General features: G+C 37.8%; 37 protein-coding genes. 28 read left to right on the top strand and 9 right to left on the bottom strand.

Annotated elements, in window-relative coordinates; all coding sequences use genetic code 11:
• Positions 1-483: 483 nt before the first annotated feature.
• Positions 484-3075 (top strand): penicillin-binding protein 1A, encoded by a 2592-nt coding sequence (locus GVN22_RS02850; RefSeq protein ID WP_166549561.1) that lies wholly within the window; start codon positions 484-486, stop codon positions 3073-3075.
• Positions 3076-3233: 158 nt separating this feature from the next.
• Positions 3234-4130, top strand: a complete 897-nt coding sequence (gene hemF / locus GVN22_RS02845) for an oxygen-dependent coproporphyrinogen oxidase (RefSeq protein ID WP_166549560.1) — start codon at positions 3234-3236, stop codon at positions 4128-4130.
• A 339-nt stretch (positions 4131-4469) separates the two neighbouring features.
• Here the strand turns inward: hemF and GVN22_RS02840 are convergent, their stop codons facing one another.
• The 3 genes from GVN22_RS02840 to GVN22_RS02830 all read right to left on the bottom strand — a co-directional run bounded on the left by GVN22_RS02840 (position 4470) and on the right by GVN22_RS02830 (position 6984).
• Positions 4470-5273: a murein L,D-transpeptidase family protein gene (locus GVN22_RS02840; protein ID WP_166549559.1), complete on the bottom strand. Its 804-nt coding sequence runs from the start codon at positions 5271-5273 to the stop codon at positions 4470-4472.
• Between the two features lie 60 nt (positions 5274-5333).
• Positions 5334-5738 (bottom strand): hypothetical protein, encoded by a 405-nt coding sequence (locus tag GVN22_RS02835; protein WP_095163519.1) that lies wholly within the window; start codon positions 5736-5738, stop codon positions 5334-5336.
• Positions 5739-5889: 151 nt separating this feature from the next.
• On the bottom strand, positions 5890-6984 hold the full coding sequence (locus tag GVN22_RS02830) for an o-succinylbenzoate synthase (protein ID WP_166549558.1): 1095 nt from the start codon (positions 6982-6984) through the stop codon (positions 5890-5892).
• 376 nt (positions 6985-7360) lie between these two features.
• Between GVN22_RS02830 and lpxK the strand changes: the two genes are divergently transcribed.
• From lpxK to GVN22_RS02810, 4 genes are all read left to right on the top strand, one after another.
• Complete coding sequence (gene lpxK / locus GVN22_RS02825) at positions 7361-8419, top strand: tetraacyldisaccharide 4'-kinase (protein WP_166549557.1); 1059 nt, start codon at positions 7361-7363, stop codon at positions 8417-8419.
• Positions 8420-8470: 51 nt separating this feature from the next.
• Positions 8471-10444, top strand: a complete 1974-nt coding sequence (locus GVN22_RS02820) for a putative porin (RefSeq protein ID WP_166549556.1) — start codon at positions 8471-8473, stop codon at positions 10442-10444.
• Positions 10445-10645: 201 nt separating this feature from the next.
• A complete protein-coding gene (locus GVN22_RS02815) occupies positions 10646-11227 on the top strand; it encodes a tRNA-(ms[2]io[6]A)-hydroxylase (protein WP_166549555.1) in 582 nt (193 codons plus the stop codon).
• A gap of 241 nt (positions 11228-11468) precedes the next feature.
• The gene (locus GVN22_RS02810) at positions 11469-14498 is read left to right on the top strand and encodes a PD-(D/E)XK nuclease family protein (RefSeq protein WP_166549554.1); all 3030 of its coding nucleotides are present in this window, start codon (positions 11469-11471) and stop codon (positions 14496-14498) included.
• Positions 14499-14655: 157 nt separating this feature from the next.
• Here GVN22_RS02810 and GVN22_RS02805 read toward each other — a convergent pair whose 3' ends face one another.
• Positions 14656-15093, bottom strand: a complete 438-nt coding sequence (locus GVN22_RS02805; protein WP_166549553.1) for an FKBP-type peptidyl-prolyl cis-trans isomerase — start codon at positions 15091-15093, stop codon at positions 14656-14658.
• Positions 15094-15271: 178 nt separating this feature from the next.
• Between GVN22_RS02805 and GVN22_RS02800 the strand changes: the two genes are divergently transcribed.
• The 8 genes from GVN22_RS02800 (at position 15272) to GVN22_RS02765 (ending at position 24780) form a co-directional block, all read left to right on the top strand.
• Positions 15272-16276, top strand: coding sequence for an oxygenase MpaB family protein (locus tag GVN22_RS02800; RefSeq protein WP_166549552.1), 1005 nt, complete (start codon positions 15272-15274; stop codon positions 16274-16276).
• A gap of 382 nt (positions 16277-16658) precedes the next feature.
• Complete coding sequence (locus GVN22_RS02795) at positions 16659-16943, top strand: SCP2 sterol-binding domain-containing protein (RefSeq protein WP_166549551.1); 285 nt, start codon at positions 16659-16661, stop codon at positions 16941-16943.
• Positions 16944-17043: 100 nt separating this feature from the next.
• Positions 17044-18402: a tRNA uridine-5-carboxymethylaminomethyl(34) synthesis GTPase MnmE gene (mnmE, locus tag GVN22_RS02790; protein ID WP_166549550.1), complete on the top strand. Its 1359-nt coding sequence runs from the start codon at positions 17044-17046 to the stop codon at positions 18400-18402.
• A 29-nt stretch (positions 18403-18431) separates the two neighbouring features.
• A complete protein-coding gene (locus tag GVN22_RS02785) occupies positions 18432-19517 on the top strand; it encodes a LacI family DNA-binding transcriptional regulator (protein WP_166549549.1) in 1086 nt (361 codons plus the stop codon).
• 82 nt (positions 19518-19599) lie between these two features.
• Positions 19600-20571: an aldo/keto reductase gene (locus GVN22_RS02780; RefSeq protein ID WP_166549548.1), complete on the top strand. Its 972-nt coding sequence runs from the start codon at positions 19600-19602 to the stop codon at positions 20569-20571.
• A 191-nt stretch (positions 20572-20762) separates the two neighbouring features.
• Positions 20763-21311 carry a hypothetical protein gene (locus GVN22_RS02775; RefSeq protein WP_166549547.1) on the top strand — a complete coding sequence of 183 codons (549 nt, stop codon included), beginning with the start codon at positions 20763-20765 and terminating at the stop codon, positions 21309-21311.
• 296 nt (positions 21312-21607) lie between these two features.
• A complete protein-coding gene (locus GVN22_RS02770; protein WP_166549546.1) occupies positions 21608-23248 on the top strand; it encodes a polysaccharide lyase in 1641 nt (546 codons plus the stop codon).
• A 107-nt stretch (positions 23249-23355) separates the two neighbouring features.
• Entirely contained in the window at positions 23356-24780 is a 1425-nt protein-coding gene (locus GVN22_RS02765) for a BNR repeat-containing protein (protein WP_166549545.1), read from the top strand.
• 200 nt (positions 24781-24980) lie between these two features.
• On the opposite strand, the gene GVN22_RS02760 is transcribed toward GVN22_RS02765, so the two are convergent.
• The gene (locus GVN22_RS02760; protein ID WP_166549544.1) at positions 24981-25853 is read right to left on the bottom strand and encodes an AraC family transcriptional regulator; all 873 of its coding nucleotides are present in this window, start codon (positions 25851-25853) and stop codon (positions 24981-24983) included.
• 298 nt (positions 25854-26151) lie between these two features.
• Here GVN22_RS02760 and GVN22_RS02755 point away from each other — a divergent pair, with 298 nt between their 5' ends.
• From GVN22_RS02755 to GVN22_RS02715, 9 genes are all read left to right on the top strand, one after another.
• On the top strand, positions 26152-29295 hold the full coding sequence (locus GVN22_RS02755; protein WP_166549543.1) for a TonB-dependent receptor: 3144 nt from the start codon (positions 26152-26154) through the stop codon (positions 29293-29295).
• A gap of 103 nt (positions 29296-29398) precedes the next feature.
• The gene (locus tag GVN22_RS02750; RefSeq protein WP_166549542.1) at positions 29399-30964 is read left to right on the top strand and encodes a RagB/SusD family nutrient uptake outer membrane protein; all 1566 of its coding nucleotides are present in this window, start codon (positions 29399-29401) and stop codon (positions 30962-30964) included.
• Positions 30965-31038: 74 nt separating this feature from the next.
• The gene (locus tag GVN22_RS02745; protein WP_166549541.1) at positions 31039-32043 is read left to right on the top strand and encodes an IPT/TIG domain-containing protein; all 1005 of its coding nucleotides are present in this window, start codon (positions 31039-31041) and stop codon (positions 32041-32043) included.
• A gap of 556 nt (positions 32044-32599) precedes the next feature.
• Positions 32600-33715 (top strand): glycoside hydrolase family 26 protein, encoded by a 1116-nt coding sequence (locus GVN22_RS02740; protein WP_166549540.1) that lies wholly within the window; start codon positions 32600-32602, stop codon positions 33713-33715.
• A gap of 182 nt (positions 33716-33897) precedes the next feature.
• Complete coding sequence (locus GVN22_RS02735) at positions 33898-35652, top strand: Na+:solute symporter (RefSeq protein ID WP_240915547.1); 1755 nt, start codon at positions 33898-33900, stop codon at positions 35650-35652.
• Positions 35653-35798: 146 nt separating this feature from the next.
• On the top strand, positions 35799-36977 hold the full coding sequence (locus GVN22_RS02730; RefSeq protein WP_166549538.1) for a glycosidase: 1179 nt from the start codon (positions 35799-35801) through the stop codon (positions 36975-36977).
• Between the two features lie 209 nt (positions 36978-37186).
• Positions 37187-38368 (top strand): AGE family epimerase/isomerase, encoded by a 1182-nt coding sequence (locus GVN22_RS02725; protein ID WP_166549537.1) that lies wholly within the window; start codon positions 37187-37189, stop codon positions 38366-38368.
• 147 nt (positions 38369-38515) lie between these two features.
• Complete coding sequence (locus GVN22_RS02720) at positions 38516-40471, top strand: sialate O-acetylesterase (protein ID WP_166549536.1); 1956 nt, start codon at positions 38516-38518, stop codon at positions 40469-40471.
• A gap of 53 nt (positions 40472-40524) precedes the next feature.
• On the top strand, positions 40525-43236 hold the full coding sequence (locus GVN22_RS02715) for a PKD domain-containing protein (protein WP_166549535.1): 2712 nt from the start codon (positions 40525-40527) through the stop codon (positions 43234-43236).
• Positions 43237-43330: 94 nt separating this feature from the next.
• Here the strand turns inward: GVN22_RS02715 and GVN22_RS02710 are convergent, their stop codons facing one another.
• Positions 43331-44026: a tol-pal system YbgF family protein gene (locus GVN22_RS02710; RefSeq protein ID WP_166549534.1), complete on the bottom strand. Its 696-nt coding sequence runs from the start codon at positions 44024-44026 to the stop codon at positions 43331-43333.
• Positions 44023-44619 carry an RNA polymerase sigma factor gene (locus GVN22_RS02705; protein ID WP_205690762.1) on the bottom strand — a complete coding sequence of 199 codons (597 nt, stop codon included), beginning with the start codon at positions 44617-44619 and terminating at the stop codon, positions 44023-44025. The genes GVN22_RS02710 and GVN22_RS02705 overlap by 4 nt, the downstream gene beginning before the upstream one ends.
• A gap of 358 nt (positions 44620-44977) precedes the next feature.
• Between GVN22_RS02705 and GVN22_RS02700 the strand changes: the two genes are divergently transcribed.
• The 3 genes from GVN22_RS02700 to GVN22_RS02690 all read left to right on the top strand — a co-directional run bounded on the left by GVN22_RS02700 (position 44978) and on the right by GVN22_RS02690 (position 49342).
• The gene (locus tag GVN22_RS02700) at positions 44978-45337 is read left to right on the top strand and encodes a LytTR family DNA-binding domain-containing protein (protein WP_166549533.1); all 360 of its coding nucleotides are present in this window, start codon (positions 44978-44980) and stop codon (positions 45335-45337) included.
• A 441-nt stretch (positions 45338-45778) separates the two neighbouring features.
• On the top strand, positions 45779-46552 hold the full coding sequence (locus tag GVN22_RS02695) for a hypothetical protein (protein ID WP_166549532.1): 774 nt from the start codon (positions 45779-45781) through the stop codon (positions 46550-46552).
• 162 nt (positions 46553-46714) lie between these two features.
• Positions 46715-49342, top strand: coding sequence for a CHAT domain-containing protein (locus GVN22_RS02690; protein WP_166549531.1), 2628 nt, complete (start codon positions 46715-46717; stop codon positions 49340-49342).
• 46 nt (positions 49343-49388) lie between these two features.
• Here the strand turns inward: GVN22_RS02690 and GVN22_RS02685 are convergent, their stop codons facing one another.
• Positions 49389-50891: a choice-of-anchor I family protein gene (locus tag GVN22_RS02685; RefSeq protein ID WP_166549530.1), complete on the bottom strand. Its 1503-nt coding sequence runs from the start codon at positions 50889-50891 to the stop codon at positions 49389-49391.
• A gap of 322 nt (positions 50892-51213) precedes the next feature.
• Positions 51214-54831, bottom strand: coding sequence for a GMC family oxidoreductase N-terminal domain-containing protein (locus GVN22_RS02680; protein WP_166549529.1), 3618 nt, complete (start codon positions 54829-54831; stop codon positions 51214-51216).
• A 284-nt stretch (positions 54832-55115) separates the two neighbouring features.
• Here GVN22_RS02680 and GVN22_RS02675 point away from each other — a divergent pair, with 284 nt between their 5' ends.
• Together GVN22_RS02675 and GVN22_RS02670 are read left to right on the top strand one after the other, a co-directional pair.
• Positions 55116-55913, top strand: a complete 798-nt coding sequence (locus tag GVN22_RS02675; RefSeq protein WP_166549528.1) for a hypothetical protein — start codon at positions 55116-55118, stop codon at positions 55911-55913.
• A gap of 532 nt (positions 55914-56445) precedes the next feature.
• Positions 56446-57396, top strand: a complete 951-nt coding sequence (locus GVN22_RS02670) for a hypothetical protein (RefSeq protein WP_166549527.1) — start codon at positions 56446-56448, stop codon at positions 57394-57396.
• Positions 57397-57407: the final 11 nt, after the last annotated feature.

Here is a 57407-nt window from a genome sequence, read left to right as displayed (position 1 = left end):
TCGAACCCCCGGACCTGTTACAGTCAACAGTTTTCAAGACTGCCGCAATCGACCACTCTGCCAGCTCTCTGTGTTTTGATGATGCAAAATTAGTACTTTTTTACTTTGCCTCCAAATTCGTTCTGCAAAAAAAATAAAATAAAATAAGAGCGAAAAGCTCCTGTCTTTGATTTTCAAGGAGATAAGGGGTGAAAAAAAAATTAAAAAAAATGTTTGGGGTAGTAGCTCAATTATTGATTTTGGCATATTATTGGCTTTTTTCTGTAAATTCTTTTCTAACTGTGACCTTTTTGCAAGCGCCCCATGCAGAATTATCGGAGATTGTTTCTGACTGTTGGTAAAGGGATTTTTGGTCTGAGAATATATTCTTGTTAAATGAGCTTAAAAGGAGCTTAAATTATACCCTCAATGCTACGTTTAGACTTGGAAGTATTACCACTTTTATTGTAACTTGTCATTCGTTTTTCCCAGACAGAAAAGTATATGATAAATAAAATAGGTCAATTCCTTAAAAATCTTGGAGTTAAACTTTTTCGACTGATTTGGTTTTTGCCAAACCTATTATTAGAGAAAGTCCTTGGTAAACAGAAACTCGCTGCTTTCTATCAACAATTTAACTCGGCTCAAGAACAATACGAAGAAAAGAAAAATCAACTGCTCGATTCACTTGGAGTAGATAAAGATGCTCAATACTATCTTGTAGTACGTAAACTTTGGAAGGCTTTTGCTTGGACAGTCTTTGCAGGAGTTTTCTTTATTTTCACGATTGAAAATAACTTTTTATGGCTTACAGGGGAGATGCCTTCCGTAGGCGAACTACAAAACCCCAAGCTTTCACAGTCTTCTGAGATATACTCTGCTGATGGTGTATTATTGGGTAAGTTTTTTCAAGAAAATAGAACGCCTATCAAAAACTACAAAGAGCTTTCTCCTTATTTAGTAAAAGCTTTGATTGCAACTGAAGATGCCCGTTTTTATGAGCATTCGGGGATTGATTATCGTGCTATGTTTGGTGTAGCTGTTGGTATTTTGAAAGGTGGTGAACGTGGAGGTGGTAGTACTATTACTCAGCAGTTGGCCAAAAATCTTTTTAAAACTCGTAAAAAAGAAGGAATTGCTAAAAAAGGCTTGCTAGGAGTGATTCCAGGAGTAAAAACTTTGATTATTAAGACAAAGGAATGGCTTACCGCTATTAAATTGGAGCGTTATTACACTAAGGACGAAATCATTTTGTGGTACTTAAATACGGTAGATTTTGGCAGTAATTCTTACGGAATTAAGGTGGCTGCTAAGCGTTATTTTAATACTTCTCCAGATAGCTTAAATATTCAAGAAGCAGCTGTGTTGGTTGGTATGCAAAAAGCTACAACTACTTATAATCCAATCAAGTATAAAAATAAACCTTTGGATGAAAACAAGTCTTGGAAAAGAAGAAATGTAGTTTTGTCTCAAATGGTAAAATATGGCTTCTTAAAGCAAACACAGTATGATTCGTTGGCAACATTACCTATTGTTTTGAAAGAGCATGAGGAATCGCCTTATGATGGGACTGGTAATTATTTCAAAGTAGCTGTTGCCAAATACCTAACCGAATGGGCTGCAAAAAATGAAATTGAATTAGACTTGTATCGGGATGGTCTAAAAATTATTACTACAATTGATTCTCGTTTGCAAACCTACGCTGAGGATGCTGTTTCGGAAGGGATGCGTAATATTCAGAAAACTTTTGATGGACACTGGTCAGGTAAAAATCCTTGGGTGGACGAAAAAGGAAATGAAATCCCTGGGTTTATCGATACCGTAGCCAAGCGTACCGAATATTATAAATCTTTGGTAAAACGTTTTCCTACCAATCAAGATTCGGTTTGGCATTATATGAAGAAAGTGAAGCGTAAGATGTGGGTGTATTCAAGAAATACAGGTGGCGAAGAGCAAATGGAAATCACTCCTTACGACTCTATTCAATACTACAAGAAGTTCTTGCAAGCAGGGATGATGACCATGGACCCTTTTACGGGACATATCAAAGCATGGGTAGGTGGACTAGATTTTAAGTATTTCAAGTATGACCACGTTCGTCAAGGAAAGCGTCAGCCTGGTTCAACTTTCAAGCCTTTTGTATATACCGCTGCTATTGATGGACCGAAAGATCTTTCTCCTTGTTATGAAATGAAGGATGAACCTTTCGAAATAGAAGTAGAAGAAAAAGGAGAAATGAAGCTTTGGCGCCCAAACAATGCAGATGGGCATTTTAGCTATCAAACTATGCCTATCAAGCGTGCGTTGGCAAAATCTATCAACTCTATTACTGCTAGATTGACTGATGAAGTTGGGGCAGATACTGTTATGTATTATGCCAAGCAAATGGGTATCGAAAGTCCATTACGCCCAGTGGCTTCTATTGGCTTAGGTTCTTTTGATGTGTCTTTGTATGAAATGGTAGGAGCTTATTCTGCTTTTGTGAACGAAGGTATTCATGCTGAACCTTTATTGGTTTCTGAAATTCAAGATCAAAATGGTAATGTAATCCAACATTTTGATGCTCAGATTAAGAGAGTTATTAAAAAAGAATCTGCGCAATTATTACTTAACATGTTACAAGGAACCATCTACGAAGGTGGTACAGGTAGTAGTTTGTTGTGGGGCGATGGTGCTAAATTATTACCAGAAAAGAATCGATATGCTCCAGCATTTGCAGGTAAAACGGGAACTACTTCTAACCACTCTGATGGCTGGTTTATGGGGATGACCGCCAATCTCGTCACTGGGGTATGGGTCGGAGGTGATGACCGCTCGATTCACTTCCGAACGGGGGCTTATGGAGAAGGTTCCAAGACAGCAATGCCGTTGTATCGTAGGTTTATGCTTAAAGTGAAAGGAGATCCTGATTTACAGCAATACCATCCTGTGCCTTTTGAAAAATTGGATCAAAAGAAATTCACTAAACAGTTTAATTGTACTGGAAACTGGTGGGGCGAAAGTCGTTCTAGCAACGATAGTACTGCTGTTTCTTCTGATTCTTTGGGCGGAGGTACTGGTGGTGGTGTCGAGGTAAAACCTGACTCTACGAACTAATACTAAAGATTTAAACTTTTGAAAAACACTAATATAAATTTGCTTTGCAAGTTGGAAAGCAAGGTGTATTAAACAAAGTAAAAATAGGCACAGGGTAATTTTTAGTTTAACGCTAAAAAATACTCTGTGCCTATTACCTTTGTAAAAACAACAATAAAATGGTTACTAAAGAGGAAATAAAACTATACTTCGAAGGTTTACAAGACCAAATTTGTGCTGCTTTGGAACAAGCGGATGGTGCTGCTAAATTTCATGAAGATTTATGGATTCGTGAAGCTGGTGGCGGAGGTCGTAGTCGAGTGATTCAAAAAGGGAATGTTATCGAAAAAGGTGGCGTTATGTTCTCGGCAGTATGGGGCGACTTACATGAGAAAATGTTGGCTTCAATGGGGCTGAAAGAGAAAGTAGATTTTTTTGCTACTGGAGTATCTATCGTTATTCATCCACAAAGTCCAATGGTGCCAATTATTCACATGAATGTGCGTTATTTCGAAATGAGTAACGGGGTATTCTGGTTTGGTGGTGGTATAGACCTGACTCCGCATTATATCGTAGATGAGGATGCTCAATGGTTTCACCAGCAATTAAAGGACGCTTGTGATAAGCATAATGTCGAGTATTACCCTAAATTTAGAACATGGGCTGACGACTATTTCTTTAATACTCATCGTAATGAAACACGTGGTATCGGCGGTATCTTCTTTGATTATCAAAAAGTCGATGAAACAAGAGATAAAAATCAGCTATTTGAGTTTGTGAAATCGATAGGGGAGGCTTTTGCCCCAATTTATACCTATTACATGAATAAGAACAAGGATATTCCTTATACCGAGCGTGAGAAGGAATTTCAGGCACTTCGTCGTGGTCGCTATGTCGAGTTCAATTTGGTGCATGACCGTGGAACGAAGTTTGGGTTGGAAACCAATGGCCGTACAGAATCTATTTTGATGAGTATGCCTCCAATGGCTCAATGGGTTTATAACTACCAAGCCGAAGAAGGTTCTGAAGAAGAACGTACACTTTCGTTGTTGAAAAAAGGTATTGAGTGGGTGTAGGGTAATTTGAAAATTTGGTGATTTGAAAATGGAGCATTTGAAAATTGATTACAAACTTTGATCAAATTGATAATGATGTTGAAGCTGTTTAAACTTTTCAAAAGACATATTATATTGATTGATTCTTCGTCTTACTTTTTGTCTTGATACAAAAAGTAAGACGAAGAATCAAGAATTTATAAACTCGCTTCGCTCAAACAGTATAAATTCATTGCTGACGCAAGCAATTTTAAGAAAGTTTAAGCAGTCTTTTTTAATATCAGGCACGTATCATTTCTTAACACGCTATCTCTCTAGAAAATCATTTTCAAATCTTCAAATCACCAAATTTTCAAATTATCAATAAACATATTTCCCATTTCCTGTTACCTTAAATGTCTTGAGTTGTTTGTGAGTTTCAAAATACTGATAACGTGGTTGGAGTTGTGCCCAAAATTGTTGCATGGCATCGCTATTGATGACTTTGTTGCCAAGCCAAGGACGCCAATATTCGATGTATTCTGGACTTTTACTGTACGTTTTTAACTCCTCAAACGATTTCTCATCCAGTCTTGCAGGGAAAATGTCGACTGGGATTTTTTCTTGACCAGCATTTCTAGCTTCAATGGCCAAGATATATACCTCTTTTATTTTGTCGTCGGTAATAGGAATACAACCTGAAGTTACATTGGTGCCATGGATGAATATATCTGAGCCTGGTTTAAGTTTGTTACTCAAAATTCGATCAGCTTCATTTGGGTAATTTAATCCTAACGAGAGATAAAAACTACTCATGGGATTAAAGCGATTGATATGATAAAGCCCTTCAGGAATTTGCATATCACCCTCTTTTCTTTTGGGACCTAACGACCCGCAATAGCCTGCAAATGCATAATCAGTTATATGTCGAAATTGCTCTTCTCCAAGATTTCTACCCCAAATTTCTACTATTTTTTCATTTTTAATGGCTCTGAAATACAATTCCAATTGGCTGGGTTGTAAATGTTTGGAGGCCAATAAAGCAAAAACCGCTTCTGATTTTTGGTCATAAGCGGTTTGTACTCGTTCATATTTCAATTGCAATGCCTTGAAATCTTCTACCATAAATGCTGTTGTCAAGAAAATAGAAGCAACTAATGTGCTGATTAATTTGAAGTTACGCAATGGGAATCTGTTTTGGTTAAAAAGAAATTTTAATCGTTCTCATTATTGTAACCCTAGGTTCTATTCTGCTTTCCAAACGATTTTCTTTTGTTTTCCTACGATAAATACGATGCGAGTAGGACTAGGTAACAATATCAGACGAGCATTTGCGGCTGGATCGTCAACAAACTCCACTTCAACACCTGCATCTCTTCCGACTTCAATCGCACCATCGGCAGTTACTACGAATTTCTTCGCTAGGTAAGCTGTTGGTAATAATACGTCAGACTCTGGACAATATTCATCGTGTACTTCTTTCAAGATTCCTTCTAAAAAGTCTCCATATTCGTCGTTGAAGTCATCTTCCAAATCGTGAAGTTCTTCTTCAATGTCATCATAGCTAGCGTGGTCGTAGCCCATTTGGCTCAATTCTACTCTTTTCTCGAATAGGGCTAGTAAAGCTTCGTCTAATTTTTGCAAATCCATTGTTGGGAATGTTTCGTGTTTTGACTTTTTCCGAAACTAGGTTCGGGTGTTATTTCAAGTTTTTTAAGATACTTGAGATAAAAGAAATTTCACAAAAATAACAAATGACCTTTAACCTAATAGCATAAATTGAAAAATTTCGCTGAATCGTCTATACCAAAAAGTTAAGAATAGATAAATCCCAAGGTTTTTCGGCTTGATAAGTCATGAATCCTTTTTCTATAACCAAAGGTGAAGGAATATTGTTATGATAAAGTTGTCCTGTACCCAATCCTTGCGGAAGAGGGTTGGCAAATTCGGCAGCAAACTGTGTAATAGCATTAAGTCCAACATTTGACTCAAGCGCTGAGGTCATCCACCAACCAATCTTAAGTCGGTTGGCATTTTCTATCCACTCTCTACATTGTTGAAATCCTCCCACTAGTGATGGTTTGAGGATAATATATTGAGGCATAATTTTTTTGAGTAATTTATACTTCTCAGGATATTCCTTCATGCCGATTAATTCCTCGTCGAGTGCAATAGGAAGTGGCGAAGTTTGGCATAACTCAGCCATGATTTCGGTATTCCCTTGTTTGATGGGTTGTTCAATAGAATGAAGCTCATATTCGGACAATCGCTTGAGTTTTTCGAGTGCCGTATCAAAGCCAAACGCACCATTGGCGTCTACACGTAGGGTGATTTCATCTTTGGAAAAATGCTTACGGATATAACCCAACAACTCACATTCTTTTTCAAAATCAATCGCACCAACTTTCATTTTGATCGTTGTATAGCCCGCCGCTAGCTTTTCATCAATCTGTCGAAGCATAAACTCTTTATCGCCCATCCATATTAGCCCGTTGATAGGCAAATTACGTTGGTTTTGATGAAAACCATTGTCATAAATGACCCTTTTCCCACCATTTAGTAAGTCTAACATGGCAGTTTCGAAACCAAAAACTATAGAAGGGAAGGATTTGTCAAGAACTTGGTCTAAGATAATGCTCAAATTCCAAGAAAAAACTTCTAGGTCAAGCGTATTAAAATACTCGCAGATGCTCAATAATTGAAGCTCAAAATCTGGTCGGTCGTCGATGCTCAATCCTTTCAAAGGCGCACATTCTCCCAAACCGAAAACATGAGGGTTTTCGGTATCAAAAATTTTAATAAAATAACTATCTTTTTCTGTTAGAACACCCCTCGACGTTCCTGCTTCAAACTTGAAGTGGAGTGTATGTTTTGAAAAGACCGCTTTGAGACTCATTTTTATGTATTAATAAGGACGCAAATAGGAGAATGCCCCGTTTGGTTGATGACAATTATATTGGAAAAAGGCGGATAATGTGAAGACCTTAGAGGTTGAATAATAAATTCTTCAATTATCATAAAGCTCTTTTAGAAGCCCTGCGAAAATCTACTTGGCGTGGCTACAAAGTAAAAATTAAAAAACAATTTACGATTTTTTTACTTTGTAATGAATTGACTTTTAGAATATTGTCTAAAATTGTTTTGCCAGTTACTCGTTAAACTTTCTTAAAAGGGAGGTGAAATTAGTAAAAAGTCGTTACTCTTTCAGAATTTTGTCTTGTAAAATCGGTCAAATAATTGAATTTATTTAAAAATCGATGTTCAATTAACTTATGAATATTATACTAATAGGTCTGTTGCGACCTTTTTCGATATTATATGGTTGGATTACCTCTTTCAGAAATCTACTTTTTGATTGGGGAATAAAATCGTCAAAATCTTTTGATTTACCCATCATCAATGTTGGCAATATTACCGTTGGTGGAACAGGCAAAAGTCCCCATGTCGAATACTTGATTCGACTATTACAACCTTACTATTTACTCGCAACTTTGAGTAGAGGCTATGGTCGTAAAACAAAGGGGTATCTGTTAGCAAATCCACATTCTACAGCGGAAGACCTTGGCGATGAACCTATGCAATTTTATCAAAAATTTGGACATCAAATTTCTGTAGCCGTTTCCGAAAAAAGAGTTTTAGGCGTATCCGAACTTATGACAGGAGTACATCCTGAGGTAATCGTGCTAGACGACGCTTTTCAGCATAGAGCCATCAAGCCATCCCTAAATATCGTTTTGATTGATTTTCAAAGACCTATTTTTAAAGATTTCCCTTTTCCTGCGGGACGCTTGCGCGAAAACAGAACTGGACTGAAGCGAGCTGATATTGTGATTGTGTCCAAATGTCCAGACAATCTTGGGAAAGCACAGCAACAAGGTTTTATCCAAAAACTCAAGCCATATTTGAATGAAGCTAGTCCAGTGTTTTTTTCGACAATTCAATACGGTGAAGTTACTTCTTGCATAGATGACTGGGTGCTCCAAATACCAAAGAAGGTAGTATTGCTGTCGGGTATTGCACAACCTCAATTGTTTGAAAATTATGCAAAAGCTACCTTTGAAATCATTGAAAATATCGTTTACCACGATCATTACTCTTATACTAAAGCCGATATTGAAAAAGTTTTAGTAATACTTGAAAAAGCAGAAATAGGAGCCAAAGGCGTTTTAATGACAGAAAAAGACATGGTGAAAATAAAACCATTGCTGGCAGACTTTCCTGATAAACAGCACCTTTTTTATTATTTGCCTATTCAAATTGGTTTTGATGCCAATCAGAAAAAACAATTTGACGAGCTGATTTTGAGTCATTGTCAAATGTACGTATCTTAATTCTCACAGATATTATGCCGAAGGATTCGGATAATGGATTAATTTTGCAGGGTGAAAACATCGCAATATCTTATACTCGTATTTACACTGCTGATTTCTGGCAGTATTTTTTCCCAAACTACCACTAGTAATACTTTTTCTACAGGTGGTTTAGGGAACAATAATGGCTTTCCACCAGCCCAAACCCAACAAAAAAAGACCAATCAAAAAGGCGGTTTAGATGATTCTACAAAGGTTATCTACGGACCTACTTCTAGTCGATATTTTTTAGAGGAAGATGTTTTTAATAATCGAAAGAAACTTTATACTATCGATACTCTTTTAAAGGGTTTTCATAATTATAGCACCATTTTACAGCGCAATAATACGTATGTAGATTTGGGGTTATTAGGTACAGCATCTCGTCCATTATTTTACCAAGCTCCCGACCAATTAGGCACTCGAATTGGGTATGATGCCTATTCGTTGTATGCCATAGAGCCTAAAGATGTCAAATATTACAACACTCGATCTCCTTATTCGGACATATATTATGTGACAGCAGGTAAAGGGCAAGATATTTTAGATTTTGATTTTAATCGAAATATAGATTCGCTCTGGAATGTGGGCTTGACTTTGCATAGAATTACTTCTACTAAACCATTGGTAGGAGGTACAACTACTACAGGGACCATTCCTAATGCTATCGGTCATTGGGAGTTTATGCTACATTCGAACTATCAGAGTAAAAATAAGAAATATACCATTATGGGCTATCTCAACAGATTTGACCATAATATTATTGATGAGGGTGGTGTAGCTCGTAATGGCGTACCGTACGATTCATTGCTCTTGTACGACGACAATAATGCCATTTTGACTAGTGCCAATAGTCGTGATACCTGGAATAACGTCCACGTGTATCATGAATATGCAGGATACAAAGCCTTTCAAATCTTCCAAACCTTGGATTATGAGAGTAGAAAAACACAGTTTGTCGATAAAACATATTCTACTAGCTTGACCAGTAAATTTTATGCTTCAAGTTATTTGAAAAGCCCTGCCTCTACAGATACCCTATACAATGGCTTTAGTTCGAGTACATTTCAGCATAAATCTGGCATAAAAGGTTTTTACAAGGGCTTTAATTATCGTCTTCATTTTCGACAAAGAATCTTGAATTATACCAATTTGTTGAATAATGATAAACTGAGTAGAAGTGAAAACTTTGTAGGAGTTTGGCTCAATCAATATTTAAAAGATAGTACAAGGTTTTTTGCGGAGGGTGAATATCATGTAGGTAGTGGCTATCGATTGAATGCAGAATTGAGGGGCAAGTGGCTCAACTTCGGTGGAACTTTCTTTAGAAATGTCCCAACGTTGGCGCAGCAGTATATGTATAATAGCTCCTATAGATGGTTAAATGATACAGTTTCGCAGGCAAACCAGTTGAAAAACTTACAAGTACTAAGTTTTTATGCCAATGGTACCATAAAAATCAAGAACGTTATATTTAGCCCATTTGCAAGTTTTCAGACGATTGACAACTACATTTATTTTGATCAAAAGGCAGTTGTCAAGCAGTCAACAGGTAGTCCAATTGCCATTTTTAGAGCAGGTGGAACAGTGGGTTTTCAGTCTGGAAAATTTACCAATATCAACAATATTTATTGGGCTTATACCAAAAGCTCTGATTTGATTCGTATGCCAGCCATTACGATTAACTCACGTTTGGCGTTGGATATTTTGTATGCTAAAGTGCTTTACATCCAAGCAGGTTTGGAGTTATATTACAAGTCTGGCTATTACGGCGATGCCTATATGCCTGCGACGCAGCAATTCTATTTACAAGATACTCAGTACTTAAATAGTAATTTCCAAGCGGATATTTTTGCTGATATGCGAATCAACCGTGTGCGTGTATTTTTCAAATTATCTCATGCTAACCAGCGATTGTTGGGCACTAATGGCTATTACATTGCGCCAGGATACGCAGGTATTGGAAGAACTTTTGGTTTTGGGGTTAGATGGTTGTTGTTTGATTAATTTAACAATAGAATTTATAGGCTTCATGCTATCAGCTGTAGGTATTAGGCAAAGGCATATATGAATTTTTGAAAAATATTTTTGCAGAAAGCCAAATGTCAAATAGTTGATTTTAATTTTTCATTCCTACCTGACATCTAATAACCGATATACAATTAACAGATAGCGTCTTTTGCTAAAGAAACTTAATTTTAAACTTCCATGCTTGGACTTAAGCTTCCGACAGACCCACGTTGGGTAAATATTGCTGAAAAAAATATCGCTGAAATTCTTATTGACCATGCCTATTGCGAGCAGAAGGCAGCTTCTTCCTGTATTTCACTGATTATTCAATATCCTGAAAGAGAAAAACTACGAGAGGTATTAATGCCCGTTGTTTCGGAGGAATGGGCTCATTTTCGCATGGTAATTCGTGAACTCGAAAAAAGAGGCTTGGCTCTCGGTAAACCCCGTAAAGACGAATATGTAATTCAGTTGAATGCTAGTATCCGTCACGGAGGCACTCAAGATCAGCAGTTGGGAGAGCGACTTTTTATCAATGCACTTATTGAAGCTCGTAGTTGTGAGCGTTTTAGAATATTATCTCAAGAGATTCAAGATGACTCTTTGAAAAAGTTTTATCATGAACTAATGATTTCAGAAGCTGGACATTATGTCAATTTTATAGACCTTGCCAAAGAATACCTTCCAGCAGAATATGTAAAACAACGTTGGAATGAGTGGCTTGAGATAGAAGCCAGCATTATTACGAATTTAGAAATTCGAGGTGATAGAGTTCATTAGTGGAGTGATGAGTTGTGAATTGTAACTTAGAACTGTACGGAGGATTTCCAACAATTGCGGATTTGAGATTTCTGATTTCGGAAATAAAATGAAATACCTTTTTTTTACAAAATATAGAAGCTTACACTTCCGAAATCCCAAATCCGATATCCGAAATAGACATTTTTAGACTTCTTCATACACGACTCACTCAACATTCACAACTCTCCGCTTTCACCTAAAAAACCTTAAAGACTATTACATGGAAACCTTTCTCGAAAAAGCTGCTGCTCATATTTTTCAAAAACACAGTATTCATCAACTAAGTAATATTTGTATCGTTATTCCATCTCGACGTGGGGTTTTGTATTTTAAACAAGCTCTTGCTAATCAGGCCGAAGCTCCATTTTTGGCGCCTGATGTGATGGCGATCGACGATTTTGTGATGAATGTGACGGGTCTAAAACAAATAGATCCAGTGGCTTTGTTGTTCGAATTGTATGATGTTTTCAAAACAATTGATCCTTTAGTTGTTTTTGAGCGCTTTATGACTTGGGCTCCAACTTTATTAAATGACTTTGATAAAATAGATCAATATCTCGTCGAACCCAAAAAGCTTTTTAGCTTTATGTCTGAGGCAAAAGCCTTGGAACGCTGGCAAATGCAATTGGGCGAATCTCAACGTGACCGCCTCAAAAGCACCGAACGTACCGATCGTTATTTTAAGCTTTTTGAAAATATTCATGAAGTATATAACCTTCTACAAGCTCGTTTGCGCGAAAAAGGACTCGTGTATCGTGGCATGGCGTATCGTGAATTAGCCGAGCACGTAGGTACTTATTTGTTGGATAGTCCACAACATAAAAAATACTATTTTGTAGGCTTTAATGCCCTCTCGAATGCCGAAGAAAAAATCATTCGTTCTTTATTGAAAAGAAAAGAAGGGAATGATTTTTTTGCAGAAACCCTTTGGGACTCTGACGCCTATTACCTTTCAAATAAGGACCAGAAGGCAGGAAACTGGTTGAGAGATTATCGTACAGGCAACAATATGCCAGATCAATTACCTTTGTTCAATAATGAGTGGAATTGGGTATCAGATGAGTTGCTGAAAGGTCGAAAAAATGTACAAATTATAGGCGTTGCCAATGCTTCGATGCAAGCCAAAGTTGCTGGGAAAATCTACGCAGATTGGAACCAACAAATAGAAGGACAAACGCAAACGGCCATCGTGTTGGGTGACGAAAACTTACTGGTGCCTGTGATGAACTCACTAGGAAAAGATGTTGCCAATCTGAATATTACGATGGGGCTTTCACTCAAAAACTCGATGCTTTTTACCCTCATCGATGCGATGTTTGAAATGCAACGTAATTTGGTGGAGTTCAAAAATGCAGAAGGAGAAACAAAGCGTATTCCTAAATTTTCGTATCGACAAGTGGTACGTATTCTCAATCACCCATTTGTGCGAAGATATGAGGCAATGCATTATCCTTTGGTTGAGGAACTTATCGAAAATGAATCATTACAAAATCCGATTCGTCAAACTTTACGCGACATTACTGTTCATAATAAAGTGTTCTTGAGTTCGAAAGAATTAAAGGAAATGGGGCAAGATGACCGACTTTTCAATATTGTGTTTAATCACTGGGAACAAAAACCTAAAAAAGCCGTCGAGCAGTTTTATGCCCTAATTGATTTATTGCGAGAAGTGTATCGTGAGCGCCAAGATGCAGTCGAGAATGAATACTTGTATCAGTTTTATTTGCTGTTACAACGCATGGAAATGATTTTGGCAGAGCGAGGCGAATCCGTTTCTATCAAAAGTTTTAAGACCTTTTTGTATGAACTAATCAAACAAACCAAAATACCTTTCGAGTCCGAAACGGATCAGCGTTTACAAATTATGGGTATGCTCGAAACCCGAACGTTGGATTTTGAAAGATTGATTATTTTATCGGTCAACGAAGGTGTTTTGCCACAAGGCAAGCGACAAAATACGCTAATCCCGTACGAGGCACTGTCTGATCCACAGTTTAATTTACCAACCCATAATCACGCGGATGCCGTTATGGCGTATCACTTTTTTAGACTTTCACAAAGAGCCAAGGAAGTGGTATTGGTACATGTGTTGCCTTCGGATACGTATGGCGCAGCCGAAAAAAGTCGTTTTATTTTGCAAATAGAACATGAACTTCGCCACCTCAATCCGAACTTGAATATTACTCAAAATCAAGTCAATTTCGAAACAGAAATTACAGCAGAGGAGGAGGAAAGCGGACTAAAAATTGAGAAAACGCCCGATATGCTCGCGATGATTGAACAGGAAATCAACGAGCGGGGTATCTATCCTTCGCATATTAATCAGTTTGTGGATTGTTCGATGCAGTATTATTTCAACAAAGTAGCAGGTATTGCGCCAGAGGAGGAGGTAGCCGAAAAGCTGGCTTCCGATTCATTTGGTAACTGGATTCACAAAACTTTTGAAAATATAGACACAGCATTTTTAAAAGGGGATGATTTAATCGAAAAAACAGATGGTATTATTCAGCAATCAGATTTAGAGTTTGTATTGAAAAATATAGATTCCTATCTCAAAAAAGCATTTGAACAAACCAATCCAGGACTTCGAATGACTGAAGGCGAAAACTATATTTTATATCAAGTAGGCGAGACTTTAGTTAAGAAGTTTTTGAAATTTCAGATAGCCAATGAAGCCTTTCCGATTGAACTACTAGATGCTGAGAAAACACTCAAGGTAGGCCTAGAAGTAGAAGTAAATGGCAGAACAATCCCTTTTAAATTGGCAGGTCGCATCGACCGCATCGACCGCATTCACGGCGACCGCATCCATGGTCGGACGGTGCGAGTAATTGACTACAAAACAGGTTTGGTAAAACCCGAAGATTTGAAGGTGAAAACAGACTTAATTGATGAAGTTTTGTTAGAAGAACCAGATAAAGGTAAACTTCGTCAGCTATGGTTGTATAAGTATATGATTCTGAAAAGGATGATGACACAATATGGGCTGAGCATTAGAGGAACAAGGTTGAAGGCAGATGAAAATAAGGTAGTGTCAGGAATTTACTCTTTCCGAAATATAGAGGCAGGTTTGTTAGAGCAAGATTTTAAGTTTTCAGATGATGAAACTATCGAAGAATTTATGATTTCGTCAGAAAAATATTTGGCTAAATTTTTAGAAAAACTGCTTAATCCTGAGATACCATTTTCTCGTACAGAAGATAGAGATATTTGTACTTATTGTGATTTCAAACGCATTTGTGGAAGATAGGGGAAGGAGTTTTGAATGATGAATTGTGAATTAGGGCTGTACGAAGGATTTAAAAACAAAACTTAGACCTTCGTACAGTTCTAATTGTGAATTAGTGATTGAATAAATATTTTCCCATTCACTCATTCACAATTCACTCATTCACCATTAAAAAAATCTAGTTGGTTTTCAACAACTCAACTTCAAAAATCAACACAGCGCCACCAGGGATGTCTGGACCTGCACCACGTTCGCCATAAGCTAAGTTATGTGGCAAATAGAATTTGTATTTACTTCCCGTAGGCATCAATTGCAAACCTTCTGTCCAGCCAGAAATTACTTGGTGCAAACCAAAAGAAATAGGATCGTTGCGCAACACGCTACTATCGAAAACAACACCGTCGATAGTAGTACCGTGGTAATGTGTCAAAACTTTTGCAGTTGGTCCTGAAGGTTTTGGTCCAGTACCTTCTATCAATACTTCATATTGTAAGCCACTAGCGGTTTCGATAACCTCTGGTCTTTTTTTGTTTTCTTCCAAAAATGCTTTACCTCTAGCGATTTCGTTTTCTAAAACTTCACGAAGCTGTGCACGCTGACGCTCAAAAATGTTCATGTGATAAAAATTTATTAAATGAAAAATGCTTCAGAATCAATTGCCCGAAGGCGATACAAAATTACAAACTTTCCTTTTATGAATACCTTTAAACAAAAAAAGGTTACAGTCCGTTAGATTATTGAAATAACCAAAGTCGCGTTTTCTTGGTTCAAATAAGACACATAGATTCAATTTTATGAAAAAACAAGCTATAAAGTCTACCAGATATTTTTCTAATCAAATGCTCGAAGACTCCCGTCAGCAAGGTGACCAGCTAGCAGACAATTGTATTCAATTGGTATTTGAACAAGTTGGGATAACTGGCTTGAGAACTTTTTTTCAATGGCTAGTCAAAGAAGATTTTGATTGGAAAAATCAGTTAGATTTTGTGCAAAAGTATTTTCAAGAAAATGCTGTTTTTCCTTCTTTTTACCAAGAAAGAGAATTCCAAAGAGGTTTAGATTTTGCCCAAAAACACCAAGCTGATATTGCCTTAATGTTGGGTTGTTTGTCATTGCCGTACTGTTACGCAGGTGCAGATGGGGCGAAAGTTTTATGGATGTCAGAGCGGATTGGAAAAGACACCAGAAAACGCTTAGAGGAAACAGGAAGTTTTGTTTTTGGTGTATTAAACCCCAAACAGTGGAAAATCTCAGAAGCTGGTATTCCGATCGCAATGTTGCGTATTTTGAAAGTTAGATTGATGCACGCTTCTATCCGTTTTTTTACTTTACACCATCAAACTTGGAATACCAAGGATTGGGGATTGCCTGTAAATCAAGAGGATATGGCAGGAACCAATCTTGCCTTTAGCTATATTGTGATTGTGGGTATGCGCAAAAATAATCTTTCATTCACCGATCAAGAAGCAGAGGCATATCTGCATACTTGGAATGTTATTAATGCTATGATGGGCGTGGAGATAGGGTTGTTGCCACAAAATCTTCGTGAGGCTTTTGTTTTAGCCAAAGCTATAGCCAAACGACAATTTCGAACTTCAGAAGAAGGAGTTGGTCTAACAAAATCGCTTCTAAAAGCATTGGAAGAGTTTATAGAGAATCCATTATTGAAAACCATTCCAAGTGCCTTTATGCGTCATTTGTTAGGAAAAGAAGTGGCAGATTTACTCCAAATTCCTAATAATCCTTTAGAAGAAAGATTAGTGCCTTTTATTCCTGTTAAGGCGGTGTTTGGGTTTTGAGGGAGAGTGGCAAAGGCTGTGGAGTGCGAAGTGGCAAAGGCACAGAGGCACAAAGGTGCAAAGTGTTTTTAGTGGTTGAGGGGTAAAGGTTTTTTGAGTGGCAGAGGCAAAGAGGTTTTTTATTGAAGTTTAAACTATATTAAATCCAAATCCTTTTTGCCCTTGCTATTTTTACCTAATATTCATAATTCACGCTGTGCCTGTTCGCTCTACCACCAGACGCAAGCATTGCGTCTCTACCGAAAATCCCTTTGTGCCTTTGCGCCTCTGCCACTTGTGCCTTCTTTCTGCCTCCCTCCATTTTGATTTTACAATTAAAATTCGTATGCTTGCATAATAATTTTATTTTCAAAGCAATCAATACCTTTTATCATATATACAAATGAACTTTTCTGAAATTTTTGACAAAATCTCTAGCCTAGCATCTCAAAAAGGTGGTTTAGGAAACTCTATCAAATTTGCTACAGACCAAGGAAACATCCATATTTCAGCGGATGGCGTTGTGACTAATACAGATTCACCTGCTGATTGTACCATTTCTGTAAAAGCAAGTGATTTGGCAGAATTAATGACAGGTAAACTCAATCCAATGACGGCTGTGATGTTTGGTAAAATCAAAATTGCAGGAGATATGTCTATTGCCATGAAGCTACAATCTTTGTTCTAAGATTTTGGCAGAATCGTTTGGTATGATAAGAAACCCTTTATGCTTAACTTTGCGTTATGGTTAGCAAAAGCAATCATACCAAACGATTAAAAACGCATTCATGAATCAAGATACCATTTGTGCATTAGCCACAGCGCAAGGAGTAGGAGCCATCGGAGTGATTCGGGTATCGGGTCCTCAGACCATCGACGTAGTTCAAAAAATATTTAAAGGTAAAAATCTTCATCAGCAACCTTCGCATACCATTCATTTTGGTACCATTCGTGACGACCAAAATTTGATTGTAGATGAAGTCCTCATATCGCTTTTTAAAGCACCCACTTCGTACACTAAGGAAGATACCATCGAAATTTCATGTCATGGGTCTGATTATATCATTCAGAAAATACTTAAGCTTTTATTGAAAAATGGTGCTCGCTTGGCTAATCCGGGAGAGTTTACACAACGTGCATTTTTGAATGGACAACTCGATTTGGCACAAGCCGAAGCCGTAGCAGATTTGATTGCGTCAGATTCGGAGGCGTCGCACCAAACGGCCATTAATCAAATTAGAGGAGGGTTTTCAAAGCAAATCGCGCAACTACGAGAATCTTTGATTCATTTTGCTTCGCTAATTGAGCTTGAATTAGACTTTGGCGAGGAAGACGTAGAGTTTGCTGACCGTGACGATTTACGTCAATTGATTCATCGAATTCAGAGTGTATTAGTGCCTTTGATTGATAGTTTTGAGATGGGAAATGTGATCAAAAATGGTGTGCCAACTGTAATTGTGGGCAAGCCAAATGCTGGTAAATCAACCTTGCTCAACCGACTATTAAACGAAGAAAAAGCTATCGTTTCAGATATTGCAGGAACTACCCGCGATGTTATTGAAGATGAGCTGTTTATCGAAGGTATTCGTTTCCGACTGATAGATACAGCGGGTTTGCGCAAAACCAATGATACCATTGAGGCAATCGGAGTGGAGCGTACACTGCAACAGATGGAAAAAGCTAGTATGATTATTTATTTGTTTGATGCCTCAGAAATTAGTCTAGCGGAAATCGAAGAACAAATACAATCATTTAATGCTCCTTACGTATTAGTTGGAAACAAACAAGATAAGCTCAGTGTACACCAAAAGCAGGAATTTGAAAAAGCCTATCCAGTCATTATTTGGATTTCTGCTTCTGAAAACCAGAATATCGAAAGCTTACAGAAAACATTGGTTCAAAAAGTCAAAACCAAGGAAATCAAAGCAGGAGATACCGTTGTGACCAACCTTCGTCACTATCAACATTTATTACAAACCAGCGAATCTTTGAATCATGTGTTAGAAGGTTTGTCAAACAGTATTACAGGCGATTTTCTCGCTCAAGATATTCGTTTTGCGCTCCATCACTTAGGTGAAATCACAGGGCAGATAACTACGGATGATTTGTTAGCTAATATTTTCTCTAAGTTCTGTATTGGAAAGTAGGCTTTTTTTGTAAGAAAATTCCATAAAAAATGCCCTTAGATATTTCTGAGGGTATTTTTAGAAGAAATAAAACCTTTACTACTCGTTCCTTGAAAACCAAAATCAATATCCAAACCCTTGCTAAAGAACTCAATGTTTCGACAAGTACTGTTTCGAAAGCCTTGAATGATAGCCACGAAATTAGTGACGAAACGAAGCGTAGAGTATTGGAGTTGGCGACAAAATATCAGTATTCACCCAATCCTCATGCGAGCGGATTGCGCAATAACAAAAGCAAAACTATCGCTGTTGTTATTCCAGAAGTTGGAAATAGTTTTTTTGCTTCGGTCATCAAGGGTATCGAATCGGTGGCTCGTGTGCAAGGCTATCATGTCCTGATTTATTTGTCCAATGAGAGTTTTGAAAAAGAACGAATGATTCTTGAAAGCTTGCAATTGGGAAGAATTGACGGGCTTCTGATGTCGTTGGCGCTCGAAACACAAGAGTTTTCGCATATTCAAAATCTCCTTTCTCAAGATATCCCTTTAGTGTTTTTCGATCGGGTTCCACAAGAGATTCAGGCTCATAAGGTTGTAACGAATGAATTTGAATTGGGCTACAGAGCGGTACAACATCTGTGGGATAGTGGTTGTCGACAAATTGGTTATTTGTTGAATGGAACATCGAATTCTACCTTAAATCTGCGACAGCAAGGATTTCTTAAAGCTCTTTCAGAAAAAAATATTACTAATCCCGAAACCCATATTGTCGAGATACCGAAAGAGATTTCGGATGATACCTTTTTTCGATTATTACAAGACAAATCTTTCGATGGGGTTATTGCCTCGGTTGAGGAATTGGTGACGCCTTTGTGGTCGGCCTGTAAATCGGGCGCATTGGTGATTGCTCAAGAGCTGAAAGTTTTGTCATTCTGCGATTTTCCATTGGCTACGGTGTTGAGTCCCACCCTTACCACAGTAAAGCATCCAGCTACAGAAATGGGCAAAAAAGCCACAGAACTACTGATTGCACAAATTGAAAAACCAAGGAAAACCTTGAGTTTTCAGTCTATTATGCTTCAATCTGAAATTATCCCTAGAGAATCTACCTTAGCTCTTTCGAAAACGATTTCGTAAATAAACCTTTCTACTTTCTAATAAACTCTGTAAAAAATCCAAGAAATTTGAGGTATTGATATACAATCAAAACGCTTTGAATATGGAATACAGAAAATTTGGTCGTACAGGCTGGCAAGTGAGCGAGGTGGGTTATGGTATGTGGGGCATGGCTGGCTGGACAGGTTCGGAAGAACAAGAAGTAAACAATGCTTTGGATAAGTCTATTGAAATGGGCTGTAACTTTTTTGATACGGCATGGGCTTATGGCGATGGTTTGAGTGAAGAGATTTTGAATAAAACACTCAAAAGACATGCTGAGAAAAAATTATACGTAGCTACTAAAATTCCACCGAAAAATAGAATTTGGCCTTCTCAAGCACATTTCAATATCGCTGACGTTTTTCCTGCGGATTATATCGTTGAATACACTGAAAAGAGTTTGAAAAATCTTGGTGTTGAGGCTATTGACTTACAGCAATTCCATGTGTGGGAAGATGCTTGGGCACAGCACGACGAATGGAAGGAGGCAATTACCAAATTGACTAAAGATGGCAAGGTGTTGTCTTGGGGCTTGAGTGTCAATCGTTGGGAGCCAAACAATTGCTTGGAGACCCTGAGAACTGATTTGATTGATGCCGTTCAGGTGATTTATAATATTTTTGACCAAAATCCAGAAGATGTTTTGTTGCCATTGTGTCGTGAAAAAAATATTGCAATCATTGCTCGAGTACCGTTTGATGAAGGAACCTTGACAGGCAATTTGACGAAAGAAACCGTTTTCCCAGCAGAAGATTGGCGCTCTACTTATTTTGTTCCTGAAAACCTCAATTCAAGTGTAGACCATGCTGAGGCGTTACGTCCATTGATTCCTGCTGGTATGAGCATGGCCGAAATGGCAATCCGATTTATTTTAAGCAATCCAGATATTTCTACGACGATTCCAGGAATGAGAAAAATCCGTAACGTGGAGTCCAATATGGGCTGTAGTGATGGAAAAGGACTTTCTGAACAGCTTTTACAAGAATTGAAAGGACATCGTTGGGATCGTACTCCAACTGAGTGGAGCCAATAGATAGACAGATTATTAAGGCTTTTATACAAAAAAGTACCAAGTGTATCAGACATCATCATAGTGTGCCAAGTGTGGCGTTGATTTAGCATAAAAACAATCTACTGAGTTTCAAAAACAAACCTCGACAAAGCGTGCAAGTCGAGGTTGATAAACTCCAAAACTCAGTGGGCTAACAATCAATAACCATGAAAATGATGAAGAAAACACTTGGTGCTTTTGCTTTTATTGCGGCTTTATGTTTTTCATTGACAACCTCAGCTCAATTTGGCGGAGGACCTCCTCAAGGCGGTGGAGGCGGTGGTATGCGTCCTGATTTTGAGGGACGAACACCTGAGCCACCAGACCCAGAAAAAATGGTAGAGCAGGAGGTAAAATGGATGAAGAAAAAGCTCAAACTCAATCCTGATCAAATCGACCGCGTAACAGATATTTCGACAAAATATGCCTTGGCACAAACGGATTTTATGCAAAAACAAATGCGTTCTCGTGCAAGAAACTCTTCTGAAGATGGTCGACCGTCGGAAAAGGATATGCAGAAAAATAGAGAAATTATGGAAAAACTCATGAAAGATAAAGATCATGAAATGAGTGAAGTGCTAACCGCTGCGCAGTACGAAAAATATTTGAAACGTCGTGAAGATATGCGAAAGTCTTCTCAACAAAACCAACAAAGCCGTGGTGGATTTGATGGGCCTCCTAGTGGAGGCGGTGGCTTCCAAAGAGGTGGTGGGTCTTTTTAATTAATTATACATCAAACCAATAAAGTTTTATGATAACGCCGTAGGTGCCTAAGAAGCCAATACTATTGGATTTCTTTTGTACTTACGGCGTTTTGTTATTTAATAGCATAGACTAAGTAATAATGAAAACATCAATAACCTATGCCTCAATTTGGTTTAGTTTTGTTTGCTGGTAAAAACCTATAAATTCCTGCAAAAATTATATATAGTATAGCCTAATGCACAGCCTAATTTTGTAGGGTCTTACTTCGAGTAGGTGATAGCTTAATCACCTCAACCCTAAATATATCATACTTATGCATAAACAAATTGGCTTAGGCGTACTGTTCGTTTCATTGTTAGGAAGTATATCCGCAATGGCGCAATACCCAACTATCCCGCCTGAATTAGAGGCAAAAGAAGAAGCTGCTGCAAAGGAAGCAAAGCAAAAATCAGAGGAGGCTTGGAAAAAAGCTTATCTCATTGTTGAGCAAGACCATAAGAAAGGGAAAATCTATGTACCTAATGCTTCCAAACCTTCGGATTTGCTTAAAGCTTCTATTCCTGCATTTCCAGGGGCTGAAGGCGGTGGCGCTTACACGACTGGTGGGCGTGGAGGTAAAGTATATGTGGTGACAAATCTCAATGATAGCGGTGCTGGCTCTTTCCGTGAGGCCTGCGAACAGGGTGGCGCTAGGATTATCGTTTTTAATGTAGCAGGTATTATTCGTCTCAGTTCTCCTATTTCTATTCGTGCTCCTTACGTTACTATTGCTGGGCAAACGGCTCCTGGCGATGGCATTTGTATTGCTGGCGAATCGGTTTTGATAGATACCCATGATGTTATTATTCGTTATATGCGATTTAGAAGAGGCGAGACTAAAGTTACTCGTCGTGATGATGCTATAGGTGGTAATGTGGTAGGTAATATTATGATTGACCACGTGTCAGCAAGTTGGGGATTGGACGAAAATATGTCGATGTATCGTCACGTATATGACCGAGAATCAGGAAGTCCTTTGAAATTACCTACGGTAAATATTACGATTCAAAATTCTATTTTTTCAGAATGTTTAGATACTTATAACCATGCCTTTGGAAGTACCATCGGAGGGTTGAATAGTACCTTTATGCGAAATCTTTGGGCAAATAATGTGGCAAGAAATCCTTCGATTGGCATGTATGGCGATTTTGGCTTTGTCAATAATGTAGTTTTCAACTGGTGGAATCGTTCTGCTGATGGAGGTGACAATAAATCGTTTTTTAACTTCATCAACAACTATTACAAACCAGGTCCTATTACTCCTGAAAACCAGCCCATTCGTTATCGTATTCTCAAACCAGAATCGGGGCGTTCGCCAGAAAGTAAAAGCCTTTATGGAAAGGTATACGCCAATGGAAATATCATGGAAGGCAATGAGCGTGTGACCAAGGATAATTGGGATGGAGGAATTCAGATTGAAAGCCTTCCAAATGCTGGTAATCAAACTGACAGTATGCGCGTCAATCAGCCATTTCCTATGGCAAAGGTTACACAGATCTCGGCAAAAGAGGCGTATGATTACGTGTTGACCAATGTAGGAGCTAATCTTCCCAAACGTGACCCTGTCGACACACGCGTAATAGAGGAAGTTCGTACGGGTAAAATTGTCTATAGTGCAGATGCCCAAGCACCTACAGGAGGACAATATATCAAGAGAAGATTGCCTGCTGATAGTTACAAACAAGGTATCATAAGTGATATTAGTCAAGTAGGGGGCTATCCAACCTATACAGGTAAGCCTTATAAAGATACCGATAATGATGGCATGCCTGATGCGTGGGAAACCCAAAAAGGCTTGAATCCCAAAGATGCAACTGATGCAAGTGCCGACCGTGACAAAGATGGTTATACCAACATCGAAGAATATCTGAATAGTGTAGTTCCATTGAATGGCGTAGTGCCCACAGAAAAGTAGCTTTGGATAAGATAAATAGGCTCAGTAGAAGGAATTTCTATAGAGCCTATTTTTTTATGATTTAAAAAACACCTACTTTGTGGTTACATCTTTAGCACTACATTCTGATGAACCGACATTTTATTAAAGAAGTTTTATTCATCGTATTTATGAGCTTTGTTCATGGAAGCATTGCTCAAAAGCCAATCAAACCTATAAAGACTATCTTGTTGACTTTTAAAGCCTTGACCGTTCAAGGTGATTATGGACTAAATATCAATGGGCAGGCTTTTCAAAAAGAAGCATTAGCAACCTATAAAAGCTTTCAATACGGAGGATTTTATAATGCTAGTCGCCAGCTTTGTATTTTTCGGAGAAACCTTCGCACTAACAAAATAGATATCCTTATTTTCCCGTACATTCTGAGTAAAGACGATGCTCATAATACCATTTCATTGGGTTTTTGTGCCAATGACGGTACGCTTCATATCGCATTCGACCATCATAATAATACGCTTAACTATATCCGTTCGAAAAAATATTTATTAGATTTTCCTGAAAAAACATCTTGGAAACTAAGCCAGTTTTTACCGCTTTCGCATCAATTGGATGAAGAAATAGAGGAGGTAAGCTATCCAAGTTTTGTGTCTATGCCCAACGGAAATCTGCAACTTTTTTATAGAAAAGGTAAAAGTGGTGATGGTCAAACTTGGATGGCAACTTATAAAGCTCAAAAATCTCAATGGCAAGAACGCCATGCAATTGATAGTCCAGAGGGCTATTTTGAAGATGATTTGGATAATAGTCGTTCTCGAAATGCCTACTATAATGGTTGGGATTATGACAAAAATGGAGTGCTTTATACCACATTTACTTGGCGTGAAAAAGCTGATGGAGCAAACCATGATTGGATATATGCATTCAGTAAAGACCAAGGAAAATCGTGGAAAAATAATCGTGGTGAAATAATCGCCCATGCCGATTCGAATATATTGATGAATGTGGCGTCCAAACACTCGATTATTCGAACCATTAATCGTAAACAGTCTTTGATGAATCAGCAGGCGCAGGCAGTAGACTCAAAGGGGCGAACTCATATAGTGTACTGGAGCAAATTACCGAATAAGCCTTTTAAAGAAGGAGATTTTTGGGATAGAAAGGCTAGCGGATATTATCATTTGTGGCGAGATACCAATGGCAAATGGTATGAAAAACTTATCATCGCTCAGGCAGGCACACGCCCACAAATCTTGTTTGACGCCAATGACCATTTGTATCTTCTCTACTATAGACAATCAGCTTGCGAGAAAATAACGCACTCTATCTATTTTGAAAAAGGGGAGTTGGTGATTCTGAAAGCTACGAGTGAGAGCCAATGGAAGAAGTGGAAAATCGTTGGCATCGATACTCATCATCTTAGTATTCTCGAACCCAAGCCCGATGTTTCTCGTTTCCAACAAACTGGAATTATATCTCTAATGCAGCAAGCTCCTCCTACCAAAGCTGGCATGTCTTCTCCTTTGAGCATATTGGAGTATCAAATCAAGCCTTAGAGAGGCAATATGATTTTAGATTTTGGATTGACGATTTCGGAATAAAAATTACCTTCTTGTCTAGTCCGAGACTTAGTCTCGGACTATCATTTGTTTCAGTTTATAAACTGTATAAAAAATAAGTCCAAGACAAAGTCTTGAACTAGTAATGTCTTATAAATAACAATTTCAATCCGCAATCAAAAATCCCCCATCCGAAATCAAATAAAGGTTCTTGTCCCAGAAAAATCTTCTCTAAACTCTTTGGGAGTGCAGCTATTTCTAGCTTTAAAAACACGATTGAAATAAGACAAATTATTGAAACCCGTTTGGTAGGATATTTCAGCAATAGTATGCGTTGTATCAATCAGCAAGCGAGAGGCGTGCCCAATTCTGATTTCGTTGAGGCTGTCTACAAAAGTTTTTCCAGTACGTTTTTTGATAAATCTACTAAAAGATACCTCTGTCATTCCGACCAATTTTGCCATTTCTTCGAGTGTAATATTCTTGTCATAGTTGGCCTGCATATACTCAAACGCCTTTTCGATACGACGACTGTTGTAGGATAGTGAGTCGTTCGAAAAAGACGTGTTTGAGAGCGTTCGCATATTTCTCGAAATCGACAAATCATGTAAAATTGACATCAGTTCGAGAACAGAATCAAATCCACTTTTTTGGTGTAAATTCAAAAAGCGATGCTTTAAAGCTTGAGCCGTTTCGGGCGAAAACAAGATACCTTTTGACGAACGTTCTAAAAGTGTTCTGATAAAACTTAACTGATTTCTTTTCAAGAATTTTTCATCAAATAAATCTCGATGAAATTGGATAGTCACCTCATGAATTTCTTCACTTTCACACTGATGTGTGAACCATGCGTGTGGGAGATTGCTACCAACCAATACCAATTCTAAATCTTCAATATTGTCGGAGTGGTCACCAATAATGCGCTTGGCATTTTTGGCATTCATGATAAAGTTTATTTCAAACTCCTCATGCGTATGTAGGGGAAAGTTAAACTCTTTTTTTACCCTTGAAAAAAAGGTAAAGCAATCACTTTGTGTCAATGGAGTAATTTCTCGGATAATTTTAGTCATAATTTTAAGGAAAAAGAAAGATTATTTGGATAATAATATAGTTTGGAAAAGATAAAAAAGTATTGATAAATGGCTAGCTCAATTGCTAAATAATCTTGTCAAAAATAGATAATAATTTGTGTTTTTTCGTTTATAGTCCTGTTTTTTTTAAGTTTATGTTAGAATAAGTCTATTATGATTTTGTAAAGAGTAGTTTTAATGTTATGATTAGATAAAATAGTACTATATTGTTCGTAGTATAGGTATATAATTTTGTCATGTTAAAATATCAATAATTTATTCTCAGATAATAATGAACATGAAAAAACTACTATTCTTTTGTTTTCTGTTCTTGAGTAGCATTTGGTCTACTTTGGCGCAGGAACAACGAACAGTTTCGGGTAAGGTAACCGATGAGTCTGGTGAGGCATTGCCCGGTGTAACTGTAAGGGTCAAAGATGTCCAGAGTGGAACTGCCACCAATGTCAAGGGTGAGTATGCGATCAAAGTGACATCTTCTGGTAAAACCTTAGTGTTTTCGTCTGTTGGATACAAACCTACTGAGGTCGCAATCAATGGTCGTTCTACTATCAATATCTCCTTGATTGCCGACAACAAAAATCTACAAGAAGTCGTGGTGATTGGTTATGGTACTGCCAAGAAAAATGAGGTAACTTCTTCTATTGCTTCGATTGGTGAAAAAGACATCAAGAACTTGCCTGTTCCGGGGGTAGACCAAGCCTTGCAAGGAAAAGTAGCAGGTGTAACGGTAACAAGTAACGGTGGACAGCCAGGTGGTGGCGTGTCGGTGCGTGTGCGTGGTATTACAAGTGTAAATGGCAACGAACCGCTATATGTGATTGATGGTGTGCCAATTTTGAGTGGAAGAAGTAGTGTGTCTCAAGACCAATTAGGCGGTATGGCTGGTCAGTCGGTACAAAGTCCATTGGCTGCGCTAAACTCGAATGATATTGTATCAATAGATATTTTGAAAGATGCTTCTGCACAGGCGATTTATGGTGCTTTGGCTGCCAATGGTGTAGTTTTGATTACTACGAAAAAAGGAAAAAGTGGTGAGGGTAAAATTTCTTACGATGTATATTACGGAATGCAAGAAGTGCCAAGACGTTTGAAATTGATGGATTTACAACAATACGCCAATTATTTCAACTCTTTAGTTCCTGAAATTCGTAATAGTGGTGCTGGCAATTTGGATACTTTGGGCGAATTCAAAAATCCAAAAGTATTAGGTCGCGGTACCGACTGGCAAGATGCGATTTTCCAAAGAGGATATATTCGTAATCACCAATTAGCGTTTTCGGGAGGTTCAGACAAAACAACGTATTATTTCTCTTTAAATAACTTTGAGCAAACAGGTACGGTTATCGGTTCAAAATTCGAGCGTTTTGCTTTACGTGCCAGTATTGATCAACAAGTAAAGAGCTGGTTGAAGGCGGGTGTTAGCGTGAATTTATCCCGTTCGAACCAACGTATAACACTAACCGACGGCTCAGATGCGGTGATTAGTGTGGGTCTTTATAATAGCCCTGCTTCGCCAGTACGTGGGTTTGATGGACAATATGCGTCGGTAGTATCTATTGGCGGTTCTACATTTGGGAATCCCAACAACCCTGTGGCTTTGGCCGAAATGCGTAATGTGACAGCTATTCAAACCAAGGCTTTTGGAAATATTTTTGCAGAATTGAATTTTACCAATTACCTCAATTTGCGTAACGAATTGAACTACGACTTTACCATGAGTCAAAACTCGGCTTTTCAACCTTATGTGCGCAATGACAACACAGGTTTGATTATTCTTTCGCCAAGTAAATTGATAGAAGACCGTGGTACAAGCTTATATTGGTCTTTGAAAAACTATTTGACTTTCAATAAAGGTTTTGGAAAACATTGGGTAAATGCAGTTGTAGGTCATGAGGTTTCTGAATCTAACTATGATCAGGTAACGGCTTCTCGTCAAAATTTGACTTTAAATTTACAATCTTTAAATGCTGGGGAAGGTGGTACTACACAGTCGATTAGTGGTGGCAAATATCCTTGGGCAATGGAATCGTATTTTGGTCGTGTCAACTATACTTACAACAATCGTTACTCTATTAGTGCTTCACTTCGTCGCGATGGTTCAGCTAGTTTTGGACCAAACAAACGTTACGGGTATTTCCCAGCAGCATCGGTTGGTTGGACAGTTTCGGAAGAGACATTTGCTAAAAAATGGGATTTGATTAGCTATCTCAAACTAAGAGCTGGGGTAGGTGCAGTAGGTAATTCGGGCGTAGGTGGAAACAACCTTTATACCACCAATATCCGCTTGTTTTCAACGGCGCCTTATGGTGCAGGGGGGATTCCACAAAACGTAGGAAATCCAAACTTGGCTTGGGAGTCAGTAGTGACTTACAACGGTGGGGTAGACCTTTCGATGTTGAATAAACGTGTTGATGTGACATTGGATGTGTACAAAAAAGTATCAACCAATATGTTGTTACAAACGCAATTGCCTGTTTCTTCGGGTTTAGGAACGGCTTGGAATGATATTAACTCGCCTTGGACGAATGCTGGTAAAATGACCAACACAGGGATTGATATTGGCGTGACGACTTATAATATTCAGAAAAATGGTTTTTCTTGGAAAACTAATTTTGTATTCTCTCACTACAACAACATCCTGAATGAATTGAATGACGCTTCAGCTTCAATTCGTGGATACAAGGAATATGGAGATGCTGTTTTGGTAACGAATACAATGGTTGGACATCCAGTAGGAACTTTCTATGGTTATGTTACAGATGGATTGTTCCGTACAATGGAAGACTTAAATAAAGATGGTGCAAAACAAGGTTTGGATGTAAAACCAACAGGCACGTGGTTGGGTGATGTACGTTACAAAGACCTGAATGGCGATGGTGTAATTGACTCAAAAGACGTAACGATTATTGGAAATCCTAATCCTGATTTTACTTACGGTATCACAAACACATTTAATTACAAAGGATTTGACCTTTCGATTTTCTTAAATGGTAGCCAAGGCGGACAGATTTTGAATTACACTCGTCGTTTGACTGAAGGTATGACGAATCCCTACTGGAACCAGTTGTCTACGGTTTTGGATAGATACACTTCTACCAATACCAATGCTACTTTACCTCGTTATAACCAATGGCATAACAACAACTTCCGTGTGTCTGACCGTTTTGTGGAGGATGGTTCTTTCTTACGTATCCAAAATGTTTCGTTTGGCTATAACCTTCCAAAAGACCTAATCAAAAAAGCGAAGTTGACCAATGCACGTTTGTATGTGTCTATGCAAAACTTGTACACTTTTACCAAGTACACAGGTTATGACCCAGAACTTGGTTCGTTCAATAACAATATTCGCTATATGAACGTAGACGATGGTCACTATCCGAACCCTCGTACTTTCACCATTGGAGGTAATTTCGAGTTCTAGTAAGAGTTAAAATGTAGGATGATTTGTATAGAAAAACGTAGTTCTTTCTTTGACAAAATCATTCAAGACTCAGAATCCTTGAATTTTAATTTTGAATTTTCAGATGAAAAAAAATATAATCGCTTTATTATTAGCCGCTTCTGGACTGGTGTCTTCGTGTAAAGAAGACTTTTTGGACAGACCTTCGCAAAATGGGCCGACTTTGGATACCTATTACACTACAGCGGCACAAGTAAATGCAGCAACAGGTTTGTTGTATAATACCATTTGGTACGAATGGCAAGACAAAGCCTATCATGCTATTGGTGAGGTATTGAGTGGGAATATGTACACAGGTGACCCCAAATACAACTCATTTGCCAATTTTACGGTACAATCTACCGACGAACAGGTGTCTCGTTCTTGGTATGCGTTTTATAAAGTGGCAGGTAATGCAACGGTTTTGATTCAAACTTTCGAACAGAAAAAATCGCAAGTTGCCGACCCTAGCTTTTTGACTCAAGGAGTAGCAGAAGCTCGTTTTATGCGTGGAATGGCGTATTTCTATTTGGCTCGTGTATTTGGCGATGTGCCTATTATCTCTGACCCAGTGGCATTAGCCAATTCAGGAGACTATAAAGTACCTCGTTATTTGCAAAAAGATGTGCTACGTTTTGTCGTAGAAGACTTGCAATATGCCGAACAAAATCTTCCTGATGCTTCTTATCAAGCAGGTCGTGTGACCAAATATGCAGCAAAAGGGATGTTGTCAAAAGTGTATTTGTATATGAAGGATTATGCCAACGCCAAAGCAAAAGCAGCTGAAGTAATGAGTTCACAGAAATACAGTCTTGTGTCGGATTATGGTGCAATGTTCACTAGCTCAAAAATGAATAATAACCCTGAGTCGTTGGTGGCTTTGCAGTGGTTGGCAGCAGGGGGATATTCTATTGGTAACCCTATCCAAGCGTATGTTGGTCCAGCGCCATTATTGAAGCCTACAACAGGCGCAGGTTGGTCGGCTATTATTCCTTCGATAGATGTGTTAAATTCTTATGAATCAGGAGATAAAAGACGTAGATGGTCAGTAATGGAACACGGATTTACTCGTACAGATTGGACAAATGTAAACTTCCCGAATGGTTTCAAATATGATACTACTTGGACAAGTAGCACCGACGATGCGACTAAAATCAAAACACCAACTCGTTCAAATGCGCTAAAATATATCGTAGGACCGGGTTCAAATGGAGAGAATGTCAACGGAACATCAACGGACATTTGTACCTATTTGCTACGCTATGCAGATGTCTTATTGATTTATGCTGAGGCAACTATTGGAACAGGCACAAGCACAACAGATGCTTCTGCTTTGGAGGCTTTTAACAAAGTACATACCCGTGCAGGTTTGTCACCAGTAACCTCTTTGACCAAAGATCAAGTGTTGAAGGAACGCCGTGTCGAATTTGCTTTTGAAGGAGATTATTGGTTTGATATTCAGCGTCAAGGTTTTGATAAAGCCAAACAAATGTTGGCTAGCCAAGAACGTGGAACTTACAACGGCAATGGAACCATCAACAGTATGAGAGTGTCTATTTCTTCTGCCTCTCAACTGTATTTGCCTGTTCCACAAGCAGAAACGGTTTCGAATCCAAAATTATTAGAACCAGCAATTCCTTATTATAAGTAATAGCGGAAAGGGTAAGGCAAGTGGTCATAAAGTCTTGATTACCCGCTTGACAAATACTAAAAATCTTTTTTGATATGAAAAATACATTCTTCAAAATAGCTACAGCACTCTTTGTTACAGGGACGGTATGGTTGTCGTCTTGTACAAGTGACGATGCCGTAAATGCTGTGCCTGTGGCTGATAAATTAGCTCCTGATTCGGCTTCGGGAGGCTCGGTACTAACCTTAACAGGTTCGGGATTGGGCGAAATGAGAACGATTGTTTTTGATAATGGTAATGTTCCTGCTGGACTCAATCCTGCATTTAATACTGACAATGCCATTGTTTTTCGTGTACCAGATACGGCTTTTGGGGGTACTCAAAAAATTATTTTTACCAATAAATACGGTAAATCTGTAGCTGTTCCTTTCAAGGTAATTGCTTTGCCAATCGTAACCGAGTTGTCAAATACCGATTTTACTAAAGGTACGCAGGTCACGGTAAAAGGAAATAATCTCAACGATGTAACGAAAGTATTGTTGGCAGGCTCAACAGCAGAAGCAAAGGTGATTTCTAAGACCAAAAAACAAATGGTGATTGAAATGCCTGCTTCTTCTTCAACACGTTCTAAACTTACGATTACAAACTCGTCTGGTACCATTACTACCCAACAAGAGTTGGTGAGTGTCGATAATAACTATGGTTTCTTCAAAGATAACTTTGCAGATGGTCTCGACAACTGGTCATGGGGTGGCGACTTTACGGCTTCTACCAAAAATGTTTGGACAGGTACTCGTTCACTAGAGGCAGCGTATAACGGCTCTTGGGGTGGTTTATCTCTTCATTCAAGTGCAGGTATTAGCACAGCAGGAGTAAACTATTTGACATTCTGGGCAAAAGGAGCTGATATAGACCGTCAGGTTTCTATCAAAGTAAACTGGGCGACCGACAAAGTAGTAACCATTCCTGCCAATGTTTGGACTTACTTTAAGATTCCAGCTACAGGGTTTTTGACAATGCCAGTAATCAATGACTTCGTTTTCCAAATTCATGACGATGGCAAAACGATTTATTTCGATAATATTCTTTTGGTAAAATAAGCTTAAACTTATCTTTATTCAAATAGTAAAGCCACCTCAGTTTTGGGGTGGCTTTTTTGATATTTAGTCTATTTTGTTTTCTAAAAGTGTTAAAAAGGTATTATCCTAAATCTCTTTCTTTTTACATCTAATAATCAAATATAAAAATCGAAAATTACTATTTATGTGCTTAAATTATCTTATTTAATCTTCTTTTACTGTCATGAATTGTTTTTTCAGTGTTATAGATTGATAAAATTGTATTATATATTGGTTCTATTTGAAGTGTAATTTTGTATTAGTCAATAAGAGAAAATAAAGCAACTTTCCAGCTAAGTTAAAAGCGTTATTTTTCCGAAATACTAAATACAATATAAGTACCCTCGTGGAATAAGAAGAGAGATGAAAATCTATTGTTAATGTCATCTATTTTAATTCTGCATGTCAAAATGAACCCTTTCAGAATATCAATCTATATCAACCGAAAAAAATGGTTAATGCAGTAATGTTGGGCATGTATTCCTTCAAAAGGCTGTAACTTGCCCAATCATTCTTCACTCAACTTAAATTTTAGTTTATGTACAAGCGTTTATTTTTCTTGATTGGAACATTAACCATCCATTTTTCGGGAATTAGCCAATCGGCACCCATTGATGCTAAGGCTACTCTCGCGACTCGCCATCTCTACCAACAACTTTGGAAATTACGTCAGAAAGGTATCATGTTTGGTCAGCAAGATGCTCTGGCTTATGGGCTCAACGCCGATAAAACTCGCTGGATAGGCGATGCTAATCGCTCGGATGTAAAAACAGTTACAGGGGATTTTCCTGCGGTAATAGGCTATGATTTAGGAAAAATTGAATTTGACTCTGTACGCAATCTCGATGGCGTACCGTTTAGCAAAATCCGTCAGGATATTCAGAATACACATCAACGAGGAGGACTTAATACAATTTCTTGGCATTTGAATAATCCTACCGACCCCAATAAAACATCTTGGGACAAGGCAGATTCTACTATTGCCAAAATCTTCTCAGACCCAAAGGCTTTACAAACGTATAATTCTTGGCTCGATAAAGTTGCCAACTTTTTGGCTTCATTGAAAGATACCAAAGGACAGCCTATTCCTGTGCTTTTCAGACCATTTCATGAGCATACAGGTTCGTGGTTTTGGTGGGGTGCTGGCTTTTGCTCGCCTGAGCAATACAAAAAAATATGGAGATATACGGTTTCGTATTTGAAAGATACCAAAGGTTTACATCATTTGTTGTATGCCTATTCGACCGACAGATTTGAATCTCAAGCTCATTATTTGGAACGTTATCCTGGCGATGATATGGTAGATTTGATAGGCTTTGACTATTATCATCGTGATGCGCCTAAGTCTAATGATGAGTTCAAAAAGCAATTATCTCGTATGGTTCATACGTTGGAAGAAATAGCAGATAAAAAACATAAGTTAACGGCCATTACCGAAATGGGACTTGAACAAATTACGGTCGATAACTGGTGGACATCCATCGTTTGGGAAACGATAAAGGATTCCCATTTAAGTTATATGTTGGTTTGGAGAAACGGTCGCCCCGACCATTTTTATAGCCCTTATCAAGGACATACAAGCGCCCCTGATTTTATCAAATTTTACAACTTACCTCAGACCTTATTTAGTAAAGACGTGAAGGTTTTGAAATAGTATTTTCACCAGAACACAGTGTTTAGATGATATTCTTATAAAATCTTTTCCTATCCCTTTAAATAGAGCGTGGCTTACAAAAGCCATGCTCAAAGAATCAAAAAACGAGAATGAAATTACAGTTAATCGATATACTTATATTACTTACTTACCTCTTAACCATGATATTCATTGGCTTTTATATGAAAAATAAAGCCAAGAAAAATAAAGATAGTTATTTGATGGGAGGGAAGTCCTTGCCTTGGTATATGCTTGGTTTGAGCGATGCCTCCGATATGTTTGATATCAGCGGTACAATGTGGATGGTGAGTTTATGTTTTGTGTATGGTCTCAAAAGTATCTGGATTCCTTGGCTTTGGCCTTCGTTCAATCAGGTGTTTATGATGATGTTTTTGAGCAAATGGCTCAGAAGAAGCAATGCCAACACAGGAGCCGAATGGCTCACTACTAGATTTGGTTCGGAGGGAAAAGGAGTACAGGCATCCCAAATCATTGTCATTGCTTTCGCTCTTATTAGTTGCTTTGGTTTTTTGGCGTATGGGTTTGTAGGATTAGGAAAATTTGTTGAAATCTTTATTCCCTGGGAAGTTGTACAGCCTTATGTTCCTTTTGAGATTCCAGCGCAGTATATTCCTCATTTTTATGGTGTTGTATTCACCATCATTGCCACCTTCTATTCAGTTTTGGGAGGCATGCATAGCATAGTATTGGGCGATGTAATTAAATATGGCATTATGACTTTGGCTTGTTTGGCGATTGCTTTTATTGCGATGGACCATTTGCAAGGTCAAACCCTCCATTTGCCTCAAGGTTGGAGAACGCCATTTTTTGGCTGGGAACTTGGATTAGACTGGAAGCCTATTTTGCCCGAAGTACACCAAAAAATAGAATCGGATGGCTATGGTATTTTCGGAATATTCTTTTCTATGATGTTGCTCAAAGGCGTTTTTGCTTCGTTGGCAGGTCCAGCGCCAAATTATGATATGCAAAAGATTTTGAGTACCCGAAGCCCAAAAGAGGCGAGTAAAATGACGGGCTTTGTCAGTATCATTTTATTGCCCATTCGCTATTCTATGATTATTGGCTTGACGGTTTTGGCGCTTTTATATTATGCTCAACTCAATGTAAAGGACGCTTATGGGAATTATGATTTTGAACTACTATTACCAGGAACAATCAATGCCTTTATGCCTGCTGGAATTTTGGGATTGGTAATCACGGGTTTGATGGGTGCTTTTATGGGAACTTTTAGCGGTACCCTCAATGCAGCTCAAGCCTATATTGTCAATGACATTTACCTGAAACATATCAACCCACAGGCTAGTACCAAAAAGACCATCCAGATGAATTATCTGGTTGGCTTGGTCGTCGTAATTATAGGGATTGTATTAGGCTTTATGGCCAAAAGTGTCAATGACATTTTGCAGTGGATTGTCGGAGGATTGTATGGAGGGTATGTAGCAGCCAATTGCCTAAAATGGTATTGGTGGCGTTTCAATGCCAATGGTTTCTTTTGGGGGATGGCGGCAGGAATTTTTGCAGCCTTATTGATGCCTTATTTTACCACAGGTTTACCATTGTATTGGTGGCCATTGTTATTCGTGATTTCTTTAACAGCTTCTATTTTAGGAACATTGGCAGCGCCACCAACAGACGCTAGGGTTTTGAAGAAATTTTATACAACTGTCAAACCTTGGGGATTTTGGCAACCTGTTCTGGAGGCTGTAAAGGCAGAGAATCCAGCTTTTGAAGCGAATAAGAACTTCAAAAAAGATGCCTTCAATGTGGTTTTGGGCATTATATCTCAGCTTTGCCTTACTCTTTTGCCCATGTATTGGGTTTTGGGAATGCATCAGGCATTAGTCATAGATGTAGGCATTATGTTGGTGGTAAGTTTTATCCTAAAACGAACATGGTGGGATAAGTTAGAAGATTAATCCGTAGAGACGTTGCATGCAACGTCTACAAAAGTATTGGAATAATCAAAGTGAAATGAGAAATACCCTCTGATAACCGATCTACAATTAACGAATAACAATTTACGAATGTGCTTTAAGGTATTAACAAATATAAATGAAAGAAAATGAACGCATTGTTTCAAGAAAGATTAACGCAACTTCAACAAAATTACGAAGCTTTAATTACCAGAAAAAACACGCCAGAAGAGGTCGGAAATGGTATTTATAAGAGATACCAATATCCTATTTTGACGGCACAACACACACCAGTATTTTGGAGATATGATCTTAATCCGGAAACTAATCCGTTTTTGATGGAGCGTTTTGGAATCAATGCAACATTCAATTCTGGGGCTATTAAGTTAGACGACAAATATTTGTTAGTAGTAAGGGTAGAGGGATTAGATCGTAAGTCGTTTTTTGCTGTTGCTGAAAGCTCGAATGGTGTTGATAATTTCAAATTTTGGGATTTCCCGATAACCATGCCCGAAACTGAAAATCCCGATGGTAATGTTTATGATATGCGTGTGGTTCAGCATGAAGATGGCTGGATTTACGGCTTGTTTTGTACTGAACGTAAAGACCCTAATGCTAAAATCGGAGATGAGTCTTCGGCAGTTGCGCAATGTGGTATTGCTCGCACACGTGACCTCAAAACATGGGAGCGTTTACCCGATTTGATTACCCCTTCGCCGCAACAGCGCAATGTGGTACTTCATCCTGAATTTGTGAATGGCAAATACGCTTTTTATACACGCCCACAAGATGGCTTTATCGAAGCAGGAACAGGAGGAGGAATAGGCTTTGGATATGCTGATTCTATGGAAAATGCGGTCATTGAGAAGGAATTTATTGTAGATGAAAAGCATTACCATACGGTTTATGAAGTTAAAAATGGACAAGGTCCAGCGCCTATCAAAACCGAAAAAGGATGGCTTCATTTGGCACATGGTGTTCGCAATACTGCTGCTGGATTGCGTTACGTTTTGTACGTATTTTTAACAGATTTAAACGATTTAACCAAAGTTATTCATAAACCAGCGGGTTATTTTATCGCACCAGAAGGCGAAGAAAGAGTAGGAGATGTGTCGAATGTGACTTTTGCCAATGGTTGGATTGCCGATGAAGATGGGAAGGTTTTTATCTATTATGCCTCATCTGATACCCGTATGCACGTGGCTACTTCTACCATTGAGCAATTATTAGACTATGTGCTCAATACGCCAGAGGATGGTTTCCGTTCGGCAACTTCGGTAGAAACCTTAACAAAGCTGATTGAATCAAATCAAGCGGTTTTAATTTAGTAAGGAAGATTTGGTTTTCTAGTGGTGAGTAAAATGAAGTTATTAGTTAATAGTTATCAGTTATTGGAATGTATTCATAATCAGTAAGATATCATTATAGTTTGTCGCCGATATATGGGTAATATAATCATTATGGTAACTAATAATATAAGACTTTATACCATTAGAAAACCAAACATCATAACAAGGTAAAGCTAACACTATTGTAAATGCTTGAATTTAAAGAACAGTTATCTCAGGAGTTAGAAAACATTTTGACTTTTTGGGAAAATAATACCGTAGATACAAAAAATGGTGGATTTATTGGAAAAATGAACCATCAAGGGCAAATAGACCCCAACGCGATCAAAGGAGGAGTATTAAACGCCAGAATTCTCTGGACTTTCTCAGAAGCCTACCATTTTACCCACGAGCCAAGGTATCTTACTTTGGCTCAACGTGCTTTTGACTATCTGAAAAATCACTTTTGGGATACTCAACATGGAGGAGTTTACTGGGCTGTGGATGCTCTTGGAAACCCTTCGAGTACTCGAAAGCAAATCTACGGACAGGCTTTTGCGATGTATGCTTTTGCAAGTTTTTATAAAGCAACACAACATCAGGAGTCGCTTAATTTAGCCATTGCGCTTTTTGAAATTATCGAAAAATATAGTTTTGATACTGTCAATGGTGGTTATTGGGAAGCTTTCTCGCAAGATTGGCAACTTCTAACAGACTTGAGATTGAGTGAAAAAGACCGAAACGACCCCAAAACGATGAATACGCATTTGCATATCATCGAGGCGTATGCATCCCTGTATTTGGTTTGGAAGGATACCCGATTGGCTTCAAAACTTGAGCATTTGTTAGAGATTTTTAACAAACATTTTATCAACCCTAAAGGTCATTTGAATTTGTTTTTCGATGCAGAATGGCATATTCAATCATCTGCTATATCGTTTGGTCATGATATCGAGGCTGCTTGGTTATTGCAGGAGTCTGCTGAGATTTTGGGTAAGCAAAAATGGATAGATATTTTTCAAGAAAAAGCGATACTAATGGCGAACACAAGCCTACGTGCCATTCAGTCAGATGGTAGTCTGATTCATGAATACGATCTCGTGTCGCATCATGCTGATATGCATCGCGAATGGTGGGTAAGTGCCGAGGCTATGGTGGGTTTTTACAATGCTTTTCAGTTGACGAAGCACGCCCAATTTCTTGATGCTGTAAAAAATACTTGGACTTTCATCCAGAAAAACCTTATTGATGCACAGCAAGGAGAATGGGTTTGGGGAAGATATGAAGATGGAAGTTTGATGGAAGCTGAGGATAAAGTAGGTTTTTGGAAGTGCCCTTATCACAATGCACGTGCATGCATGGAATTAATCAAGCGGATAACGGCAGAATAACATAAATAAATTCAAAGAATGTGCTAGCTTTATGTTTATCCAAAAATTAGTGATGGTGAATCAATTTGTGATTCTTTTTATCCTTGATAAGGGATGTACAATTAACTCATAACATTCCTCCAAACAATCTTACACGATAAATATTCTATGAAAAAACTATTTCTTTTTGGTCTACTATTAACATCCCACTGCCTGTTGGCTCAACTCAAAATAGCCAAAGTATTTACTGATTATATGGTTTTACAACGTCAAAAACCAATTCCTGTTTGGGGATGGGCTAAACCTAATGAGTCCGTCACACTGACTTTTGCAGGACAAAAGCAAACTGCCCAAGCTAATCAAGAAGGTAAATGGATGGTAAAATTTTCGCCTTTGGAGGCGGGAGGTCCTTTCACTTTGGAGGTTCAAGGTAGCGCAGAAAAAATCGCCTTACAAGATGTACTAATTGGTGATGTATGGCTTTGTTCTGGACAATCAAATATGGAGTGGACTGTTAAGCAAGCGGATAATTTTTCTCAAGAAAAAAAGAACGCTGATTTTCCTAAAATACGCCATTTTTTTGTGGAACATGAAGTTACAACACAACCTCAAAGCGACCTAAAAACTGGTGAATGGAAAGTATGTAATAGCCAGAATGTTGGTGATTTTACGGCTGTTGGTTATTTCTTTGCACGTGAGGTATTTCAAAAAACTGGTGTTCCAATTGGACTATTGCATAGCTCTTGGGGCGGTTCGCAGGTAGAAGGCTGGATTAGCAAAGAAGGAATGGAAACGTTTGATGAATTGAAACCTTATGCCCAAAACCTTCCCAAAAATTGGCAAGAGGCGGATTTACGTTTGGAAGAAAGTATCAAGGAAAAACTGTTAGGGAATGCGAAAGCAACTATCTCACTTGCCGATGAACAGCAATATCTAAAAGCTGGCTATGATTTTTCGAAATGGCATACAGGCAATGCGATTGGTCAATGGGATTGGCAAGGTATCTGGGCTTGGCGTGGGAATGGATTTATCGCTAAAACGGTAGAAATTCCAGCCGAAATGATTGGTGAATTAACTACTTTAGGTTTGGCTGAAAGTTTTTCAGAAAATCAGGTTTATATCAATGGAAAGCTTGTTTTCTCTGGTATTTTGAAAGGGGTTCGTAAAATAGTAGTTCCTGCCAATACTTGGAAGTCAGGAAGTAATAGTCTTATGATTAAAATGAACAAAACCATTGAGCCTTCGTGGTATGGTGTAGGCATGATGGGAAATGCCGATGACTTGTATGTGAGTTCCGACAAGCAGAAAGTTGCCTTGGGTGGTAGCAATTGGAAATTGATGCCTTCCTTTGCAGAGGAGCATTCATTTGTTCATTCAAGCAATAATATCGGAACCTATATCTACAATGGCATGATAGCACCATTGTTGCCATTTGCGATTAAAGGGGCGTTGTGGTATCAGGGAGAAACCAATGCGGGGCGTTCGTATCAGTACCGTAAGTCATTTCCTCTATTAATCAATGATTGGCGCAGACTTTGGAACGATGAATTTCCTTTCTATTTTGTTCAGTTGTCGAGCTATGGACCTTACCAAAATAGTAATCAAGGAAGTGGATGGGCAGAGTTGCGTGAAGCACAAACGATGACTTTGAGCCTACCCAAAACAGGTATGGCGGTAACTACGGACGTAGGCAACCCCAAAGATATTCACCCAACCAATAAACAGGATGTTGGTAAAAGATTAGCCGCTGAAGCATTGAAAAATACCTATGGATTAAATATCGTTTCGGCTGGGCCAATGTATTCTTCTGTTAGTTTTGAGAAAGGAAAAGCAACAATTTCCTTCAAAAATGTTGGTAGCGGTTTGATGCTAAAAGATAAATTTGGATACTTGAAAGGCTTTGAAATAGCAGGTGAAGATAAAGTGTTTTACTATGCAAAAGCTGAAATTCAAGGAGATAAAGTGATTGTTTACCATCCAAAAGGCTTGAAACCTGCCTCAGTTCGTTATGCTTGGGCAGATGCACCTGAAGATGCTAATTTATTCAATCAAGAGGGTTTCCCAGCTTGCCCATTCCGTACAGACCAATGGAAAGGTGTGACTGAAGGGGTGAAATTCAAATAAAAATCTGTTGTAGAGACGTTGGGAGCAACGTCTCTATTTTTTCCTAAAATTTTATGAGAAAACTATTCATTTTCGGACTAGTCATTTTACTAGCCCTTACCGAAGGTTTTGCCCAAACTATTGCCAATTTTGAGGTTGGCGGGCAAATTCCTAGTTTTTATTATGGAAAAGATGCCAAAGTCGTAGATAATCCTGACAAGCAAATGAATACGACTAATAAGGTAGGTTACTATAAAAAGGAAGCAGGCAATTGGAAGTTTGTCAGTTTTACTTTTGGTAAAAAAATCAATACACAAACTAAGGATGTCTTAAGTCTATGGGTAAGAAGTTCGACCAAAGGACGTGTCTATCTCAAATTGTGGAATGGAAATACCGTGCTGACTGAAAATTGGGTCAATGAATATGCCTTTATGCCAAATCCTAATACTTGGACACAAGGGAAATATGATTTGTCGAAGGTGCAAAATCAAGATTTTGACAGAATAGAATTAGCCTTATCGGTTGATAATGAAGCCGAAGCAGAGGCGTATTTTGACGAATTAAAGCTTTATAATAGTTCCTCTCCCAACGATGAGCCAGTAATCATTTTATCAAAAGTAAACTCGAAAGTACAAGTCGGACAGAGCATCGTATTTGATGCTTCTAAATCTTATGATGTAAATGCTTTACCGTTAAACTTCGTTTGGAGCTTTTCGGATGGAAGTCAGCTAAGTGGAAAACAAGTATCAAAAAACTTTAATAAATCTGGTAACTACCAAGCGCAATTGACGGTGACAAATACCCTTGGCTTGATGGCTAAACAAACCCTACAGATTTATGCCATTGACCCTACACAGGCTTTGAGCGAACCTCGTTGGTTGAACACTGTTTTTGAAACAAATCAAAAAATAGAGGCAGAGTTAGTGTCTCTCAAAGATTACACAAATCCCTATAATCCTGATGAGGTCACAGTTGATGCGGTCGTTACTCGCCCCGATGGGAGCAAACAAACCATTCCTTGTTTTTATTGGATAAAAGGCTATTATCAAAATTCGCAATGGCGAGTAGATTCTACCCAGCAGGCTTGGCGTTGGCGATATGCTTCAAATCAACTCGGACAACATCAAGTGGTATTTACTATAAAAGATGCTCAGGGACAAAAAAGCTCTTCGTCATATTCCTTTACGGTGAAATCATCTTCGCAAAAAGGAATTATTCAAAGAGATAGCGATTCACGACAGCATTATCGTCATCAGACAGGTGAACCTTATTTTCCTTTAGGTATCAATGTAGCTTGGGATTCACAAACTAATTATTTTACCATATTTGAAAACCTAGCCAATGCAGGTGCCAACTTTGCTCGATACTGGCAGGTTCCATTCAACCGTCAGGCTCTTGAATGGAAAAATGATGGGTATACGGGTGGTTTGGGTAAATACAGCCAACAAGCCGCTGCCATGCAAGACTCAATCTTGAACCATGCCGAAAAACGGGATATTCGTCTACAATTGACACTTTTACAGCATGGTATGTTTTCCGAAAATGTTAATTCCAATTGGAGTGATAACCCATACAATGTGGCATTGGGAGGTCCATTGAATAAAGCAGAGGAGTTTTTTTATAACGCTACCGCCAAGCAACAAATCAAGAAACTATTTCGCTACAATATTGCTCGTTGGGGATATTCGTCCAATGTATATGCTTGGGAATTGTTCAATGAGGTACAATTTACAGGAAATCATCCCAATCAGTCTGCCGCATGGAAAACTGGCGTATTGACTTGGCATGACGAAATGAGTCAATACATCAAGTCGATAGATCCACTTAATCATGTAGTAACCACCAGTGCCGACGACCAGCAATGTGTAGCTATGGATAAATTTGTGGGGCTCGACAATGTGCAATATCATTTGTATAACACCAATTTGTTATCAGTTCAAAATCAGCAAGATAAGCATTTTAAAGAAACCCTTACCAAAACAGGAATTATCAATGGAGAATATGGACTTGATGTAAATACTGCCGATGTGCCTTTTGATACTCAAAGAATTGCCATTTGGACAGGCATATTGTCAAGAGTTCCACATTTGATGTGGTTGTGGGATAATTACAAAACCGCTGATTGGGCAAACTTATTTGCTATTCCTGCCAAGTTTTTACAAGGAAAAGATTTCGTAAAAGAAAAGAATCTCAAAGATTGGAATCCTGTCATCAGTACCAATAATTCGAGTTTGAGCACATTAGGGTTAACTTCTGATAAAGGGGCTTATTTGATGGTTTATGATAACCAAAACAAGGAAAATATTTCAGGTGTAAAAATAGATTTGACCACCTTGACAGCAGGTATTTATGACCTTAAATTTTGGAATGTTTTGACTGGCGAAACAACTACTCAAAGTAATTTTAACAGTGTTTTAAGCGGAGGTTTATTGACTTTGCCAACTTTCTCGAAAGCCATCGTAATAGAATTTGTTTTTAAAGAAAAAGTCACAATTACTGGTCTAGAAGGTGAAAAACAAGGTTTTATCAAAGCTTATCCTAATCCTTTTCAACAAGAAATTAATGTGGATATCATGTCAGCAGTAGGAGGAGAGGCACAATTGGTTTTTTGTAGTAGTGAAGGAAAAGAATTAGCACAAAAAAGCATAAGTATCAAAGCCAATCAAGAGCAAAAAATGGTTTGGGATATGAGTAATCAAAAGCTTAATGCGGGTACCTATATCCTAAAACTGCAAATTGGGCAACAACAATGGAGTCAAAAACTATTGAAGAGTTCTAACTTCTGAGATATGGAAGCTTAATAAAAAAGAGCCGTTGCATGCAACGGCTCGCTGAAAAAGATAGTTGTAATCCGTGTGATCGAAGATAGTAAATAGCCTTTTACCAGTTTTTCAACAACTCTTCTGCTTCTTGTTTTCCAAAAATATCTTCTTTACTTTCTGTAATTTCAACTAAGATATTTTTAGCCTTTCCTTTCTGACCCATCTGCAATAAAGTAATAGCCTCGTAGAATTTTCCTTTATTGACTAGTAGCTCGTTATTCTTCGCAATTTCCTCAAAAATACTCAATGCGCTTGGATATTGCTTGAGTTGTAAATGACATAAGCCCTGATATTCAAGTGCTTGAGGATTGCCTCCAATCTGTTTGAATAACTCAAGTGCTTTTTCATAAGCGCCTTCATTGTAGCAATTTACTCCCTGCGAAAGCATATCGTTTTGATTAGACATCGAGGTGGGTAAAGTGCTCAAGTTTTCCTTTACATAAAGCTGGGCAAATTCTTCGGAGGTAGGTGCCTGATTGATGAAGAAAATACCTGCAATAATCATAACAACGGCTGCGGCGGCAACACTGACGAACTTGATAATTTGACCTCTTTGCTTTTGTTTAATCGTAAAATACAAAGCTTTAAGGCGTTCTTTTCGTTCTAAATCAGATAGGTGTCGCATTTGCAAATAGAAAGCCACGTCCTTAGCAAAAGAAGGGTCACTCTGGATTCGCTGGTTTGCGTGAGCATTTTCTTCTGTAGAAAGTCGGTTTTCACAAAAATCTTCAATGTATGCTAAATGATTGCTCATACTTGGGTTGAATTGTGTACTAAATCTTTAAGTTTTGACAGACATCTTTGACGAGATGATTTTACTACATCAGTGCTATTATAGTCCAAGGTATCCATGATTTCGTCATCCGTAAATCCTTCGTTCCAGAGCTTTAAAAGGTCTTGACATTTTTGCCCAATCAACGCTAATTTTTGATAAATCAATTGGATTTCGGACTGCTGGATTAACTTTTGAAGAATCGTTTGATTATCAGGGATAATTGCCGAAAAATCACTTAAATCTACGGCTTGATGCACAGATGCTTTATTAGTCGTGGTTTTTCGAAAATGGTCAACACATTTATTTGAAAAAATTTGAAAAATAAATGTTTTCAATTCCGAACGCTGCTCAAATCGCTGCTCTTTGATTTGTTTGATAGCCGCCAAAACGGTATCAGAGTACACACTGATTGCCTCATCTTGTGTTAGACGATGCTTTTTAACTCCTACATCAACAAGATAAATATATCGTTCGTAAAGAATGTTTTCGTACCGACGATTTTGTGAAGGGTTGTTTTGTAATCCTATCACAAGGTCTTGGTCGGATAACTTCTTAAATGAAAAAGAAATCATAGTTTATTCGGGTATGGCTCAACATACTATATGGTTAGTGTTTTGAACTTTGAAATTTAATCAAAATTCAGTACATGCTCTAAGTATTTTCATTCGATTATGTGAACGGTAAGAAGCCTATCTCTAATAAGTAAATTCTCCTAAGGATAAAGTAATGATTTGTTCTGTGTTAAAAACTTTTTTTAGAATATTATATCTTGATTATCAGTGTGTTCGAAATATTTTTCTAGAAAAGTTTATTTTTTTTTTACGCTTTATGTTTACCTCTTTTCATATCCCACGACTAATGTCTATGAAAACCAACACAAACACAAATAATCGGTACGAATCATCCTTGTCCATAAAAAATTATACGCTTATGAACCCAGATACCTCGACACACTCAAAACTATATATTGATAGAAAAAAAGTTGCTATTAATTATTCAGACATAGTGTACCTAGAGGGAGATGAAAATTATACTATCATCTATCTCTCAAATGGTAAGAAAGTTTTGTGCGCACGTACATTGAAAGACATCACGAATCATATTCAATCTGGTGAGTTTTGCCGAATTCACCGCTCATATTGCATTAATCTCAACCATATCCGTAATTATAAACGCTCAGACCAAGAAGTAGAAATGACTAATGGACATCGTTTCGGAGTGGCAAGACGCAAAAAAACATTATTTGAAAAACAGGTTTCAGATTTCTGGAACTCTGAAGAAAATCATTGAAAATACAACAATTAAATTAGTGGTTAGGTAATCGTGTACATCCCTCAATTAATAATTGGGGGGTGTCTATTTAAGTATTAGTGCTGAATGATGAGTTGTGAATGTAAAATTTTAATTATCAGTATCTTATATCTTTAATTGATTAAATATTACTTTGTATAGTTACTAAAGTTAGCGGGCAAAATTAAAATAATTTTACTCGCATCAAGCTCTAGGCTAAAAGTTAAATAGTATTTCTCATGAAATAATTGAAGCTTTTTCGCCTAATCCCTACGGCTTATAGCCTAAAGCGTATTAATGCAATTTTATTTTGCATTAAAACTTACATGTTAGAAAGGATTTTTGAATAAGTATTTGTATACCAAATCATAAAGTATTGCTTCTGTTTTTCCAGTTCTCATTTTAAATACTTTTTTGTAACTAATTCACCCTCTACTATACATGAAAACTCATACCATTAAGTTAACAATCATCATGCTATTCGCTTGGATAAGCTTCCAAGCAACAGGGCAAAGTTGCTGCCCAAGTTACATTCAAGACTATGTCGAAACTGCCACCTTTCCTTATGATGGCTTTGGTGTCGACAATGTACAGTCATTTTTAATTCCTTCTGGCGACAGAATCCCACCTAATATGGGAGCTGCCGCTGAAGCAAATGCCAAACGATTTTATAGTATTCTTAATCAATCTTATGTGTATGTAAAACCAGACCCTAAGAATGCAGTACAAATTGTTCAGAAAAATACTTTCTTGATTCCTAAATCACCTAATGCACAATTTTTCATGAAGTTTCAACAAGTAAAAACGTGGGGCTTCGACAGTAGATACAACACTTTTGTAGAGTTTAGTGCAGACGGTGGTCAAACTTGGACAACGAAGTTTATGGATTTGAGTTTGATGTTTATGGGAGAAGAAATCTGCATCGAATACCATGTTAATTACAAGAGCATATTAGTGGCTTTTCAGAAAATAGACCCTAATATGACGCTGGAGAAGCTTTTGGAAACACCACTTAATTATCGTTATAATTATGTGCCAAAAACCTCCACCGAAAAGAAAGAATATCTCAGAACACACCCTCATTTTGTGAAGCTTACTGCGGGTGCGTCTGTCAAAAATTTGAACTTCCTTCACCTACTTGTTGATGACGAAGATGGTACGGGTATTACTGGCGGAAGCACGGGTTCGGGCTCGCTGGCACCTCCTCCTCGTTAGTCATAAATTTGTGGTAACTATAATTTAATGTGTAATTTGAGTACTTGGTTATACTGACATTATTGTCGGTATAACCTTTTTTATTTATAGCTGTCGTATATCTCTTTAATCTTTGCTATCTTTCGAGATAACTCAATGGGTTATCAATTGAAAAAAGATTATATGAGCAAAATAGTACGTTTTTTAATAGCTTTTGTCAGTTTTCTTTGGCCTTACTTTACCTTTTCTGTAAATACACATTTGATTCAAGACGTTCAAGCATTTGAGCAAAATTTGAAAAAAACGTCGCTTAAAAATATTGAACAAGAGTTTTTATTTTTTAAAAAATCAGAAAAATATTTTGAACAATTAGAAAAACAGAAAAAGTATGAAGAGGCCTACAAACTATGTGTATTTAGAGCAAAACGCTGGGATAAATTAGGTTCTCTGCCTGATAAAGAATGGGCTTATGTTTGGTATATTCATGCTTTTTATCAGTGGTATTTTTTTCATGATATTCAGGCCACTCGCCGCCTAATTTTCCAAAAAAATAAAATTAGAGATTTTCAATTTGTTGATAAAAGTTGGACATTATACTCACGCATTTTAGTGGAGGATGGTTCTTACCAAGAGGCTATTGAATGGTGTACAAAAGGTATCGATAAGGTCAACCCTAAAAGTGATATAGAAGTCTATTTAGGATTATTAACCAATTTGATGAATGCCAAAGTGAAGCTAAACGCTCCTATTGAAGAAATCACGGAAGTAGGAGAGAAGTTACGCAAAGCGAGTATCAACTACAAGGATAAGATGTTCTATTTCTATGTGTTTACCAATTTGGGTGAATACTATTACCGAAATCAAAACTTTGCAAAAGCCAGAGAATATTATTCACAAGGGGTTGCGGTGCGATTGAAGTATAACTTAGAAAATTTAGAAGCAGACAACATGCTAGCTTCATGTTTTCAAAAGCAAGGTAATTATCAAGCCTCCACAAATCAGTATGATGAGCTTATTAAATTGTTTGAGAAAAATTCGTTCGTTGCTTATGAGAAAAGTAAATATTACCTACATCAAGCCGATAATTTCAGACAACAAAAGGAGCTTGGTAAATCAGAAATTTATATTCAAAAAGCTGCAAAAGCACTTGGCTATCAGTCTGTAGTAGATACGTATGAAGGCAAAAAATCAGAGCTTTTGTATTGGTTTGACTATCGTATTCGACTATCCTCAGAATATGGTAATCTAAAAAAAGTACAATATTTTCAGTTACAGGCCGATACGCTGATTGATCGTATGCGGAAGGAACATACGGAAATTAACTCTAAATTATTCTGGAGAGAAAACACCCATCATTTCTATGAAAAAGCAATTGAAGTTAGCTTTAAGTTGAAAGATGTAGAAAAAGCTTTTTACTTCATCGAAAAGAGTCGAGCTATTCTGTTACTCGATGCTTTGAAAGACCTAGAAGCCAATGGGCAATTACCTTTTGAAGTAAAGGCAAAGAAGCAAAAAATCCAGTTTGAGATAGAAGCCATGAAGGAGCAACTGTCCAAACTGAATGCTAAAAGTCGGATTTATCAACAAATAAATCTCAAATTACTAGCTTCCAAAGACCAGTTAAATAACCTCATAGACTCAACCGAAAAAGCAAATCCAGCTTACCAAAAGCTGAAGTATAACCACCATTATATCTCGCTCGAAGAACTCCAAGAAAAGCTCAAAGATAATGACCAATCGTTTCTAGAATACTTTGTTGGTAACGAAGCAGTGTATGCTATTTCGGTAACATCTTCTCAGGTGAGGTTAAAAAAGATTGCACTCAAGTCATATCTTGATGCAGTAAATGTTTACCAAAAGCAATTATTGACCTGTAAGAACACCGCTACTAAAAAGGAGTTTAATTATCTGAAAAAGATTTCTTATGCCCTATACAAGCATATTTTCGAGCCTTTTCAATTACCTAAAGGGCGAGTAATCGTATCACATGATAATTACTTCGTTTCGATGGCATCGCTACTGCCTGATTGGCGGGTTTCTGAATTTTTGATTAAGGATTATCGTTTTAGTTATGCGTATTCGGCGAATGTTTTTTTCAAAAATACTAATCGAGTAAATATTGGAAGAACGAAATTATTAGGAGTTGCCCCTGTCAATTTTGATGAAAAGCTAGGCGTTGCTAAACTCTATAATTCTGATCATACCCTTGAAAATATCGAAAAAAACTATTTTACAGGCAAACTTTTGACTTACCATAAAGCGTCAAAAGCAAATTTTAAAAAGGATATAGCCGACTACGATATAATCCAGTTATTTACCCATGGTAAAGCAGATTCGACGGAGTCGACAATTTATTTTCAAGATTCTGTTTTTAGTCTAAATGAACTCCAACGATTGCCTCAATTGCAAGCTAATTTGGTTGTTTTGTCTGCTTGTCAAACTAATATTGGAAAAAATGCTACGGGGGAAGGAGTTATGAGTTTTGCCAGAGGATTTGCCAATTTGGATGTGCCAAGTACGGTCTCAACTTTGTGGAGTGTAGATAACAACGCTACTTATCAAATCACGGAATTGTTCTATAAGTATCTTTCCGATGGTTACGAAAAAGATATTGCTTTACAAAAAGCACAAATAGATTATTTAAAGAAACCTTTAAATCCTAATTTACCATTTTATTGGAGTGGTATAGTCTTAATTGGAGATTCGGGGAAAGTGGTGTTATTTTCAAAAATTTGGCAGTATACGATTATAGGAGTAGGTTGTTTGCTTTTTGGATTATTGGCTATTTTGGCATATAAAAAACTCTTTTAAAGTATGGATTGCGGGGGATTAACTCCCCGCAATCCATACTTTAAAACTACATAATTGTCTTCGGTTGGAAAACTTTGATTACACCATCATTTTCGCTACTTACAACTAATAAACTCTTTTTGGTTGGACTATCTTTAGCAGGAATAAACATTACACCCTCTGGAGCATCACCAGTTTTAAGCAATTGTAAAAAAACAGGTGCTTTGGGATTAGTAATGTCATAAACTGCCACTGCATCCGAACGTTCCATGCCTACAAATACTACTTTTTTGTTACCGACCATTCCTGTTGCAATTCCTTCAGGCTCAACGCCTTTGTCGTCGCTTCTTGTGTCATCATAAAGACCAGCAGTGGCACATTGTGTATCTAATTCTTTTTTACTGTCAAAAATCAATGAGCCATCGTTACCATTCCAAACACTAAATGAGCGAGCACCAAACGAATATAATTCATCATAGTCGCCATCGCCATCGGTATCACCCAACGTTGATGTGATATTCAAACGACCTAATACAGGGTCAGTTTTAAGTGTAGTCGCATTTGGGAAAACGGTCGCGTCTAACTTTGCTTTACCTATACGAAGTGTTTCCACAAAAGTGTCATATTCTCTGGCGTCACCTTCGTTAGCTGTAAATAAATATGGAACACCACCAGCCTCATAAACGGCAATTGCATCGGGTTGGTACATGCCTTTTACTGGCCATTTTCCAAAAGCAATGGTATTGTCTTTATCGCTTGGGTCGATTTCGTTGCCATCCACACTATAACTTTTGAAACCTAATGGAAATACGTTCGTAATGGTTTTTGAAGCAATACTGATTTTGGCAATGGCATTGTTTTCTTGTAAAGTTACCCATGCTGTTTTTGAGTCACTCGAAACAGTAATGTATTCTGGTTCAACATCTTTTGCTAAACTTGCATTCGGACCAAATACTCTAAAGCCTTTTGCCTTCAATGCGCTAAGTTGCCCTTCGTATCCTGCAAAATCTAAGGTTGTGACAGCATAGTTTTCATCTACTGAAATAATAGAAATACTGCCCACAGGGTCATTGCTATAACTTGCATTTGGTTCACCTTCGTTAGCTGACAAAATAAATTTGCCATCTGGCGAAAAAGTCACCATATCTGGCAACGCACCTACGGTAATCGATTTGATTTCTTTATAATCTGTTGTATTAAATACTACAATTTTGCCTGGCGCTTGCTTATCTGTTGACTCAATAGCTGCGGCTAATTTGCCGTTGCTCACACTTACGCTGTTTACAAAGCCACCATAAGGAGCAACAAGAATAGAAGAAATGACTTTGATATTGCTTGGGTCAGCAAAGTCCAAAACATCAATTTTATTAACAGCACTATTGTTTACAACGAACAAACGCTTTGTTTGAGGGTCGTAAGCTGAGATTTCTGCTGCGCCAGTTTCGCCAATATCGATTGAGCCTACTTCAGCAAAAGTGGCAGCATCTTCATTGACAAAAAAATCATTTTCAGTGGTAGTACAACTCGCTAAAGTTGCTGCGATAAGAATAGAAGTAAAAATCTTTTTCATCTTGAATAATTTAATTGTATGTACGTTTAAGAAACTTGGTTACAAAATTATTATCGCAGTTTTAGGAGAATTGTACTTAAGGATTAAGGCTATATTAGGATTGTGTGCCTATTGTTATGGAAATATTAGGAGATGCTGGGTAATATCGTGAAGAGAAAAGGAGGTTTGATTAATATAAGGTTATTAATTTATTTAAAATGAAGGTATTACCTAGATTGATGAGAATAGACATAAGTTTAATATTCATAAACAAAAAATCGGATTTGAGAGAAACCTAAGCTTCTCCCAAATCCGAAATCAAATATCCGCTATCCGAAATATTTTACTGGTGTTTCGCAAAAATCTTCTTGGCTGCCAAAGAAGCCATAGCCATAATGGTCAGTTGAGGATTGACATTGATACTAGTAGGAAACACTGAAGCGTCGACTACATATACATTGTCAAGTCCGACTACCCCAAAATTTTCATCAACTACTCTTTCATAAGCGTGTTGTTGACTCGCCATTTTATTACCTCCTTGTGGGTGTGCAGTACCCATAAAGAGGTCTGTCAATTGTAAAGGATAGGTTTCAAAATGTTGGATAAAATCATTTACTTCACTAGTATTTTGCAAGTTGAGTAAAATACCAGGTTTGGTAGGAATAATGACTTTTTTGGCTCCAGCAGCTTGACCTAGTTTAACTAGCGTAATGATTGCATATTTGATATTTTCGACATCTTTTTCACTCAAGATCCAATCAAAAGCTTGTCCATTAAGGATGTTTGCTTTGGGCTGAATGCTTCCCATGGCATCCGAACCAATCAAGCCTCCAAAATTTAGAAGCTTGTCATAGTTTTTCATAAAATCGTCTCTTCGTTCAAAAACAAAAGGCATACAAGCTAACGCAAAGGCCGCTGGAGGATTGAAATAGGTCTCAAAAACAACCTTATTGTCAGGTTGTTCGCTATGACTGTATAAGGTAATTTGTTCTCCGTCAAATGCTTTGATAGGTTCGTCAAACTCAAAAGCTAACGGCATGCCAAAATTACAACTAATTTGTTGCCCAACCTGTGGGTTATTGAGCTCACTGCGCATCAAAAAATGACTCGAGGCAATTACGCCACCTGCCACAATAACAGCCTTATTAACTTTCACGATACGAATAGCACCATTATCGGCACGTAAGAGTACAGAACTTGCTTTGGTGCCAGCTTCGTTTTTTTGTAGGCGCAAAGCAGTCCAATTGGCGATTACTTTCACGCCCCAAGCTTCTGACCACGGAATATAGGTTTCGAGCATCGAACGCTTACGTAACTTTTTGTTGCCCAAATTCCAGTTGCCATCGCCTATATTTTCTAAGTGGTTCACTTCCAAAACTTTTGGTTCTGTAAGTTTTGAAGCACCCAAAGGAGGGTTTTGATTATACCCCTCGACACCAGTCTTGAATTTGTCTGCAACAATTTCATTGATACCGAGCGGGTTCAATGGTTTTACGTTCAATTCACTTTTTATGGTTGGGTATTCATTGAAAATCTCCTCGACAGGAATACCGTAGGTTTCTTTCCAAATTTTAGCCACTGATTCAGGCATCTCAAAGCACACCGCATTGTTGCTAACAGTTGTACCACCCACACATTCGCCTTGGAGCATCGTCATAGTGAACTGATTGGTTTGTTGCAGACCACCTTCTTTGTAGATTTTCTTCATCATGTCAAACTCATTATCCTGAAAATCTTGACGTGGTTGTAAGCGGCTACCTCTTTCAACTACTACTATTTTACTAGCCGCTTCCCTCACTTTTTGCTCATCTATTTTCCCTAAAGCATCCGTAAATTCTTTTTGGATACATTCAACCAAACGATAGGCAGCACTAGCACCACCCGCTCCCGAGCCGATAATGAGATAATCTACTTCTTCGGGCAAGTCCGCTTCATGCGTTGGCGTTGAGACCCTTGGTGCAGGAATTTTGAGGTCTTGAATTTGCTCATAATTATGAGCATCATTAGGCGATTTGGGTAATGGCGCTACTTCACGATAAGGAGGATTAAATAAAGCCCCATTGCTTTGTAATCGGTCTCGCGCGTCGGCAGGCACATAACCAATCGAATGTCTGACATTGGCGTTGGTATAAAAAGCAAACTGCGTCAAGGCATTTAATGAAAGCCCAATTTGATAGGCAAATTCTGAAATAATGGGAACGCTTGAGGATTTTCGTTGCCATTCATTTCTGAAAATATAATGATTCAAGAAATACCTTTGTTCGTCACGATTCATAGACGAAAACGGAGGCTTCATGCCAAAAAGTGTATTGAAAACATGCTCTAATAGACTAAAAGGAACATTCAAAATACCTCGTTTTCTACCTCTTATGCCAGAGATATATCGGTCTATTGAACTTGTAATCAAAGACAGATTTTTTTCGTCTCCCAATAATTGATTTTGTTCTGCCCCTAAAGCCTGCACAAGCGCACGAATATTATCTGTTGCCGACGGACTTAAGGTATTGATTCCACAATCAATTTTGTAATAAAGCTGACGCAGAAAAGCTAGTAATCCAGCAATGAGCAAAAATACACAAGCATAAAGCCCTAAATACCAGTCGATATGCTGAAATATGCCATATTGATTAATGATTTTGACATCAGCAAAAACAATCCATACTAATCCTAAAATAGCGCCAAGTACCATCGGAAAAATGATGAGATTGGTGAAATGTTGTCTTAGCGAAATTCTGTTGATCAACAAAAGACTAATAGCAGCCCACGAAACAAAAAGCGTAATGGTATTGCCCAACATTGGGTCTGGAGCTGAGAAAATAAGTCCCCAGCCTTCAGTAGGATTTCCCCAAATGCGGAATGCTAACATACTCATTCCTATTAAAATACAGATAATAGTAAGTCCAGAGAAGACAATTTTTTGGAGTGTAAGAGGAATAGAAAAGTTTATCGGAATCTCTTTTATTGCTTGAAAATCGCCTCGGTTGGCACGGTACTTGACCATGACAAAGATGAAAATCGAGAGTAAACTTCCCTCTACAAAGGTAGAAGTAAGTAGGTAGTCACGGTAACTAATAGTGCTTGAAGGATTTAGGTAAAATAGAAGCGTATATAGCGTCGAAAATAAATGACCAGCTACCAATACAATACAAACATAGTAGCGTAAAGCAATGTTATAAGCACCCAAAAAGGCAAGCATAATCATAAGCCATTCTTTGATATAAGTGTTCATTGACAAAGCCAAGTTGGCATTCCCCATATTAATCATGTATTGAAGGGAATCTGGCCATGGACTTGCCCCAAGCTGTCCTAAAGCTAAAACGCCCCAAAAACCTAAATAACCAAATCCCGCCAAGCGCAATAACCAAAAACCAATATCTCTTTTGGGTTTTGCAATAGTTTCTGTAGCCCAAGACTTTCCAAATAATTGATCAAATTGCTCTTTTGAAGCACCGTTGGTAATGGGAGTGCCCCACAAAATACTGGCTACCAATCGAGCGACAAATAGGGTAAATATGGTCGTTACCTTGGATAAGGTAAGTACCGTAAATAAGAGTTTACTAAAATGGTCAGGAAGCCAGAAGGCAAATTTCTCAAAATGAAATACCCATGCTGGATGTGACGCTGTAGCATTTAGTTTGTACTGATAGAGTTCGGCAACAAAGTAACCGAAGAAAACGATACTCCATGAGAACCAAGAACTAGCTTTTCGTAAAACAAATAACAAAGGTGATGTGGTAAAGATAATGATGCTTGCAATTAACCAAAACGATGATAGTTTGAAGCCCAGAACTGTAATTTTTTCGAATGTTATCCAATCTAAGCGATTGAATAACGTTACTAAAGTAGCAACCAAAATCGTTTGAACCACAGCAACGCTTCCTAGGCTTTTCCAAGTTGGTGTATTGTCGAGTGAATCAGGACGTAGGTATCCCTTTAGGGTAAAGAGAGAGGGAAGTTTCATAGTAGTGTTTTAAAGTATATCGTATAGATTGACGGTTGAAATAAAACAAGAACTGTTTTGATACTCCAAAGGAGTGGTAAGCAAACTTTAATGATGAAAGCACTATATTTTTGATTATCAACAAAAATATACAATTTGCGTCTGTAATAAGTACTTTTTCAAGGCAAACCGTAATTATTAATAAGAACTTTTGAGTAAAAGGCATGAACCCGTAAAATGCCATACTTAGTTATATCTTTTAAAACTGGTGGATTCTTTTCGACCACTTAACACATTTGATTATAATGAAAAAACTTTTCCTAGCAGCCCATTTGGCAGTATTGTCTATTACTCAACCTATATTTGCCTTCAACACCGTAGTTCAAGCGACAAATGATAAACCAACGAAAGTAACTTTTCATGGCGTATATAAAATTCCAGATCATGAAATTTATACTATTGTAAAAGGTATTCGCACACCCATCAAGGAAAGCGCTGAAATCCTGATTGAACCTAATAGTAGCATCGTGTTACGTGTGATCGATCTCAAAACCAATCAGATTGTTGCCAGAGAAAAAATCATGTATATGAATTTGGCTACAGACCTTATTTTTGAGTCATTACAAGGTGAAAACGTTTTGTATAAACGTAAAGCATCAACAGGGGCAAGTACTGTTACCGAAAAAGTAGTTGCAACTCCTAAGCCAGCATCAGCTCCAGCACCTACTGCTTTAAAGACAGAGAGTGCTCGTCCATTCGTAAAACCTAAACCAGGTACTTTTCCAGAAAAAGATGGAATTCGTTCAGCAAAGGGGATTACTGATGAAAAAGTACCCACTACAAAGACAACTATTGCTACCAAAGCTGTAGAAAATTCTGCTGTTTCAGCACCTAAGCCAACTAGCACAGCAGCTAATGCCACCGAAGGTGAAAAGCTTGACCCAAGAGCTACTTTGACAAAAGTAAATTTACCTAAACCCAAAGAAGAACCTAGCTCTAAGGTGGGAAGTCTTGGTGCAATTAATGCCAAGCCAATTATTATTAAAAAAGCGACAACAAAACCTGCATCAACTACCAATACGAAGACAAAAGCGAAACAGTAACATGTCAGTTTTGGGAAAAGATCTTCAGATACTAAATTTTTCATCAGCTTTGTAAGGCTGATCATTTGCTAAAAGCTAATAATTTCTTGTACAATTAAGTGAGTGGGCAAAATAAAAATAATTTTCCAGTATTAATCACTAGGCTTTATGCTGTAGGCTAAAAGTTGAAAAGAATTTCTCATGAAATAATTAAGTTTTTTGGCCAAATGCCTACGGCTTACTGCTTAAAGCGCTGTAGGTGTGAAAGATTACAAATGGTTTTGTCTTCTCTTACATCTACAGCGCTTTTACAAGTAGTAATACTATAATTGCAGTTTTCTAAATTTTATTCTACATAATCTCTTAAGCTTTTGATAAACAGGGCTTTATGGTTTTGTTTTATTGTCTTCTTCACTACGCTCTCATTTGATTTCTCTCCGCTTAATCAGCTTACTAGCCACAACTCAAGAATTCTAATTATCTTTAGTGATATTTTTTGTCGTTGATGTCTGTATTTTGACGCTTAGCCATTAGTAAACTATTAGTTATACCCATGAGAAGTCGTTTTTTTTTACCAATAATGTTTGTTGTAGCCTTAATCTCCTGCGAAGAAAAAAAGCATCGTGAGGTTCAGTTACCCATCAGTGATTCATCTTTATTTGTAAATACACCGATTAAATATTGGGTCGAAAATCAAGCAATTGACGAAGCTTCAGGTATTGCCGCATCTTATCTGAATCCACATAAATTTTGGGTTCATAACGATAGTGGTGGCGACAATGTATTGTTTTTGATAGATGACAAAGGGCATGGCTTTCAGCAAGTTCACCTCGAAGGTATCAAAAATCGTGATTGGGAAGATATAGCGGTAGTCAAACATGGCGGTTCTTCCGAGATTTATATCGCCGACACTGGGGATAATTTTAAATGGCATTCTACAAAGTTTATTTACCGATTCAAAGAACCTAGTATGGGCGAAAAGTCCGACATGACCATCAGTCATATCGAGACGATTGAATTTGAATACCCCGACGGTAGAAAAGATGCAGAATGTTTATTAATTGATCCAGTTTCAAAAGACATTTTTATTATTTCAAACCGAGAAGCAGAAAAGCATATTTACCGCCTCAAATATCCACGGTCTACCCAAAAAGTAAACACTGCGGAGTACGTAGGTATCTTGAATGCTTCAAAGGAGAAGCCTACAGATGATAAAGCATCGCGCCAAGATTTATATGTTACATCGGGGACTATTTCAAATACAGGAGATGAGATTTTGGTAAAAAACTATAAAAATATTTTCTACTGGAAAAAACTTCCCAACGAATCAATTGCCCAAGCACTTCAACATGCTCCTGTAGTTCTGCCCTATGAGACAGAGTCTCAGGGAGAGGCGTTAAGTTTTTCTCAAGATCTAACAGAATATTATACTATCACAGAAAAGGGGCATCGTAGCAACGCTGTCTACCTTTCGTGTTATAAGCGTAGAAATACACTTCATTAGGAGATTTTTTA

The sequence above is a fragment of the Cellulophaga sp. BC115SP genome, assembly GCF_009905545.1.
GTDB lineage: Bacteria > Bacteroidota > Bacteroidia > Cytophagales > Spirosomataceae > Flectobacillus > Flectobacillus rivi.
The sequence above is the reverse complement of the archived record's forward strand: the minus strand, read 5'-3'. Positions and strand labels throughout refer to the sequence as shown.

Coding starts and splice junctions, on each gene's coding strand:
- GVN22_RS02850 (WP_166549561.1), top strand. CDS start 484: ATGATAAATAAAATAGGTCAATTCCTTAAAAATCTTGGAGTTAAACTT.
- hemF (WP_166549560.1), top strand. CDS start 3,234: ATGGTTACTAAAGAGGAAATAAAACTATACTTCGAAGGTTTACAAGAC.
- GVN22_RS02835 (WP_095163519.1), bottom strand. CDS start 5,738: ATGGATTTGCAAAAATTAGACGAAGCTTTACTAGCCCTATTCGAGAAA.
- GVN22_RS02830 (WP_166549558.1), bottom strand. CDS start 6,984: ATGAGTCTCAAAGCGGTCTTTTCAAAACATACACTCCACTTCAAGTTT.
- lpxK (WP_166549557.1), top strand. CDS start 7,361: ATGAATATTATACTAATAGGTCTGTTGCGACCTTTTTCGATATTATAT.
- GVN22_RS02815 (WP_166549555.1), top strand. CDS start 10,646: ATGCTTGGACTTAAGCTTCCGACAGACCCACGTTGGGTAAATATTGCT.
- GVN22_RS02810 (WP_166549554.1), top strand. CDS start 11,469: ATGGAAACCTTTCTCGAAAAAGCTGCTGCTCATATTTTTCAAAAACAC.
- GVN22_RS02805 (WP_166549553.1), bottom strand. CDS start 15,093: ATGAACATTTTTGAGCGTCAGCGTGCACAGCTTCGTGAAGTTTTAGAA.
- GVN22_RS02800 (WP_166549552.1), top strand. CDS start 15,272: ATGAAAAAACAAGCTATAAAGTCTACCAGATATTTTTCTAATCAAATG.
- GVN22_RS02795 (WP_166549551.1), top strand. CDS start 16,659: ATGAACTTTTCTGAAATTTTTGACAAAATCTCTAGCCTAGCATCTCAA.
- mnmE (WP_166549550.1), top strand. CDS start 17,044: ATGAATCAAGATACCATTTGTGCATTAGCCACAGCGCAAGGAGTAGGA.
- GVN22_RS02785 (WP_166549549.1), top strand. CDS start 18,432: ATGCCCTTAGATATTTCTGAGGGTATTTTTAGAAGAAATAAAACCTTT.
- GVN22_RS02780 (WP_166549548.1), top strand. CDS start 19,600: ATGGAATACAGAAAATTTGGTCGTACAGGCTGGCAAGTGAGCGAGGTG.
- GVN22_RS02775 (WP_166549547.1), top strand. CDS start 20,763: ATGATGAAGAAAACACTTGGTGCTTTTGCTTTTATTGCGGCTTTATGT.
- GVN22_RS02770 (WP_166549546.1), top strand. CDS start 21,608: ATGCATAAACAAATTGGCTTAGGCGTACTGTTCGTTTCATTGTTAGGA.
- GVN22_RS02765 (WP_166549545.1), top strand. CDS start 23,356: ATGAACCGACATTTTATTAAAGAAGTTTTATTCATCGTATTTATGAGC.
- GVN22_RS02760 (WP_166549544.1), bottom strand. CDS start 25,853: ATGACTAAAATTATCCGAGAAATTACTCCATTGACACAAAGTGATTGC.
- GVN22_RS02755 (WP_166549543.1), top strand. CDS start 26,152: ATGAAAAAACTACTATTCTTTTGTTTTCTGTTCTTGAGTAGCATTTGG.
- GVN22_RS02750 (WP_166549542.1), top strand. CDS start 29,399: ATGAAAAAAAATATAATCGCTTTATTATTAGCCGCTTCTGGACTGGTG.
- GVN22_RS02745 (WP_166549541.1), top strand. CDS start 31,039: ATGAAAAATACATTCTTCAAAATAGCTACAGCACTCTTTGTTACAGGG.
- GVN22_RS02740 (WP_166549540.1), top strand. CDS start 32,600: ATGTACAAGCGTTTATTTTTCTTGATTGGAACATTAACCATCCATTTT.
- GVN22_RS02735 (WP_240915547.1), top strand. CDS start 33,898: ATGAAAAATAAAGCCAAGAAAAATAAAGATAGTTATTTGATGGGAGGG.
- GVN22_RS02730 (WP_166549538.1), top strand. CDS start 35,799: ATGAACGCATTGTTTCAAGAAAGATTAACGCAACTTCAACAAAATTAC.
- GVN22_RS02725 (WP_166549537.1), top strand. CDS start 37,187: ATGCTTGAATTTAAAGAACAGTTATCTCAGGAGTTAGAAAACATTTTG.
- GVN22_RS02720 (WP_166549536.1), top strand. CDS start 38,516: ATGAAAAAACTATTTCTTTTTGGTCTACTATTAACATCCCACTGCCTG.
- GVN22_RS02715 (WP_166549535.1), top strand. CDS start 40,525: ATGAGAAAACTATTCATTTTCGGACTAGTCATTTTACTAGCCCTTACC.
- GVN22_RS02710 (WP_166549534.1), bottom strand. CDS start 44,026: ATGAGCAATCATTTAGCATACATTGAAGATTTTTGTGAAAACCGACTT.
- GVN22_RS02705 (WP_205690762.1), bottom strand. CDS start 44,619: ATGATTTCTTTTTCATTTAAGAAGTTATCCGACCAAGACCTTGTGATA.
- GVN22_RS02700 (WP_166549533.1), top strand. CDS start 44,978: ATGAACCCAGATACCTCGACACACTCAAAACTATATATTGATAGAAAA.
- GVN22_RS02695 (WP_166549532.1), top strand. CDS start 45,779: ATGAAAACTCATACCATTAAGTTAACAATCATCATGCTATTCGCTTGG.
- GVN22_RS02690 (WP_166549531.1), top strand. CDS start 46,715: ATGAGCAAAATAGTACGTTTTTTAATAGCTTTTGTCAGTTTTCTTTGG.
- GVN22_RS02685 (WP_166549530.1), bottom strand. CDS start 50,891: ATGAAAAAGATTTTTACTTCTATTCTTATCGCAGCAACTTTAGCGAGT.
- GVN22_RS02680 (WP_166549529.1), bottom strand. CDS start 54,831: ATGAAACTTCCCTCTCTCTTTACCCTAAAGGGATACCTACGTCCTGAT.
- GVN22_RS02675 (WP_166549528.1), top strand. CDS start 55,116: ATGAAAAAACTTTTCCTAGCAGCCCATTTGGCAGTATTGTCTATTACT.
- GVN22_RS02670 (WP_166549527.1), top strand. CDS start 56,446: ATGAGAAGTCGTTTTTTTTTACCAATAATGTTTGTTGTAGCCTTAATC.